The 55719-nt window shown below is 73.2% G+C and carries 52 protein-coding genes and 1 pseudogene (2 of these 53 running past the window's edge); 21 read left to right on the forward strand and 32 right to left on the reverse strand.

Annotated elements, in window-relative coordinates:
- On the forward strand, positions 1-84 hold the 3' end of the coding sequence (gene ctaD / locus ACFOX0_RS25375; RefSeq protein WP_377550419.1) for an aa3-type cytochrome oxidase subunit I. 1962 nt of this gene lie to the left of the window's left edge; 84 of the gene's 2046 nt are visible here — the last part of the coding sequence; the start codon falls outside the window, past its left edge; it ends in the stop codon at positions 82-84.
- A gap of 101 nt (positions 85-185) precedes the next feature.
- On the opposite strand, the gene ACFOX0_RS25380 is transcribed toward ctaD, so the two are convergent.
- From ACFOX0_RS25380 to ACFOX0_RS25400, 5 genes are all read right to left on the reverse strand, one after another.
- A complete protein-coding gene (locus ACFOX0_RS25380) occupies positions 186-1319 on the reverse strand; it encodes a SigB/SigF/SigG family RNA polymerase sigma factor (protein ID WP_377550421.1) in 1134 nt (377 codons plus the stop codon).
- A gap of 226 nt (positions 1320-1545) precedes the next feature.
- Positions 1546-2958 (reverse strand): hypothetical protein, encoded by a 1413-nt coding sequence (locus ACFOX0_RS25385; protein ID WP_377550423.1) that lies wholly within the window; start codon positions 2956-2958, stop codon positions 1546-1548.
- A 189-nt stretch (positions 2959-3147) separates the two neighbouring features.
- A complete protein-coding gene (locus ACFOX0_RS25390) occupies positions 3148-5052 on the reverse strand; it encodes a peptidoglycan-binding protein (protein WP_377550425.1) in 1905 nt (634 codons plus the stop codon).
- A 136-nt stretch (positions 5053-5188) separates the two neighbouring features.
- A complete protein-coding gene (locus ACFOX0_RS25395; protein WP_377550427.1) occupies positions 5189-7687 on the reverse strand; it encodes an ATP-binding protein in 2499 nt (832 codons plus the stop codon).
- A gap of 406 nt (positions 7688-8093) precedes the next feature.
- A complete protein-coding gene (locus ACFOX0_RS25400; RefSeq protein WP_377550429.1) occupies positions 8094-8402 on the reverse strand; it encodes a hypothetical protein in 309 nt (102 codons plus the stop codon).
- A 217-nt stretch (positions 8403-8619) separates the two neighbouring features.
- On the opposite strand from ACFOX0_RS25400, the gene ACFOX0_RS25405 reads away from it, so the two are divergent.
- Positions 8620-8841: a winged helix-turn-helix domain-containing protein gene (locus ACFOX0_RS25405; protein WP_377550431.1), complete on the forward strand. Its 222-nt coding sequence runs from the start codon at positions 8620-8622 to the stop codon at positions 8839-8841.
- A 70-nt stretch (positions 8842-8911) separates the two neighbouring features.
- Here ACFOX0_RS25405 and ACFOX0_RS25410 read toward each other — a convergent pair whose 3' ends face one another.
- Both ACFOX0_RS25410 and ACFOX0_RS25415 read right to left on the reverse strand, forming a co-directional pair.
- Positions 8912-9565 carry a class I SAM-dependent methyltransferase gene (locus tag ACFOX0_RS25410; protein WP_377550433.1) on the reverse strand — a complete coding sequence of 218 codons (654 nt, stop codon included), beginning with the start codon at positions 9563-9565 and terminating at the stop codon, positions 8912-8914.
- 53 nt (positions 9566-9618) lie between these two features.
- Positions 9619-9984, reverse strand: coding sequence for a MerR family transcriptional regulator (locus tag ACFOX0_RS25415; protein ID WP_377550435.1), 366 nt, complete (start codon positions 9982-9984; stop codon positions 9619-9621).
- A gap of 59 nt (positions 9985-10043) precedes the next feature.
- On the opposite strand from ACFOX0_RS25415, the gene ACFOX0_RS25420 reads away from it, so the two are divergent.
- Together ACFOX0_RS25420 and ACFOX0_RS25425 are read left to right on the forward strand one after the other, a co-directional pair.
- Positions 10044-10934: an NAD(P)-dependent oxidoreductase gene (locus tag ACFOX0_RS25420; RefSeq protein ID WP_377550437.1), complete on the forward strand. Its 891-nt coding sequence runs from the start codon at positions 10044-10046 to the stop codon at positions 10932-10934.
- A 68-nt stretch (positions 10935-11002) separates the two neighbouring features.
- The gene (locus tag ACFOX0_RS25425; protein WP_377550439.1) at positions 11003-11380 is read left to right on the forward strand and encodes a VOC family protein; all 378 of its coding nucleotides are present in this window, start codon (positions 11003-11005) and stop codon (positions 11378-11380) included.
- Between the two features lie 25 nt (positions 11381-11405).
- On the opposite strand, the gene ACFOX0_RS25430 is transcribed toward ACFOX0_RS25425, so the two are convergent.
- Together ACFOX0_RS25430 and ACFOX0_RS25435 are read right to left on the reverse strand one after the other, a co-directional pair.
- Entirely contained in the window at positions 11406-13160 is a 1755-nt protein-coding gene (locus tag ACFOX0_RS25430; RefSeq protein WP_377550441.1) for a thiamine pyrophosphate-binding protein, read from the reverse strand.
- On the reverse strand, positions 13153-14277 hold the full coding sequence (locus tag ACFOX0_RS25435) for a baeRF2 domain-containing protein (protein WP_377550443.1): 1125 nt from the start codon (positions 14275-14277) through the stop codon (positions 13153-13155). The genes ACFOX0_RS25430 and ACFOX0_RS25435 overlap by 8 nt, the downstream gene beginning before the upstream one ends.
- A gap of 174 nt (positions 14278-14451) precedes the next feature.
- Here ACFOX0_RS25435 and ACFOX0_RS25440 point away from each other — a divergent pair, with 174 nt between their 5' ends.
- The 4 genes from ACFOX0_RS25440 (at position 14452) to ACFOX0_RS25455 (ending at position 18576) form a co-directional block, all read left to right on the forward strand.
- On the forward strand, positions 14452-15000 hold the full coding sequence (locus ACFOX0_RS25440) for a hypothetical protein (RefSeq protein WP_377550445.1): 549 nt from the start codon (positions 14452-14454) through the stop codon (positions 14998-15000).
- A gap of 14 nt (positions 15001-15014) precedes the next feature.
- Positions 15015-15782, forward strand: coding sequence for an alpha/beta fold hydrolase (locus tag ACFOX0_RS25445; RefSeq protein ID WP_377550447.1), 768 nt, complete (start codon positions 15015-15017; stop codon positions 15780-15782).
- A gap of 66 nt (positions 15783-15848) precedes the next feature.
- Positions 15849-17330, forward strand: a complete 1482-nt coding sequence (locus tag ACFOX0_RS25450; RefSeq protein WP_377550449.1) for a glutamate--cysteine ligase — start codon at positions 15849-15851, stop codon at positions 17328-17330.
- A 283-nt stretch (positions 17331-17613) separates the two neighbouring features.
- On the forward strand, positions 17614-18576 hold the full coding sequence (locus ACFOX0_RS25455) for a helix-turn-helix domain-containing protein (protein WP_377550451.1): 963 nt from the start codon (positions 17614-17616) through the stop codon (positions 18574-18576).
- Positions 18577-18669: 93 nt separating this feature from the next.
- On the opposite strand, the gene ACFOX0_RS25460 is transcribed toward ACFOX0_RS25455, so the two are convergent.
- The 5 genes from ACFOX0_RS25460 to ACFOX0_RS25480 form a co-directional block, all read right to left on the reverse strand.
- On the reverse strand, positions 18670-19560 hold the full coding sequence (locus tag ACFOX0_RS25460; RefSeq protein WP_377550453.1) for an acetyltransferase: 891 nt from the start codon (positions 19558-19560) through the stop codon (positions 18670-18672).
- Positions 19561-19810: 250 nt separating this feature from the next.
- Positions 19811-21592, reverse strand: a complete 1782-nt coding sequence (treZ, locus tag ACFOX0_RS25465) for a malto-oligosyltrehalose trehalohydrolase (RefSeq protein ID WP_377550455.1) — start codon at positions 21590-21592, stop codon at positions 19811-19813.
- The gene (gene treY, locus ACFOX0_RS25470; RefSeq protein WP_377550457.1) at positions 21589-23886 is read right to left on the reverse strand and encodes a malto-oligosyltrehalose synthase; all 2298 of its coding nucleotides are present in this window, start codon (positions 23884-23886) and stop codon (positions 21589-21591) included. The genes treZ and treY overlap by 4 nt, the downstream gene beginning before the upstream one ends.
- A 1-nt stretch (position 23887) precedes the next feature.
- Positions 23888-26005: a glycogen debranching protein GlgX gene (gene glgX / locus ACFOX0_RS25475; RefSeq protein WP_377550459.1), complete on the reverse strand. Its 2118-nt coding sequence runs from the start codon at positions 26003-26005 to the stop codon at positions 23888-23890.
- A 220-nt stretch (positions 26006-26225) separates the two neighbouring features.
- A complete protein-coding gene (locus ACFOX0_RS25480; protein ID WP_377550461.1) occupies positions 26226-27509 on the reverse strand; it encodes a citrate synthase in 1284 nt (427 codons plus the stop codon).
- Positions 27510-27741: 232 nt separating this feature from the next.
- Between ACFOX0_RS25480 and ACFOX0_RS25485 the strand changes: the two genes are divergently transcribed.
- Complete coding sequence (locus ACFOX0_RS25485; RefSeq protein ID WP_377550463.1) at positions 27742-28152, forward strand: VOC family protein; 411 nt, start codon at positions 27742-27744, stop codon at positions 28150-28152.
- Between the two features lie 86 nt (positions 28153-28238).
- On the opposite strand, the gene ACFOX0_RS25490 is transcribed toward ACFOX0_RS25485, so the two are convergent.
- The 5 genes and pseudogenes from ACFOX0_RS25490 to ACFOX0_RS25510 form a co-directional block, all read right to left on the reverse strand.
- On the reverse strand, positions 28239-29024 hold the full coding sequence (locus tag ACFOX0_RS25490) for a helix-turn-helix domain-containing protein (protein ID WP_377550465.1): 786 nt from the start codon (positions 29022-29024) through the stop codon (positions 28239-28241).
- A 207-nt stretch (positions 29025-29231) separates the two neighbouring features.
- Positions 29232-30395, reverse strand: a pseudogene (locus tag ACFOX0_RS25495) (glycosyltransferase); the annotation flags it as partial.
- Between the two features lie 57 nt (positions 30396-30452).
- The gene (locus tag ACFOX0_RS25500) at positions 30453-32678 is read right to left on the reverse strand and encodes an ArnT family glycosyltransferase (RefSeq protein WP_377550467.1); all 2226 of its coding nucleotides are present in this window, start codon (positions 32676-32678) and stop codon (positions 30453-30455) included.
- Between the two features lie 45 nt (positions 32679-32723).
- Positions 32724-34325, reverse strand: a complete 1602-nt coding sequence (locus tag ACFOX0_RS25505) for a sensor histidine kinase (protein ID WP_377550469.1) — start codon at positions 34323-34325, stop codon at positions 32724-32726.
- On the reverse strand, positions 34303-35043 hold the full coding sequence (locus tag ACFOX0_RS25510) for a response regulator transcription factor (RefSeq protein WP_377550528.1): 741 nt from the start codon (positions 35041-35043) through the stop codon (positions 34303-34305). Before ACFOX0_RS25510 ends, ACFOX0_RS25505 begins: the two co-directional genes overlap by 23 nt.
- A 178-nt stretch (positions 35044-35221) precedes the next feature.
- Between ACFOX0_RS25510 and ACFOX0_RS25515 the strand changes: the two genes are divergently transcribed.
- The 4 genes from ACFOX0_RS25515 to ACFOX0_RS25530 all read left to right on the forward strand — a co-directional run bounded on the left by ACFOX0_RS25515 (position 35222) and on the right by ACFOX0_RS25530 (position 38921).
- The gene (locus ACFOX0_RS25515; protein WP_377550471.1) at positions 35222-36736 is read left to right on the forward strand and encodes a flavin-containing monooxygenase; all 1515 of its coding nucleotides are present in this window, start codon (positions 35222-35224) and stop codon (positions 36734-36736) included.
- Positions 36733-37617 (forward strand): SDR family oxidoreductase, encoded by an 885-nt coding sequence (locus ACFOX0_RS25520; RefSeq protein WP_377550473.1) that lies wholly within the window; start codon positions 36733-36735, stop codon positions 37615-37617. The genes ACFOX0_RS25515 and ACFOX0_RS25520 overlap by 4 nt, the downstream gene beginning before the upstream one ends.
- Before the next feature lie 8 nt (positions 37618-37625).
- Complete coding sequence (locus ACFOX0_RS25525) at positions 37626-38408, forward strand: alpha/beta fold hydrolase (protein WP_377550475.1); 783 nt, start codon at positions 37626-37628, stop codon at positions 38406-38408.
- Positions 38409-38504: 96 nt separating this feature from the next.
- Positions 38505-38921, forward strand: coding sequence for an OsmC family protein (locus ACFOX0_RS25530; RefSeq protein WP_377550477.1), 417 nt, complete (start codon positions 38505-38507; stop codon positions 38919-38921).
- 28 nt (positions 38922-38949) lie between these two features.
- Here the strand turns inward: ACFOX0_RS25530 and ACFOX0_RS25535 are convergent, their stop codons facing one another.
- Positions 38950-39900 (reverse strand): endonuclease/exonuclease/phosphatase family protein, encoded by a 951-nt coding sequence (locus ACFOX0_RS25535; protein WP_377550478.1) that lies wholly within the window; start codon positions 39898-39900, stop codon positions 38950-38952.
- 410 nt (positions 39901-40310) lie between these two features.
- On the opposite strand from ACFOX0_RS25535, the gene ACFOX0_RS25540 reads away from it, so the two are divergent.
- A complete protein-coding gene (locus ACFOX0_RS25540; protein ID WP_377550480.1) occupies positions 40311-41141 on the forward strand; it encodes a hypothetical protein in 831 nt (276 codons plus the stop codon).
- A gap of 64 nt (positions 41142-41205) precedes the next feature.
- On the opposite strand, the gene ACFOX0_RS25545 is transcribed toward ACFOX0_RS25540, so the two are convergent.
- The 4 genes from ACFOX0_RS25545 to ACFOX0_RS25560 all read right to left on the reverse strand — a co-directional run bounded on the left by ACFOX0_RS25545 (position 41206) and on the right by ACFOX0_RS25560 (position 44888).
- A complete protein-coding gene (locus ACFOX0_RS25545) occupies positions 41206-41694 on the reverse strand; it encodes an ATPase (protein ID WP_377550482.1) in 489 nt (162 codons plus the stop codon).
- Between the two features lie 146 nt (positions 41695-41840).
- Positions 41841-42266 carry a response regulator gene (locus tag ACFOX0_RS25550; protein ID WP_377550484.1) on the reverse strand — a complete coding sequence of 142 codons (426 nt, stop codon included), beginning with the start codon at positions 42264-42266 and terminating at the stop codon, positions 41841-41843.
- Between the two features lie 85 nt (positions 42267-42351).
- Entirely contained in the window at positions 42352-43116 is a 765-nt protein-coding gene (locus ACFOX0_RS25555; protein WP_377550486.1) for an anti-sigma factor antagonist, read from the reverse strand.
- On the reverse strand, positions 43113-44888 hold the full coding sequence (locus ACFOX0_RS25560) for a PP2C family protein-serine/threonine phosphatase (protein WP_377550488.1): 1776 nt from the start codon (positions 44886-44888) through the stop codon (positions 43113-43115). The genes ACFOX0_RS25555 and ACFOX0_RS25560 overlap by 4 nt, the downstream gene beginning before the upstream one ends.
- A 198-nt stretch (positions 44889-45086) precedes the next feature.
- Between ACFOX0_RS25560 and ACFOX0_RS25565 the strand changes: the two genes are divergently transcribed.
- Positions 45087-45473, forward strand: coding sequence for an STAS domain-containing protein (locus tag ACFOX0_RS25565; protein WP_377550490.1), 387 nt, complete (start codon positions 45087-45089; stop codon positions 45471-45473).
- Positions 45474-45511: 38 nt separating this feature from the next.
- Positions 45512-45883 carry an STAS domain-containing protein gene (locus ACFOX0_RS25570; RefSeq protein WP_377550492.1) on the forward strand — a complete coding sequence of 124 codons (372 nt, stop codon included), beginning with the start codon at positions 45512-45514 and terminating at the stop codon, positions 45881-45883.
- A 61-nt stretch (positions 45884-45944) separates the two neighbouring features.
- Here the strand turns inward: ACFOX0_RS25570 and ACFOX0_RS25575 are convergent, their stop codons facing one another.
- Positions 45945-46262 (reverse strand): hypothetical protein, encoded by a 318-nt coding sequence (locus ACFOX0_RS25575; RefSeq protein ID WP_377550494.1) that lies wholly within the window; start codon positions 46260-46262, stop codon positions 45945-45947.
- A 125-nt stretch (positions 46263-46387) separates the two neighbouring features.
- On the opposite strand from ACFOX0_RS25575, the gene ACFOX0_RS25580 reads away from it, so the two are divergent.
- Both ACFOX0_RS25580 and ACFOX0_RS25585 read left to right on the forward strand, forming a co-directional pair.
- Complete coding sequence (locus tag ACFOX0_RS25580) at positions 46388-47368, forward strand: DUF2267 domain-containing protein (protein ID WP_377550496.1); 981 nt, start codon at positions 46388-46390, stop codon at positions 47366-47368.
- A gap of 46 nt (positions 47369-47414) precedes the next feature.
- Positions 47415-48233 carry a spermidine synthase gene (locus ACFOX0_RS25585; RefSeq protein ID WP_377550498.1) on the forward strand — a complete coding sequence of 273 codons (819 nt, stop codon included), beginning with the start codon at positions 47415-47417 and terminating at the stop codon, positions 48231-48233.
- Between the two features lie 8 nt (positions 48234-48241).
- On the opposite strand, the gene ACFOX0_RS25590 is transcribed toward ACFOX0_RS25585, so the two are convergent.
- Together ACFOX0_RS25590 and ACFOX0_RS25595 are read right to left on the reverse strand one after the other, a co-directional pair.
- Positions 48242-49543 carry an NAD(P)/FAD-dependent oxidoreductase gene (locus ACFOX0_RS25590; RefSeq protein WP_377550499.1) on the reverse strand — a complete coding sequence of 434 codons (1302 nt, stop codon included), beginning with the start codon at positions 49541-49543 and terminating at the stop codon, positions 48242-48244.
- A 234-nt stretch (positions 49544-49777) separates the two neighbouring features.
- Entirely contained in the window at positions 49778-49945 is a 168-nt protein-coding gene (locus ACFOX0_RS25595; RefSeq protein ID WP_377550501.1) for a TrmH family RNA methyltransferase, read from the reverse strand.
- A 220-nt stretch (positions 49946-50165) separates the two neighbouring features.
- On the opposite strand from ACFOX0_RS25595, the gene ACFOX0_RS25600 reads away from it, so the two are divergent.
- Positions 50166-50648: a pyridoxamine 5'-phosphate oxidase family protein gene (locus ACFOX0_RS25600; protein WP_377550503.1), complete on the forward strand. Its 483-nt coding sequence runs from the start codon at positions 50166-50168 to the stop codon at positions 50646-50648.
- A 46-nt stretch (positions 50649-50694) separates the two neighbouring features.
- Here ACFOX0_RS25600 and ACFOX0_RS25605 read toward each other — a convergent pair whose 3' ends face one another.
- The 4 genes from ACFOX0_RS25605 to ACFOX0_RS25620 form a co-directional block, all read right to left on the reverse strand.
- Entirely contained in the window at positions 50695-51042 is a 348-nt protein-coding gene (locus tag ACFOX0_RS25605; RefSeq protein WP_377550505.1) for a DUF6510 family protein, read from the reverse strand.
- 1 nt (position 51043) lies between these two features.
- A complete protein-coding gene (locus ACFOX0_RS25610) occupies positions 51044-51811 on the reverse strand; it encodes a ferredoxin reductase (protein WP_377550507.1) in 768 nt (255 codons plus the stop codon).
- The gene (locus ACFOX0_RS25615) at positions 51781-52380 is read right to left on the reverse strand and encodes a sulfite oxidase-like oxidoreductase (protein WP_377550509.1); all 600 of its coding nucleotides are present in this window, start codon (positions 52378-52380) and stop codon (positions 51781-51783) included. Before ACFOX0_RS25615 ends, ACFOX0_RS25610 begins: the two co-directional genes overlap by 31 nt.
- Positions 52381-52480: 100 nt before the next feature.
- Positions 52481-53488 carry a TerC/Alx family metal homeostasis membrane protein gene (locus ACFOX0_RS25620; RefSeq protein WP_377550511.1) on the reverse strand — a complete coding sequence of 336 codons (1008 nt, stop codon included), beginning with the start codon at positions 53486-53488 and terminating at the stop codon, positions 52481-52483.
- A gap of 230 nt (positions 53489-53718) precedes the next feature.
- Between ACFOX0_RS25620 and ACFOX0_RS25625 the strand changes: the two genes are divergently transcribed.
- A complete protein-coding gene (locus ACFOX0_RS25625) occupies positions 53719-54894 on the forward strand; it encodes a CaiB/BaiF CoA transferase family protein (RefSeq protein ID WP_377550512.1) in 1176 nt (391 codons plus the stop codon).
- A gap of 9 nt (positions 54895-54903) precedes the next feature.
- Here ACFOX0_RS25625 and ACFOX0_RS25630 read toward each other — a convergent pair whose 3' ends face one another.
- Positions 54904-55296: a DUF2267 domain-containing protein gene (locus tag ACFOX0_RS25630; protein ID WP_377550514.1), complete on the reverse strand. Its 393-nt coding sequence runs from the start codon at positions 55294-55296 to the stop codon at positions 54904-54906.
- A gap of 203 nt (positions 55297-55499) precedes the next feature.
- Here ACFOX0_RS25630 and ACFOX0_RS25635 point away from each other — a divergent pair, with 203 nt between their 5' ends.
- Positions 55500-55719, forward strand: the 5' portion of a protein-coding gene (locus tag ACFOX0_RS25635) for a DUF2795 domain-containing protein (protein ID WP_377550516.1). The gene runs 53 nt beyond the window's last position; 220 of the gene's 273 nt are visible here — the first part of the coding sequence; its start codon is at positions 55500-55502; its stop codon lies beyond the right edge, outside the window.

The following is a 55719-nucleotide window of genomic DNA, read 5'->3' on the forward strand; positions in this document are numbered from 1 at the left end:
GGTGAGCGGTGGCGCAGCGGAACCGGTCCCGACGAGGAGACCGGTCCCGACGAGGAGACCGGCCGGACGAACCGGCCGGAATGACGGTGACCGGTCCGTCCGTCCGCCGGGCCCGCAGCCGGGGGCCGGACGCGGTGGTCGGCTCAGTCGTGCGCCGCGGCCAGGCCCGGTCGGTGGTGGTCGGCTCAGTCGTGCGTCGCGGCCAGGCCCGCCGCCGCGAGCGACTGGCGCACCGCGGGCTGGGCCCGGGTCAGCCGCATCGGGATGCCGGCCCGGACGGCCACCTCGCGGCCGGCGATCAGCGCGGTGACCGCGCCGCCGTCGACCGTGCCGACCTCGGCCAGGTCGACCACCACCTGGGCGGGTCGACCGGTGGTGACCGCCTCCACGATGGCCCGGCGGACCTGCTCGCCGCCGGTGTGCTCCAGGTCGCCACCGACCTCCACCACGATCCGGTCGCCGGCGCGTTTCACCGCCACCCGCAGCCGGTGCGGGTCCGGTTCGGTGCCGCCGTTCTGCCACGGCGCGGGCGCGTCGGCGAGCATCGACTGGCGCAGCCAGGTCAGCGCCCGGGACAGCAGCCGGGACACGTGCATCTGCGAGATGCCGAACCGGGCGGCGATCTCGGCCTGGGTCTGGTTGCCGTAGAACCGCATCGCCAGGATCCGCCGCTCACGCCAGGGCAGGCGACCCAGCAGACCGCTGACGGTGACCCGGTCGTCGACCGACTCGAGTTCGTTGTCCGACTCGCCGACCAGGTCGCCGAACTCGGCCGAACTCTCCCCGCCGACCGGGGCGTTCAGCGACGCCGGGCTGTACCCGGCCGCCGATTCCAGCGCGGCGAGGATCTCCTCCTCCGGCGTCTCCAACCGGCGGGACAACTCCGCGACGCTCGGCGCGCGGGACAGTTCACTGGTCAGTGCGGCGGTCGCCTGGCCGACCTCGAGGATCAGGTCGCGCAACCGCCGGGGTACGTGCACCCCCCAGGTACGGTCCCGGAAGTGCCGTTTGATCTCCCCCACGATGGTGATGGCCGCGTACGCGGTGAACGAACCGCGTTCCGGGTCGTACCGGTCGACCGCGTTGACCAGGCCGAGCCGGGCGACCTGTTCGAGGTCCTCCAGCGGCTCGCCGCGGCCGCGGTAGCGGCGGGCCAGCCGGCCGGCGAACGGCAGCGCGAACCGCACCAGGTCGTCGCGTGCCTCCTGCCGGCGCTCGGGCGGCAGCCCCTCGATCCGGGCCGCGTACGCCAGCGCCGCGGCGTCGAGGTCCTCCAGCCCGCGTTCGGTCGGTGCCGGGGTGGAGATCTGTCCGTACATCCGCGCCTCCCTCGCCGAAGGTCCCCCGTCAGGCCGCGGAACCGGTCACTGGCGTCGTCGGACCGTGGACCGGGCCGGAAACGGGTCGATGACCGGAAAGATGACGGGCCAACAGCCACCGGCGTTAGACACCGTGCGATCAACCCATCACAGGCAGTCACGTTCCCGCTTCGTAGGTACTCAACCACGAGATGAGACTTTCTCGCGGCGGTTTGGCGGGGTGACCTCAGCAGATCAGCAGACCCTGCGGCAGGCCGCCGTCCCGCAATTCGGCCAGCACGTCCACCGCGCGCAACGGGGCCGGGGACGGCAGATCGTAGGGCTGACCGCGCAGCACCGCGGTCGCGTGACGGGTGGGCACCGGGGTGACGGGATACCCCCGGGCGGCCGTCCGGTCCACCATCCGGCGTCGCCGCCCGAACGACGCCACGGCGAGCCACTGCGGCAGGCCGGCCAGCGCCGGCGAGCGCAGCCCGGGCGGCTCCGGCAGCACGTCCACCGAACTGAACGGTTCGCTGCCGGCCAGCCACCATTCCACGCCGGCCACCGCGCGGGCGGTCGCGCTCTCGCACCAGTACGGCACCAGCCCGGCCCGGATCACCTGCGCCGGGTCGAGCAGCCGCCCGCACTCGACCACGCACCGGTCCCCGGTCTTGCCGGCCCGGCGCAGCCATCGCCGGTAGAGGTCGGCCACGGCCGCGCTCAACGCCGCCGGCCGCGGGTACAGCACCCGGTGCAACGGGCTGCCCACGCCCCGGGCCCAGTCCCGCAGGCCGGCCTCCAGGTCCGGCTCCACGGCGTACTCGCAGTGGCCGTCCGGCGCGTTGGCGCTCGGCGGGTCCCAGCGGCCGAGGTCGGCCCCGGCGGCCCGGAGCAGCCGGCCGATCGACGCGCCGTGCGGCAGGAAGTCACCCGGGTCGAGCCCGCTGGCCGGTCCGCCGACCTGGAAGCTGTGCCCCTCCCCCGGATCCAGCACCGGCCAGGTCCGGGCGTCCCGCAGCAGCAGCACCGGCGCACCCGGGACGATCCGGGTGCCGAGGAATCGCCGGTAGGCGTCCGGCAGGCGCCGCCACCGCACCGTCAACGCCACCGTCGAACCGCACAGCGCCCCGCGCGCCGCCGGGTCGTGCACCTGGCGTACCCGGACCCCGGGATCGGCGGCCAGCAGCGGCGCCACCACCCGGGACCCGTACGCCATGGCCGCGAGCGGGTCGTCCGCCGCCCCGCCGGGCCAGTCCACGGTGACCTCGAACCCGGCCGGCAGCCACGGCACCCCGAGGGCGGCGGCCAGATGAACGGCGGCCCCGTGCGGCGAGCCCAGAACCACGCCGGGGTAGCACCGGGCCGGATACTGGTCCACGACCCACCGGGCCACCCGGTCCGCGTCGAGGACGCCCACCTGCGCCCCCGGTACCGCGGCGCGGGCGGTCGCCCGTCTCAGCGCGACCCGCCGTACCACCTCCGGGGCGCCCGGGAAGCGGGCCAGCAACGGTCGTCGGCCGAGATCGGCGCAGTCCTCGCCGCGCAGCGCGCGGGACGCGGCGGCGACCAGCACCCGCCCGAGACTGTCCCGCGCCACCACCCGGTCCACCCCCACCGGTCCGGCCGCACCGCCACCGCACCGCCCCCGCGCCCCCAAACCCCCAACGGCCCTCCCTGCCCCACTCCCCCCAGCGCACCCCGCCTTCTCACCCCAACCACCCCTAAACGGACGATCCCCGCCCCGACCGTCGTCCCGCCCATCATGATCGTTAACGCCCCTGACGTTCGACACGCCGGGAAATCACCGGCGCAGCCGTTAACGATCACCAAGACCTCCGCGCCGAGCTCAGAACCGGCCGCGATTCAGCGCCTTTTGCAGGGCCGTGACGGTCGCGTAGCCCCAGACACCGTCCACCGCCAGCCCCGCACCGATCATGGCGTTGAGGTGGCGCTGCACGGCCTTGACGGTGTTCGCTCCCCAGAGTCCGTCGACCGCCAGCCCGGCGTTGCTCCAGGTGTTGAGATGGCGTTGGAGTGCCTTGATGGATCCCGGTCCCCACTGCCCGTCGACGGCCGCGCCGGTGACCCGCTGAAGCGCCCGTACCGTCGCCGGCCCGAAGCTCCCGTCGACCGCCAGCAGCGCGCCTTCGTCGAAGTACGCCTGGTACGCGGCCTCGGTATCGGGCCCCCACAGGCCGTCCGCCGACACCCCGAGTTGTCCCTGCAACCAGCGGACGCCGGTGTCGGTGCTGGGTCCCCAGATCCCGTCGACCGCCAGCGGCGGCGCGTACCCGAGCCGGTTCACCGATGTCTGCTGCGACGCGACCGAACGCACCGACGTCATGCCACCGGCGGACGTACCGCCGCCGTACCGGGCCAGGTACGCCGCCTCGGTGTTCGGCCCCCACAGCCCGTCCGCCGTGACGTTGAGCTGCCCCTGCACCCACTTGACCCCGGCATACGTCTTCGGGCCCCAGAGCCCGTCGACATCCAGCGCCGGGACATAACCGGCCTGGTTGACCGCCTTCTGCTGAGAGGCGACCGACCGTACGGAGGTCATGCCGGTGCCGTCGCCGCCGTTGCTGGGGTCGGTGTCGCTGATCGGCGGTACGGTGTCGGTCATCATGCCGTTCTGCACCCAGGTCCGCAGTTGCGAGCCGGGACAGTCGGTGGCGTTGCCGGGCAGTTGCCCGTGGTACGTCTTGGCGAGGGTCCGGCCGACGTGTTGGTTGGCCCGTTCGTAGAGGGCCCGGAGCGAACGCAGGGCGGCTGTCGTCACGTCACCGTCCGAGCCGATGAAGCAGGCGCCGATGTGGGTCACGTTGTGGCCGCTGGCGTGGGCGCCCTCCACATCCCAGCCGCGTCCCTCGTAGACCCGTCCAGCGGTGTCGACCAGGAAGTTGTAGCCGATGTCGGACCAGCCGTTGCTGTCCATGTGGTAGTTCTGGATCGCCCGCACCGTAGCCGTGGGCGGGCTCGCCGAGTGGTGGACGGTGAACCCGACCCGCTGGCCGGTGGCCACCCGGACGACCTCCCGGGGCGGCCGCGCTCCCCACCGCCATCGTGGAAGGATGGTCACCTCGGCGGACGGCGGCGACGGGGGCGGCTCGAGCTGGCCGCCCGTCACGTACGCGTAGAGCTTGTTCCCGGGACATTCGGTTGTGGCCACGTCCCGGTGGCCCTTGATCTGCGGGCCGGCGGAACCGTTCTGCCGCAGGTAGCCCACGAGATCACGGATGGCCCGGACCATCGCGGCACTGGGTACGTCGTCCCCCCAGTCGCCGGGCAGGATGCTCGTACCGATCATTCCCATGACGGCGTAGTAGTTCTGGTTCGCGCCGGGCGTCTCCGTGTCGTTGGCACCCGACCGGACGGACATGCCGCGCCCCTCGAAGATGAAGCCGTGCTGGCAGACCACGAAGTTGTACGCGATGTCGGTCCAGCCCCCCTCGAATCCCTCGAGTTGGACGTCACGCAACTGCTGGTAGCAGTCCGCGTGATTGGCGGCCGGGTCCCAGGTGTCGGTCTGGCCCTTGTGGTGCACGATCACTCCGCCGACCCACGGTGTCCACGAGTACTTCGTCAGGTCCTCCCGCGCCGGCAGGGCGAGCCAGTGCGAACGGGGAATGATGTCGACCACCGCCGCCGCCCGGGCTGACGAGCCGGGACGGATCGCGGGTACGGCCAGCGCGGACACGGCTGCGGTGCCACCGATGAGCAGTTGTCGCCGACTGATCGGCACCTCGGTCATGGTCAGTCCCCTCCGTCACCCGAGGTCATGGCGATGTTCGGGCATACCTCGATTAGAGGTACCGGCGGTGGACCGGTGGAAGGCGCCGTCTGTTCGGGCCTGTACGAATTCGTTCAACAGCGTTTCGGCCACTCACCTACCGGCCGAGATCCGCTCGGACCTCCGACGCCTCGGCCAGCGCTCGCTGTTTCGCCGCGTGGTCACCCATTTCGCCCGCCGCGACCGCCGCGGCGTCCAGGCCCAGGGCCAGCCAGTGCCAGGAACCGATCCGCCGCCAGATCGCCGCCGCCGAGCACGCGCGGGCATAGGCCAGCCGGGGACGGCCGGCGGCGAGTTGCGCATGGGCGAGGTGGTAGAGCACGCACGCCTCGCCCCACCGGTTGGCGTACTCCCGATAGGTGCCGAGGCATTCCGCGAGCAGGCGCCGCCCACGTCCGGCGTGCCCCTGCCGGACCAGCACGTCACCCAGCCAGCACAGGGAATGATTGGCTGCGAGCCGGTCGCCGATACCGGTGCTGATCTCGGCGGCGCGTTCGAAGAAATCCGCGGCGAGGTCATAGTCGCCACGCGCGCGGTACACCAGACCCAGTCCGCGCAACACCTGCGATTCACCGGGCTGGTAGCCCGCGGCGCGGCTGAGTTCGAGGCACCCGCGAAACCGGTACTCGGCCTCGGCCAGGTCGCCGCGTTCGAGGTGGACCACGGCACTGCCGTTGATGGCGTAGACGAGGCCGTTGCGGTTGCCGGCCGAACGGGCGAGCATCCGCGCCCTTTCGAAATAGGTGAGCGCCACGTCGTAGCGACCGATGAGCCGGTTGACGTAGGCCAGGCCCGCCGTCGCACTGGTGATGTATTCAAGGTCGTCGGTCGAGCCGTAGGCGAGGGCGCTCTCGAAATGCCCGATGGCCTCCGGGTACCGGTCGACGATGGTCGCCAGTTCACCGAGCGAACGGTGCAGCTTCGCGGCCGTGCGCAGGTCTCCGAGCGCGAGCACGCGCGTCAACGCATGACCCTGCACCCGCTGCCAGTCGTCGAAGAAACATCGGATCTGCAGGAACGTTGTCATCGACACGGCCAGACAGCCGGCCAGCGTCGCGGCCCGCCCGACCAGTACCCGGTCCGCGATGGACATGAGAAACCGGTGCTCGGCGTCGAACCAGGCCAACGGATCGCGCAGGAGCGGTTCGACGACCTCGTCCGGCAGCGTCCAGTGTGCCTCCCGGTGGTCGCTGATGCCCTGAAAGTCAGCGCTGAGCCGATGGTCCGCGTTCCACGCGATCTGCAGGCTCGCCCCCAGTAGCCGCCGCAGCGCGTCGTCCCGGTCGCCCGGGTCGTCGTCGCGCAGCGCCAGCTCGTGTGCGTACAGCGCGACCAGGTCGTGCATCCGGTAACGAAGCCCACTGCCGTTCATGGTGTACGGCTCGATCAGGTGCACCTCCAGCAGCTGGTCGAGCAGGTCCTCCGTCTCGGCCGGGGAGATGTCGAGCAGGGCGGTGAGCGCCCACGGCGCGAAGTCGGTGGTCACGCACATGCCGAGAACTCGCAGAGCGGACCGCGCCGGCGGGGTGAGCATGCAGTAGGACAGATCGACGCTGGCGCGTACCGCGACGTCTCCGACGGTCAGTTCGTCGAGCTTGCGCCGCTCGTCCGCCAGCGCCTCCGCCATCGCCTGAAGCGACAGGTGCGGCCGGGCGGCCAGCCGCGCGCCCGCGACCCAGACCGCCAACGGGAGCCGGCCGCACTCCTCGACGATGTTCTCGGCGGACGCCTGGTCGGTCCGGGTGCGTTCCGCACCGGCCATGTCGCTCAGCAGCGTCACCGCCTCCTGGGTGGTCAGGTTGCCCAGCGGCAGGCGCGTCCCGTCCAGGTCGGCAAGGCTGGCCCGACTGGTCACGACGGCGGCGCACCCGGCGCCGCTCGGCAGCAACTGGCGGACCTGCTTGGCATCTGCCGCGTTGTCGAGGACCACCAGTACCCGCCGCCGGGCGAGCAGGGTGCGATAGAGATGCACCCGGCTGATCGTTTCCGGAGGGATGTCACTGCTGCGCACCCCCATCGCGCGCAGAAACAGTCCGAGTACAACCCCGGGGTTCGCCGGGTCGAGGCCGGCACCGCCGAGATCGACGTACAGTTGGCCGTCGGGAAAGTCCGGCACGAGTTGGTGCCCGATCTGGACCGCGAACGTCGTCTTGCCGATCCCGGCAGCGCCGATCAGGACGAGAGTCGCCGGCTGCCGGGTGACATCGCACAGCGCCTGTCGCGCCGCGGCCAGCTCATCCCGACGGCCGACGAAGCGCGGCTGGCCCGGTGGCAGCAGGCAGGGCGCTCCGGGTGCGTTCTCCCGGTTCGACGCCGCGCTCGCAATGCGACGACGCGCGTGGACCCAGCGCGCGACACCTTCTGCCGACTCGCCGAAGGCGCCCATCAACGCGGTCAGAAGATCGATGTGCGGCAGCGAGTCACGGGTCAGGGCACTGGCGACGGTGCTGGCCGGAAGGCTGTCGCCGCGGGCTCTGGCCCGGCGCTCCAGGTCCCGATAGGACAGTCCGGACCAGACCTTGAACTGACGTAGGCACTCGACGAACTCGCTGGGCGTGGCTGCTCCGCTCGGATCCGGCGCATCCCGATCCCGCATGGGCCGACCTTACCGCGCCCACCGACTTCGTACAGCTTCGTACAGCCGTCCGATATCCGATCTGGTTGATGTCGGAATCGGCCCCAGGTTGCCGCCGACGGCCACCGGCCCGGCCGCACCGCCACCGCACCGCCCCCGCGCCCCAAAACCCCAACGGCCCTCCCTGCCCCACTCCCCCCAGCGCACCCCGCCTTCTCACCCCAACCACCCCTAAACGGACGATCCCCCACCCCGGTCGCCATCCCGCCCATCATGATCGTTAACGTCCCTGACGTTCGACACGCCAGGAAATCACCGGCCCAAGACCTCCGCGCCGAGGGTCACGAGTGGCGAGGCATGGTGCGGGGCGGGGATGCGGGGCATGGGGCGTGGGAGGGCGGAAGGTGGGAGGGCGGGGCGGGCCGCGTCAGGCGGCCTGGGGGAGATCGGCGGCAGGCCCGCCGATCAGGCGGCGAAGCAGCGGTACGAGCTTGACGGCCTGGGCCAGGTCGATCGGCCACCGCTCGACGTCATCACCGACGGAGAGTTCCAGCAGCACGCCGGTGCGCTCGGTTGGACCGACGTCCATGCGCCACAGGCCGGCACCGATCTGGAACACTTCGTCGCCGCCCGGTGCAGCGCTGACCAGTGCGGACAGGTGCAGACCGCCGGACGAGGCGCATTCCGGGCCACGCAGGCACCAGGGTGGGTGAGCAGGGTTGGGTATGTTGTTCATGGGCCGGGTCCTTTCCGGTCAAGGCCCGGGGGTACGGAGGTCGCATCTCCACCCCGGGCCGCCTCAAATTCTCATGTCCGACCAGCTCCATCGATGTCACCCGGCGGAGCGGCCCGATCCCCTCAACCTATGACCTTAGGGCACTTCTGGTCAATGGCTACTTGAGGTAGGGGGTGGGGCCATGATCTGATTGGCGGGCCACCCAAGGGAGCCGCTCATGCCGTACGAAGCCGCCTACGAACGCATCGCCCGCGAGTTGCGCGACCGCATCGTCAGCGGGCAACTGAAACCCGGTGACCGGTTGCCGTCGCTCAGTCAACTCAAGGCGGAGTACGGCGTCTCCGACACGGTCATCCGCAACGTCATGCTGATCCTCAAGACCGAGGGCCTGACCGAGGGTCGCGCCGGATCGGGCGTGTTCGTCCGCGATCGGGACTGAGCACTGAGGACCGACCCGTGACCGCGTCATTGTCGCCAGGTGGGGCGAGACGGTGAAAAGGTGCCCCGGGTCAGATAAAGCTGAACATCCGGGTGCCGGGCGGCACCGGCGGGACAGGAACAGGTTGGGCTGTGAGCCGGTGCATGCCTACCCGGAACTTGGCGTCGGCGGGGCTGGTGAAGGACATCTCGCTGAAGCCGTGTTCGGCGAAGCAGGTCCGGACGTCGTGGCTGGGGTCGCGGCCGTCGTCGGTGCGTCCCCGCGTCCAGATAACAATGCCGTCCGCGAGGAGCAGGGCGCGCAGCATGGCGATGGTCCGGCGTACGTCGTCGAACGTGATGTTCCCGAAGACGCCGCACGCCAGCACCACATGCGCGGGATGGACGCCCGAGTAGGTGTCGGTCGCTCCGGCGTCCGCCGTTCGCACCTCCACCCCGGGCAGGCCCAGAGTCGCGGCTGCCATACGAGCGCGCTGTGACAGCGTCGGGTCCACCTCGATGAGCAGGGCCTGCACACTGCGGCCGCCGTCATGTTCGGCGAGCACCGGCAGCACGTCGCGTCCGTCACCAGCGCACATGCTGATCAGCCGCCGAACGTCATGCGCATCGTGCGGCCCCTCGGTCAATGCCCACCGAAGTTCATGCTGGACGACGTGCAGCCGCCGCGCCAACGACGAGTGTGGCGATTCGTAGTCCTGGTGCCACCTGAGCCAGTCCTTGGTCACAGCGGCATTCAACCAGCAACCTACCGCTGAACACCGCTCAGCTCCGTCCGCGATCAGGATTGGGGACCGGCGCCGCCGGCGGTGAGGATGCGGTCCAGGATCGCCCGGGATGCGGCGAGCTGGTCGATGGACCGGGTGATCCGGTCGCGCTCGTCGGCGAGGGCGTCCAGCAGCTCGGGGCAGGTCGGCGCGAGCACGGTCACGTCGTCCGGGATGCAGGGCAGGATCTCGGCGATGGCGGCGGTGTTCAGGCCGGCGGACAGCAACAACCGGATGTGCCCGACGGCCCGCACGGCCCGCTGGTCGTAGTGGCGGTAGCCGCTCGACGAGCGGTCCGGCCGCAGCAGCCCCTGCTCCTCGTAGTAGCGCAACGCCCGCGGCGTGCTGCCGGTCCGCCGGGCGAGTTCACTGATCCGCACGGACGCAGCAGATCAGAGCTTGACCTTCACGTCAACGTGAAGGTTTAGCGTCGATCACCATGACGGACGACAACACGATAAGCATTCTCGGCCTGGGGCCGATGGGCCGGGCACTCGCCACCGCGGCACTCGCCGCGGGCCATCCGACGGTGGTCTGGAACCGTACGCCGGACCGGGCCGCGCCCCTGGTCGAGCGGGGCGCGGTGCTGGCGCCCACCGCGGCCGACGCGCTCGGGCGGGCGCCGGTGACGGTCTGCTGCCTGCTGGACCACGACGCGGTCCGGGCCGCGCTGGCCGACGTCCCCGACGGGTCGGACGGCACGCTGGTGAACCTCAGCAGCGGCCATGCCGGCGCCGCCCGGGAGACGCGGGCCTGGGCGGACCGGCGCGGCCTGCGGTATCTGGACGGCGCGATCCTGACCCCGGCGCCGACCATCGGCACGCCCGCCGCGACCATCCTGTACAGCGGCCCGCGCGCCACCTTCGAGCGGCACCGGCCGGCCCTGGCCGCGTTCGGCGGGACCGCCCTGCACCTGGGCGAGGAGATCGGCACGGCGGCGGCGTACGAGATGGCGCTGCTGGACCTGTTCACCATGTCGGTGGGCGGCCTGACCCACGCGTTCGCGCTGGCCGCCGCCGAAGGCATTCCACCCGCGTCGTTCGCCCGCTTCGCGGCGGGCATCGGGACACTCCTGACGGACATGACCGGCCGTGTCGCCGGGCAGCTCGCCGCGGACGACTTCTCCAGCCCGGTCAACACCATCGCGTCGGCCGGCTCCGCGATCGCCCACGTCCGGGCGGCCGCCGCCGCGCACGGCCTCGACGACGAGCCGCTGGGCGCGGTCGGCCGGATCGTCGACCGGGCGGTCGCCGCCGGTCACGGCGCCGACGGGTACGCCCGGCTGGCCCGCTTCCTGGCCGACACCAGATCGGTGCCGGCGTCCACCTGACCGGCCCGAGCGGGCTCGACCCCGGCTCCCACCCGACCCGGACGGTCCGGCGCGCCTAGGATCGGGCGATGTTCGCTGACCTGCAGTGCGTCGTGCTGGACTGCGCCGACCCGGCCGAACTCGCCGCGTTCTACCACGCGCTGCTCGGCGGGACGGTCGACCAACCGGACCGGCGCTGGGCCATCAGCGACGGCTGGTCGACGTTGCACGCGCCGTCCGGCCTCGTCCTGGCCTTCCAGCGGGTGCTCGTCTACCGGCCGCCGACCTGGCCCGATCCGACCCGGCCCCAGCAGTTCCACCTGGACTTCGGCGTACCGGATCTGGACGCCGCCCACGAGCGGGTGGTGGCCCTCGGCGCCACGCTGCTGGACCAGGGACCGGCCGGCCGTGGGTGGCGCGTCTACGCCGACCCGGCCGGTCACCCGTTCTGCCTGGTCCGACACTGAGGGATGGCCCGGCTGGCCCGGCCACTCAGGTCAGGTCCTGGACCGCGGCGCGCAGTTGCCGGTCGCGGGCCCGGGCCCGGTCCTCCCCGTCGGCGAACAGGCCGCGCAGGTCGGCGAACGGCTCCTCGGGCGGGCGCAGCGGCACCGCCGGGTCGACCACCGCCTCGACGACGGTCGGCCGGTCGGCGGCGAGGGCCTCGTCCCAGGCCGGACCGACCAGCTCCGGGCGGTCCACCCGTACGCCGTGCAGGCCCAACAGGCGGGCCCAACCGGCGTACGGCACGTCCGGTTGCGGGGTCGGATCGGACCAGGACGGCTCACCGTCCTGCCGACCGGCCCGGTCCCGGTTGTTCAGCACCAGGATCACGAACCGGGGGTCCGGCCATCCGGGCCACCGGCTGGCGAGGGTGACCAGCTCGCCCAGGCCGTTCATCTGCATCGCCCCGTCGCCGGTCAGCGCGATCACCGGCCGGTCCGGCGCGGCCAGTTTCGCAGCCACCCCGTACGGCAGGGCGCAGCCCATCGAGGCCAGCGTCCCGCACAGGTGGACCGGAACGTTCGGTGGCAGTTGCAGGTGCCGGGCGTACCAGTAGGTCACCGACCCGACGTCGACCGCGACCGACGCGGTCGACGGCAGCCGGCCGGACAGTTCGTGCACGACCAGTTGCGGGTTCACCGGGTCGGCCGGTGCCGCGGCTCTGGCGTACGCCTCCTCCCGCCAGCGGTCCACGGACAGCTCCACCCGGTCGCGCCACTCCCGGTTGGCCCGCTGCGGGATCCGCGGCAGCAGCGCGCGCAGCGTCTCCGCGGCGTCACCCACCAGCGGTACGGTGACCGGGTACCGGCTGCCCAGCCGCCGCCCGTCGATGTCGATCTGGATCACGTGGGCCTGCCCGGGCAGCGGGTAGTAGTCGGTCCACGGGTCGCTGGTGCCGACCAGCAGCAGGGTGTCGCAGCCGGCCAGCAGTTCGGCGCTGGCGTTGCTGCCGACCTGACCCAGCACACCCGTGTGGAACGGTAGCCGCTCGTCCAGCACCGGCTTGCCGAGCAGGGAGGTGGCCACGCCGGCGCCGACCCGGTCGGCCAGCGCGACGATCTCGTCGGCGGCGCCGTAGCCGCCCTGTCCGACCAGGACGGCGACCCGGTGCCCGCCGGACAGCAGGTGTGCGGCGGCGTTCAGGTCGGCCTCGTGCGGCAGCACCCGGGCCGGCGGCAATCCCGGCGCCAGCACCGAGGCGCGCCCGGACGGCCCGAACACGTCGGACACGGCGGCGGTCTGCAGGTGCTCCGGCACCACCACGCAGGTGGGGCTGCGGGTGGCCACCGCGGCCCGGAAGGCCAGGTCCAGCAGCTGCGGCACCTCGGCCGCGGTGGCGGCGGTCCGGACGAACTGGGCGCACGCGTCGCCGAACAGCCGACCCGGTTCCATGTCCTGCCGGTACGCGTCGCCCAGCGGTGATCCGGTCTGCCCGACGATCGCCACCACGGGTTTTCCGTCCAGCTTGGCGTCGTACAGGCCGGTCAGCAGGTGCAACGCGCCCGGGCCGTGGCCCGCCAGGCACACGCCGATCCCGCCGGCGTACTTGGCGTGGCCGGTGGCCATGAAACCGGCCGCCTCCTCGTGCCGGACCCGGACGAAGTCCGGGTCACCGCCGGCCCGACCCAGCGCGGCCACGACGCCGGCCACCCCCTCGCCGGGATAGCCGAAGACGCGTGGCACGTGCCAGGCCCGCAGCCGTTCCACCATCAGGTCGGCGACCAGCCGGACCGGCTCAACCATGGGTTCCGCCCGGGGTGCCCTGGTCCACGTAGCGCAGCACCGCGCCCACCCCGTCGGTCAGGTCGGGTGCCTCGTCCCGGCCTAGGACGGTGACCTCGGCGCCGGTGCCGACCAGGGCCCGGACCAGGGCCGCGTCGGCGCGGACGTGCTGCGGCCGGGTCACCGCCAGCTCGGTGAGCTGTCCCGGGTCGGTGGCGATCTCGGTCGGGTCCGGCCCGATCCAGAGCCGCTCGACCGACGAGGGGTCGTCCACGATGAGCATCGTGTCGACCTGGTTGCGCTGCAACGCGGCGACCACGGCCGGCAGGCCGGCGCCCACGTCCCGTTGGGCTCCGAACCGGTCCAGCGAGGTCTCCACGTGCTGGTTGGCCACCTCGGCGATGGCCTGGACGGTGACGTCGTCCAGCGCCTCGGTCTTGGCCCCCCAGGCCCGGGAGCCGGCGTCGATCTGCACCACCCGGTCCTGCCAGCGTTCCGGCAGTTGGGCCGCGAGCATGGAGCGGGCCTGCGGGTCGCCCGCGACGACCACCACCTCGGCGCCGACCCGGTCGGCCAGGTCGGCCGTGGCGGCGGCGCTGTCGTCGGCGTTGCGCTTCCAGGAGGTCATCGCCTCGCGCTGGAACCGGGCCTGGGCCCAGCCGCCGGCCCGGACTCGGGTGATCGGGTACCGGCTGCCGCCCTCCACCTGGGCCTTGCGGGGCACCTCACCGACGCAGACGCTGTCCAGGTCGGCGCCGGTCCGGCTGGCCAGCACCCGCACCCACGGGATCTGCTCCCCGCGCTGTGCGACCAGCGGCATGGCGTGCGGGATGGGCCCGTGCGCGGCGAGGTCGCGGCGCGGTGGCGCGCTCAGGTACTCGGTGTGCACCACCCGGCCGCCGGTGGCGAACGCGGCGAGTCCGTAGTCACCGACGCCGGGTTCGTGCCTCCGTACGACGTCGTCCAGCGCCGCGACGGTGTCCGGCTCGGTCCGCTGGTGTTCCAGCTCTTCCCGCAGTGCCCGCCAGCGCAGGTCCACCGCGGCGGCGGCGTCCTCGGTGTCCCGGGACGCGTCGAGATACACGGAGGCCCACGGCCCTGGCCGGGCGTACAGCGGGCGAAGATCGGACAGCTGCATGGTCGACCCCTCCCTCGTCTCGTCCCGCGCATACCCGGGCTGGTGGTCATGTCACCTGGGCCGCCGGGCCGCCGGCCGACTGCGGCGAAAATCGTGAAACCCGTTCACTCACGTCGGCGATCGACCAAACTCGATACACTCCGTATCTGGTCAGTGGACGCACGGTGGTGAAAGATGGGTCGACAGACGTATCCGGAACAACTGTCCCAACGCGCCGCGCCGGTCATCACCGGCCACGTGGTCCGGCTGATGGAGGGATACTCCCGCGAGATCAAGGTGGGCCAACCGGTGCTGGTCGCGGTGCTCACCGCCGCCGCCGTCGGTCGGCTGCTCGGCGCCCTGGTCGCCTCGGTGCTGCGGTTCGGCGGCTCGTCCGGCGGGGCGCGCCGGAAGTTCAAGGAGCTGCGCAAGGGGCCGGAGTTCCTGGTGACCCCGCTGCGGCTGCGGATCCGCGACAACCTGCTCTGCGAGGTGGAGATCCACGGGCACCTGCCGCAGACGGCACTGGAACCGCACGACCATGTCCAGGTCACCCTGCGCCGACAGAAGGACGGACTGGCCCCCAGGGTCGAGCGGATCGTCAACCTCACTACCGGGCAACTGCTCACCCCACGTACGCCGACCCTGTGGTCGCACCTGGGCCCCGCGCTGGTCCTGCAGGCGATGGTGGGCCTGACCCTGATCGGGCTGCTCTGCGCCTGGCTGTTCACCCGCGGCGGCTGACCGACCGTTCACCGTTGGCGCATCCGCGTACCCACGCCACCTGGCACCGGGTGGCGCCACCGCTGGCCGAGCGGCACACCGTGGTCTGCCCGGACCTGCGCGGCTACGGCGGCTCGTCGAAGCCGCCGAGCACCCCGGACCACGCCCCGTACTCGAAACGGGCGATGGCGACGGACGTGGTCCGGCTGATGCGGACCCTCGGTCACGAGCGGTTCGCCGTGGTCGGCCACGACCGGGGCGCGTACGTGGCGACCCGGACCGCGCTGGACCACCCGGCGGCGGTGAGCCGGCTGGCCGTCCTCGACTCGGTGCCGATCGGTGCGGCACTGGCCCGCGCCGACGCCCGGTTCGCCGCGCTGTGGTGGCACTGGTTCTTCCTCGGCCAGACCGCGAAACCCGCCGAGCGGGTGATCAACGCCGACCCGGACGCCTGGTACGGCGGCGATCCCGAGGCGATGGGTCGGGAGGCGTACGAGGACTACCGGGCGGCCATCCACGACCCGGCCACCGTGCACGCGATGTGCGAGGACTACCGGGCCGGCCTGGGCCCGGACCGGGCCGCGGACGACGCCGACCGGGCCGCCGGCCGGCGGATCTCCTGCCCGCTGCTGTTCCTCTGGGCCACCGGGGACGACATGGTGGACCTGTACAGCGATCCGGTCGCCGTCTGGCGCGAGTGGGCGGACGACGTCCGGGCCGGCGCCCTGGAGTGCGGGCACCACATGTCCGAGGAGGCGCCCGACCGGCTCGCCGCCGAACTCGCCACGTTCCTCGCCGACTGACGCCGCTCGTTGCTTCCCGCTGTTCGCCGTGCGAGGTTTGAGCCCTCCGTAGCAGAGAGGTGACCGATGGGCGAGGACGTCACGAGTCGTACGTTCACCCGCGAGGACCGGGCCCGCTACCGCGACAAGGTGCGGCGGTGCCTGGACGTGTTCGCCGCGATGCTGCGCGAGTCACGGTTCGACGTCGAGCGCCCGATGACCGGGCTGGAAATCGAACTCAACCTGGTGGACGGGGACTGGCAACCGGCGATGCGCAACGCGGACGTGCTGGCCGCCATCGCCGACCCGCACTTCCAGACCGAACTCGGGCAGTTCAACGTGGAGATCAACGTGCCGCCCCGGCGACTGGGCGGCGGCGGCACCGCGGCCTACGAGGAGCACGTACGGGCCAGCCTCAACGCCGCCGAGGAGAAGGCCCGGACGCGCGGCGCGCACATGGTCATGATCGGCATCCTGCCCACCCTGCGGGCCGGTCACCTGACCGCCGAGACGCTGTCGGCCAACCCGCGCTACGCGCTGCTCAACGAGCAGATCTTCGCCGCCCGCGGCGAGGATCTGCACCTGCGGATCAGCGGCGTGGAACGGCTGGCCACCACCGCGGACACCATCACCCCGGAGGCCGCCTGCACCAGCACCCAGTTCCACCTGCAGGTCGGACCGGCCCAGTTCGCCGCCTACTGGAACGCCGCCCAGGCCGTCGCCGGGGTGCAGGTGGCGCTGGGCGCCAACGCGCCGTTCCTGTTCGGCCGTCAGCTCTGGGCCGAGACCCGGATACCGCTGTTCGAGCAGGCCACCGACACCCGACCGGAGGAGCTCAAGGCGCAGGGCGTACGCCCCCGGGTATGGTTCGGCGAGCGGTGGATCACCTCGGTCTTCGACCTGTTCGAGGAGAACGTCCGGTACTTCCCCGCGCTGCTGCCGGTCTGCGACGACGACGACCCGGCCGAGGTGCTGGCCCGCGGTGACACGCCGACGCTGTCCGAGCTGCGGTTGCACAACGGCACCGTCTACCGGTGGAACCGGCCGGTGTACGACGTGGTCCGCGAACGCCCGCACCTGCGGGTGGAGAACCGGGTGCTGCCGGCCGGCCCGACCGTGCTGGACACCATCGCCAACGGCGCCTTCTACTTCGGACTGGTCCGGGCGCTGGCCGAGTCCGACCGGCCACTGTGGTCGCAGATGTCGTTCAGCGCCGCCGAGGAGAACTTCCACGCCTGCGCCCGGCAGGGCATCGCCGCGCAGGTCTTCTGGCCGTCGCTGGGCTACCTGCCGGTGACCGAGCTGGTGCTGCGAAGGTTGCTGCCGCTGGCCCACGACGGCCTCGACCGGTGGGGCGTGGACGCCGCCGAACGGGACCGGCTGCTCGGCGTCATCGAACAGCGCTGCCTCACCGGCCGCAACGGCGCCAGCTGGCAGGTCGAGACCCTGCACCGGTTGGAGGAGGACGACAACCTGGACCGGGCCGCGGCGCTGCGCGAGGTGGTGCACCGGTACATCCCGCTGATGCACAGCAACCAACCGGTGCACGAATGGCCGGTCGCCGGTTGACCGACCGTGATCCGGCCCTGGCGTTACTCGGTATCCTCGATGCTGGCCAACGGGCGGCGGCCGCACGGTCCTGTTCGAGACTGTTCGGAACGGGCTGAACCGGTTGCCCACGGCGGCCGCCGCCGGCGAGCATTGCCGGAGGACCACCATTCCTTCCGGACGGACGCGCCAGCGGCTCACATCGCCGGACAATGGCCGCCACGCGTCCCGTCATCACCGCAACGACCGAGGAGAACAGGATGCAGCAGGCACCGGCCCCGGTTCACCGCCCGGCAGTCTGAGCATGTACACCGAGTTCCGGACGGAGGTTCTCCCGCCCGCCGATCGCCTGGCGGCCTGGCAGCAGGTGACCGCCGAACTCCTGCCGACCACCGTTACCACCATGCATGAGGACGACTTCCTGGCAGCGGTACGGACGGTGGCTCTCGATGACGTCCGGGTGTCCGTGCTGGATCTGCCGTCGCACGAGGTCTACCGGTCACCGAGGCAGATCCGCCAGCACGACCCGGACCAGGTGATGGCGTGGTTCGGTCTCGGCTCGACCCTCGACCTGGACGTCACGGACCGCGCCTGCAGCATCCACAAGGGAAACTACCTTCTCTACAGCAGCTCGCGGCCGTTCCGCACCCTCCACGGCCGGGGCGCGCGCGGGTTGCTGCTCCAGGTTCCGGCAAGGATGCTTCCCTCGCCGAAGATCGCCGGAGCGTTGTTCAGCGCCGCGTTGCCGGGAGACGGACTCGGCGGGCTGCTCTCCCGTTACCTGATCGAGTTGGTCACGCACGCCGGCGGGTACCGGCCGGCCGACGCGAGCCGGCTGTCCACGGTCACCGTGGACCTCTTCACCGCCTTCCTCCACGGTCTTGATCCGGACGGCGCTCGGACGACCCCCGAGGCGCGCCAGAGGGTGCTGTGGCTCAGGGTCCACGACTACATCGAGCGGCGGCTCGGCGACCCGGACCTGTCGCCGAGGACGGTGGCGGCCGCGCACGCGATATCCGTTCGCACGCTGTACCACCTGTTCGAGAAGGAGAACCTGACCGTGGCCGACTGGATCCGCCGACGCCGGCTCGAACGCTGCCGGCAGGACCTGGCCGACCCACTGCTGAGCCACCGGACCATCCAGTCGATCGGATCCCGGTGGGGGCTCACCGACCCCGCCCACTTCAGCCGGGCCTTCCGCAAGGCGTACGCCACGTCCCCGACGGACTATCGCAAGCGATCCGTCGGGGGCGTTCCGGCGGGGTAGACCGTCGTCTGTGGACCGGGCCCCGGCCGCCGGGACCCCGGATCATCCGGGCATCCCGCACGGCCGGGAGGCGGTCCGGGTACCGAGCCGGTGCTAACCGGTCGCGGGGGCGAAGGTGATCCGGGAGCGCAACCGCCGGAACCCGGTGCGTTCCAGGTCGGCCACCACGGCCACCCGGTGGGCGTCCACGTCGGCCACCACCTCCCGGGCACCGCCCTCGGCCAGCACCCGTACCGCGTCGGCCAGCAGTTCACCGCGGGCGTCCTCGTCGAGCAGGCCGAGGTAGGCCAGCAGCGGGTAGCAGGCGTCCCCCGCCGTACCGGCCAGCCCGACCGGCTCGCCGCCGCGCAGCGCCACCCGCCAGTCCCCGGGCGGGCCGGTGAGCCAGGACAGCGGCTCGGTGGCCAGGTCCACGCCGCCGACCGCCAGCGCCACCTCGCGGCCGGTCAGCACCTCCGGGTCGGCGATCCGGGCGACGAGGGCGTTGATCTCCGCCGCGTCGGCGGCCGGGCGGATCGGGTACCGGCCGGCGGTCGCCGGCACGGGTTCGCCGGTCCAGGACAGGCGCAGCCGCTCGCCGCCCTCGACCAGGCCGGCGAGCCGGGCCGCCGCCATCGGCGGCTCGACCACCGCCCGTTCCTGCGGGCGGCGGCGCCAGTACGCCGGCATGGTGGCGTGGTACAGCTTCGGTCCGCCGAGCGCCTCGTGGGCGGCGCGCAGCAGCGCGGCGCCCGTCTCCGGCTCGGCGTCCAGGTCGAACCGTTCCAGCCACGGCTCGCCGACCGCGCCGGGTGGCAGGACCCAGGCGGCGCGGCCGACCACCCGGCCGGCGCGCAGCGCGACCCAGGTGTGCTCGGGCCGGTAGCCGCCGCTGGCGAGCCCGTCGGCGTAGCCGACCTTGCGCAGTTGCGGCAACGGGTCGGGCATCGATTCGAACAGCTTCTCCTCGCCCGCGACGAGCGGGCGGACGACCAGATCGGTCATGGGTGATCCTCCGGGGTGCCGGACGCTCCGGATCAGACCCGCGGGGACGCCGGAACGCGGGCGGAGCGCAGAACATCGGACATTGTTCTGACCTCCTTCCGGCTCGACGGCGTGCCGGAGAACTTACCCGCCCCCGGCAACCGGCCGCAACCCGCCGTGCGCCACCGACGCCGCGCGCCGGGCGACGCGGGCCAACGCCGCACACCCGCGACGCGGGCCAACGCCGCACACCGCGACGCGGGCCTGCCGCTCAGGCGTGCGTGACCACGACCGCCGACTCGGCGGGCAACTGGATGCCGTCCCGCATCACCGTCGCGCCGGGCGTGGTGGCCAGCAGCACCCGCCGGACCACCTCGGGCAGGGTGATCCGTTGCGGCCGGGCCGCCAGGTTGGCCGCCACCGTGCAACCGCCCCGGCCGACCACCACGAACTGGTCGCCGTACCGGACGTCGACCCGGTCCAGCCGGGGGTCGGACAGGTCGGGGTGGCTCTTGCGCAGCGCGATCAACCGGCGGTGGAAGTCCAGCGTCTCCCGGTGGCCGGGTTGGTCCAGCTCGGTCCAGTCCAGCCGGGACCGGGTGAACGTGGCCGGGTCCTGCGGGTCGGGTACGTCCGCCTCGGCCCAACCGTGCGTGGCGAACTCGCGACGCCGGCCGGTGGCCACCGCCGCGGCGAGTTCCGGCTCGGGGTGGCTGGTGAAGAACTGCCACGGGGTACGGGCGCCCCACTCCTGGCCCATGAACAGCATCGGGGTGAACGGCGCGGTGAACAGCAGCACCGCGCCGACCCGGAGCAGGCCGGGCGAGAGCGCGTCGGTGATCCGGTCGCCGACCGCGCGGTTGCCGATCTGGTCGTGGTTCTGCAGGTACGCCACGAACCGGTGACCCGGGACCGTCGAGGTGTCCACCGGCCGGCCGTGGCTGCGGCCACGGAAGCTGGACCAGGTGCCGGCGTGGAAGAACGCCCCGGTCAGCACGTCGGACAGGCACTGCAACGAGCCGAAGTCGGCGTAGTAGCCCTGCCGTTCCCCGGTCAGCAGGGTGTGCAGGGCGTGGTGCGCGTCGTCGTTCCACTGCGCGTGCAGCCCGTACCCGCCGGCGGACCGCTCGGTGATCAGGCGCGGGTCGTTCAGGTCCGACTCGGCGATCAGCGACAGCGGGCGGCCGAGGTGGGTGGAGAGGTTCTCCACCTCCATCGCCAGCTCCTCCAGCAGCGGGGTGGCCCGGTGGTCGACCAGGGCGTGCACCGCGTCCAGCCGCAGGCCGTCGACGTGGTAGTCGCGCAGCCACATCAGCACGCTGTCCAGGATGTAGCGGCGGACCTGGTCCGAGCCCGGCCCGTCCAGGTTGACCGAGCGGCCCCAGGTGTTGCTGCCCTCGGCCAGGTAGGGCCCGAGCATCGGAGCGTAGGCCCCGGAGGGCCCGAAATGGTTGTAGACGACGTCGAGGATCACCCCCAGCCCGCGGGCGTGGGCGGCGTCGACGAACCGCTTGAGCCCGTCCGGGCCGCCGTACGGCTCGTGCGGGGCGTACCAGCAGACGCCGTCGTAACCCCAGTTGTGCTCGCCGTTGAAGGCGTTCACCGGCAGCAGTTCGACCAGGTCGACGCCGAGGCCGACCAGGTGGTCGAGGCGCTCGATCGCCGAGTCGAAGGTGCCGCCCGGGGTGAAGGTGCCGACGTGCAGTTCGTAGAGCACGCTGCCGGGCAGTTGCCGGCCGGTCCAGCGCTGGTCGGACCAGGCGAACGCGGACTGGTCGTAGACCCGGCTCAGGCCGTGCACGCCGGCCGGCTGCCAGGCCGACCGGGGGTCCGGCAACGGGCGGTCGGCGTCGTCGAGCAGGAATCCGTAGTCGGTGCCGGGGCCGGCGTCGGGCACGTCGACCCGCCACCAGCCGTCGTCCGACCGGCGCATCGCCCGGTCCGACCCGACGACCGGGTCGGGGCTGGTGGTGGTCTCCCGCGTCCCGGTCGAGCCGCCCAGCCGGAGCCGGACCCGGCCCGCGGCGGGCGCCCACACGGAGAATTCGGTCATGGTGTCGCACCCGTTCCGTCGACGGGGACCAGCAGGGCCACCGGGTAGCGGTCGAGCAACCCGGCCAGCGGGATCCGCGTGCCACCGTAGACCCGGTCGGTGAACGCATCGCGTACCCGGTCGGCGCCGGGAAGTGACAGGACGGTGTCGCCCCAGCCGCCCCGCCGGGCCAGGCCGACCGGCAGCCGGGTCGCCACGGTCACCGCACCGCCGCGGTCGAACGCCACCACGTGGTCGGCCGCCCGGCCGTCGACCGGCACCGGACGGTAGCCGGTGAACAGCTCCGGCCGGTCCCGCCGCAGCCGCAGCGCCGTCGCCACCACGAGCAGCTTCGCCGCGCCGTCGGCGTCGACCGCCGGTCGCCAGCCACCGTCCAGCCGGTCCAGCAGCTCCCGCCGTACGGCGAAGTCGACCGGACGGCGGTTGTCCGGGTCCACCAGCGAGTTCTCCCACAGCTCGGTGCCCTGGTAGACGTCCGGGACGCCGGGCATGGTCAGCTGCACCAGCTTCTGCCCAAGCGCGTTCGACCAGCCGTACGGGGTGATCACGTCGACGAACTCGATGATCTTCCCGCGCAGCTCCGGGTCGTCGTAGCAGCGGTCCACCACGGCGTGCAGCGCGCGTTCGAATCCCTCGTCCGGGTCCGTCCAGCCGGTGGAGTCGCCGGCCTCCCGGGCCGCCTTCTCGACGTACCCGTGCAGCCGGTCCCGCTCGATCGGCCAGGCCCCGGCGACGGTCTGCCAGAGCAGGTGGGCGAAGGCGGGGTCGGGCAGCGGCGCCACGGCGGACCATTCGCCGACCGTCCGGGCCCACTCGCGCGGCAGTTCGGACAGGACGGCGAGCCGGGCCCGGACGTCCTCACCGCGCTTGGTGTCGTGGGTGGACAGGGTGGTCATCCCGGTGGGGTGCCGGGCCTGCCGGGCCGCCGCGGCCCGGTGGAACTCCGCGACCGGCAGGCCGAACCGGCCGGGACCACCGCCCACCTCGTTGAGCGCGACGAACCGGGTCCACCGGTAGTAGGCGGTGTCCTCGACCCCCTTGGCCATCACCGCGCCGGAGAACTGCGGGAACCGGCGGCCCAGCTCGTCCTCCGGGTCGCGCAGCCGGCGGGTGAGCCGGTCCAGCACCCCGATCAGCTCGGGTCGGCGCCGGCCGGCCTCGGCCCGGGCCCGGGCCAGGTGCCGCAGCCCGTCCGGCGGGTAGCTGCGGTAGACCGCGTAGTTCGCCGCCAGCTCGGCCAGCGCCGCGCTCACCTGCTCGCCGTCCTGCTCCGGGACCAGCCGGGTCAGCCGGGCCAGTTCGGCGGCGAGCAGACTGGTCGCGGCGGCCAGCTTGGTCTGGTGGGTCAGCTCCGGCCAGGACGTCTCCCGACCGGTGAGCCGGGTCTGCAGCGCGGTGAACTCGCCCTCGGCCGCCGGGTCGACGAACAGTCCGCACACCTGCGCCAGCGCGTCGTACCCGGTGGTCCCGTCCACCGGCCAGGCCGGCAGTTCCTCGCCGGGCTCCAGGATCTTCTCCACCAGCAGCCACGCGTCCGGCGCGGCCTCGCGCAGCCGGGCCAGGTAGCCGGCGGGGTCGCGCAGCCCGTCCGGGTGATCGACCCGGATCCCGTCGACCTCGCCCGCGGCGACCCAGCGCAGTACCTCGGCGTGCGTGGCGTCGAACACCGCCGGGTCCTCGACGCGCAGGCCGGCCAGGTCGGACACGGCGAAGAAGCGCCGGTAGTTGAGTTCCGCGTCGCCGCGCCGCCAGGAGATCAACTCGTACGGCTGCCGGTCGTGCACGGTCCGCGGGTCGTCGGCGGCGGTGCCCTCGGCGATCGGGAACCGGTGCTCGTGGTAGCGCAGTTCGCCGTCGACGATCTTCAGGTCGTCCAGCGCGTCCGGGGTGTCGGCGAGCACCGGGACGCGGATCCGTCCCCAGGTCCAGTCGATGTCGAACCAGTCGGCGTAGCGGGACTCCCGACCCCGGCGCAGCACGTCCCACCAGGCCGGGTTGGCCGCCGGGACGCGGACGCCGGCGTGGTTGGGCACGATGTCGACGACCAGGCCCAGACCGGCGTCCCGCAGCGCCGCGACGAGCCGGAGCCGGGCCGGTTCGCCGCCCAGTTCCGGGTTGACCGCCCGGTGGTCCACCACGTCGTAGCCGTGCTCGGAACCGGGCGTGGCGGTCAGCAGGGGTGCGCTGTAGAGGTGGCTGACGCCCAACGCGGCCAGGTAACCGGTCAGACCGGCGGTGGCGTCCAGGTCGAAGGCGGGACGTACCTGCACCCGGTAGGTGGCGCTGACCGGCACCTCACACCATCCTCTCCAGTACGACCAGGCACCGGTCCGGCACCTGGAGCACGCCCGCGGCCTCCACCACCTCCCGGTCGTCCGGGTCGGGCTCGGCCGTGCTGATCACCCGCTGCCACTTCTGACCGTAGTCCCCGCCGGGCAGGACGAAGTCCAGTGCCGCGTCGTGGGCGTTGAAGCAGAGCACGAAGGAGTCGTCCACGTGACGCTGGCCGTACTGGCCGCGCTCGTTGATGCCCTCGCCGTTGACGAACAGCAGCACCGCCCGGCCGAAGTCGTTGCCCCAGTCGTCCGGGGTCATCTCCCGGCCGTCCGGGGTGAACCAGGCCAGGTCCGGCAGCGGACCGTCGGCGTGCCGGGTACGCACGTCCCGGCCGGTGAAGAAGCGGCGGCGGCGGAAGACCTGGTGCCGGGCGCGGAAGTCGGTGAGCGTACGGACGAAGTCGAGCAGTTGCTGGTCGACGTTGTCCCAGTCGATCCAGGCCAGCTCGCTGTCCTGGCAGTAGGCGTTGTTGTTGCCGCGCTGGCTGCGGCCCAGCTCGTCGCCGTGGCCGATCATCGGTACGCCCTGGGAGAGCATCAGGGTGGCCAGGAAGTTGCGCCGTTGCCGGGCCCGCAGGGCCAGCACCTGCGGGTCGTCGGTGGGCCCCTCCACCCCGCAGTTCCAGGACCGGTTGTGACCCTCGCCGTCCCGGTTCTCCTCGCCGTTGGCCTCGTTGTGCTTGTCGTTGTAGGACACCAGGTCGTTCAGGGTGAACCCGTCGTGGCAGGTGACGAAGTTGATGCTGTGGAACGGCCGGCGTCCGTCGTCCTGGTAGAGGTCGGCCGAGCCGGAGATCCGGGAGGCGAACTCGGCCAGGGTGGCCGGCTCGCCGCGCCAGAAGTCCCGGACGGTGTCCCGGTACTTGCCGTTCCACTCGGTCCACAGCGGCGGGAAGTTGCCCACCTGGTAACCGCCCGGGCCGACGTCCCACGGCTCGGCGATCAGCTTGACCTGGCTGACCACCGGGTCCTGCTGGACCACCTCGAAGAAGGTGGAGAGCCGGTCGACCTCGTAGAACTCGCGGGCCAGGGTGGCGGCCAGGTCGAACCGGAACCCGTCGACGTGCATCTCCTGCACCCAGTACCGCAGCGAGTCCATGATCAGCTGGAGCGAGTGCGGGCTGCGGACGTTGAGGCTGTTGCCGGTGCCGGTGTAGTCGACGTAGTACCGCCGGTCCTCCTCGGACAGCCGGTAGTAGCTGGCGTTGTCGATGCCCTTGAAGGCCAGCGTCGGACCGAGGTGGTTGCCCTCGGCGGTGTGGTTGTAGACCACGTCGAGGATCACCTCGATGCCCGCGGCGTGCAGCGCCTTGACCATCCCGCGGAACTCCTGGGCCTGCTGGCCGACCCGCCCCATCGCGGCGTAGCCGTGGTACGGCGCGAAGAACCCGATTGTGTTGTAACCCCAGTAGTTGCGCAGGCCGAGGTCGGTCAGCCGGTTGTCGTGCACGAACTGGTGCACCGGCATGAGTTCCAGCGCGGTCACCCCGAGCCGGGTCAGGTGCTCGATCATGGCCGGGTGGGCGATGCCCGCGTACGTCCCGCGCAGCTCCTCCGGGATGCCCGGGTGCCGCATGGTCATGCCCCTGACGTGCCCCTCGTAGATCACCGACCGGTGGTAGGGGATCCGCGGCGGCTTGTCGTTGCCCCAGTCGAAGTACGGGTTGACCACCACCGCCTTCGGCACGTACGGCGCGGAGTCGGTCTCCGACATCCGGTCCGGGTCACCGAGGTCGTAGGCGTAGACCGCCGGGTCCCACTCCACGTCCCCGTCGATCGCCTTGGCGTACGGGTCGAGCAGCAGCTTGTTCGGGTTGCACCGCAACCCGGCCCCCGGGTCGTACGGGCCGTGCACCCGATAGCCGTAGCGCTGGCCGGGCCCGACGCCCGGGAGGTAGGCGTGCCAGACGTAGGCGTCCACCTCGTGCAGCCGGATCCGCCGCTCGGTGCCGATCCCCCACTCGTCGAACAGGCACAGGTCGACCGCGTCGGCGACCTCGGAGAAGAGGGCGAAGTTGGTGCCCGTCCCGTCGTAGGTGGCACCCAGCGGGTAGCGGTCCCCCGGCCAGACCTGCATGTTGCTCCCTCGTCGCTGCCGCGCCGGGCGACCGGCGTGTCGGGGGATGATGCCCCGTCCGTCCGCGTTCCAATCTACCCGCCCGGCGGGTCGTGTTGATCATGAACGCGGAAAGCCCCGAGGTCGGGACGACACCCGTTCGGGACCGGCGGCTACGACACCGGCCGCCGACCCGCGGGGCGGGTCGGCGGCCGGCGACAGGTGACCGTGGAAACCGGGCTCAGCGCTGGTCGAGCGGGGCGTAGTCGCGTTCCGCCGCGCCGGTGTAGAGCTGCCGGGGACGACCGATCTTGTTCTCCGGGTCGTTGATCATCTCGCGCCACTGGGCGATCCAGCCGGGCAGCCGGCCGAGCGCGAACAGCACCGTGAACATCTTGGTCGGGAAGCCCATGGCCTTGTAGATCAGGCCGGTGTAGAAGTCCACGTTCGGGTAGAGCTTCCGGGAGACGAAGAAGTCGTCGGCGAGCGCGATCTCCTCCAGCTTCATAGCGATGTCCAGCAGCGGGTCCGGCTTCTCCATCCGGTTCAGCACGTCCTGGGCGGCCTTCTTGACGATGGCGGCCCGCGGGTCGTAGTTCTTGTAGACCCGGTGGCCGAAGCCCATCAGCTTGACCCCGGCCTCCTTGTTCTTCACCCGGCGGACGAACGCCTCGACGTCCCCGCCGTCGGCCTGGATCTGCTGCAGCATCTCCAGCACCGCCTGGTTGGCACCGCCGTGCAGCGGGCCGAACAGCGCGTTGACGCCGGCCGAGACCGAGGCGAACAGGTTGGCCTGGCTGGAGCCGACCAGCCGGACGGTGGAGGTCGAGCAGTTCTGCTCGTGATCGGCGTGCAGCACGAACAGCATGTCCAGCACCCGCGCCGTCACCGGGTCGACCTCGTACGGCTCCGCCGGCACCCCGAAGGTCATCCGGAGGAAGTTGTCGACGTACCCGAGCGAGTTGTCCGGGTAGAGCTTCGCCTGCCCGATCGACTTCTTGTACGCGTACGACGCGATCGTCGGCACCTTGGCCATCAACCGGACCGTGGACATCTCCACGTGCTCCTGGTCGAACGGGTCCAGGCTGTCCTGGTAGAAGGTGGAGATCGCGCTGACCGCGGAGGAGAGCACCGCCATCGGGTGGGCGTCCCGCGGGAAGCCGTCGAAGAACCGGCGCATCTCCTCGTGCAGCAACGAGTGCCGCCGAATCCGGCTGGAGAACTCCTCCAGCTGCTGCGCGGTCGGCAGCTCGCCGTAGATCAGGAGGTAGGACACCTCCAGGAAGGAGGACTTCTCCGCCAACTGCTCGATCGGGTAACCGCGGTAACGCAGGATCCCGGCGTCCCCGTCGATGTAGGTGATCTCGGAGGAGCACGAGGCGGTGTTGACGAAGCCGGGGTCGTAGGTGACGTACCCGGTCTCCTTCAGAAGATTGCTGGTGCCAATCCCGGACGGCCCCTCGACGGCGGGCTTCACCGGCATCGACAACTGCCCACCGGGGTGGTCAAGCTTGACATCCGTCATCTGATCCCTCGCTTTGCCGGCAGATCGTCGTTGAAATTGCCTCAGGTTTCACCGTAGTGCGCTGGCGTGCCAGGATGCCCGCTGTGGTGGCCCGGTGAGGCACGCGTCACCCGCGTCCCGGCTTGCCGGTTGGGAAAAGACTTGTTAACGGTCGTGGTTTCCTCCCGCCCCCGGTCGGACCAGGTCCGATTCCTTCAAGACCGGGGCGTACCCCGCCCCGTAGCTTCGACGCATGGCACCTCGATTCGATCTCGTCGGCATGGTCGTCGCCGACATGGCCCGCACGTTGGCCTTCTACCGCCGGCTCGGGCTGGACATCCCGGCCGACGCCGATCACCAACCGCACGTGGAGGTGACCCTGCCCGGCGGCCTACGCCTGGCCTGGGACACCGAGGACACCATCCGGTCCTTCGACCCCGAATGGCAGCCGGCCCCGGCCAACGCCGGTCGGGTGGCCCTCGCCTTCGACTGCGGCACGCCGGACCAGGTGGACGCCGTCTACGCCGAGTTGACCGGCGCCGGATACCACGGGCAGCTCCCTCCGTTCGACGCGTTCTGGGGCCAGCGCTACGCGAGCGTGCACGACCCGGACGGAACGGGCATCGACCTCTTCGCCCGCCAACCGGGCGCCACCACCGACTGACGCCCGGCGGGTCGGTCCGGCGCGGCGTCGACCCGGCCGGCCGCGACAGCCGGTCGGGCCGGGAGACGACCCCGGCGGCGTCGGGCCTACGCCGGGACGGCCGGGCCCGTCGACAGCAGCACCCCCAGCGGTACGCCGGCCAGGTCGCGGATGTCGCGGGACAGGTGCGGCTGGTCGGCGTACCCGGTGCGGGCGGCCACCTCGGCGGCCGGCAGCCCGGTCCGGGCCAGGGCCAGGGCGCGCCGCAGCCGCAGGATCCGGGCCAGCGTCTTCGGACCGTACCCGAAGAGGACCTGGCTGCGGCGGTGCAGCTGCCGGGCGCCGACGCCCAGCTCGACGGCGACGGCGGCGACCGGCCGGCCGGCGCCGAGCCGGCGGGTCAGCAGCGCGGCGGCCGGGTCCGGGCCGCCGGCCTCGCGCAACCGATCGGCGGCCACCGCTTCCAACACCGCCGCGACGGCCGCGGCCTCGGCCGTGACCGTCCCCGGCAGCGGAGTGGCCGCATCCGGCACAGCCGTCCCCGGCGCAGCCGGGGTCGACCCGTCGAACGCCCGGGCGGTCAGCTCGCGGGCCAGGCGTTCCGACCAGAGCGCGGCCAGCGGCAGGCGCTGGTCGCGCAGCCGGTCGGCGGGGACGCCGAGCACCGCCGGGCCGGTGCCGGGCGGCAGGCGCAACCCGACGTACCGCTCGCCGGTCGGCCCGGCGGCGAGCTGCGCGGTGGTGTCCGGGCCGGCGACCAGCAGGCCGGTCTCGGACGACCAGATCAGGTCGATGCAGCCGTCCGGCAGCACCCGGGTCGGTGCGGCGCCGACCGGCCGGACGCTGTGCCACAGCACGGCGCCGGCGATCCGCGACGGCGCCTCCCGGTACATCCCGCCAGCCTGCCAGCCTCCCGCCCAGCGGGACAACCGTGATTCATATCGTTGTCCTGCCTCACCCGCATGGTGCGGACCCGGCCGGTCGGCCGGGTCCGCGTGCCGCCGGCCTCAGGCGGACTCCCGGACCGAGATCTCGACCGGGGCCGGCGGCGCCGGGTGACGTTGGTCGGGGCGCTGCCGGTCCGGCCGGTGCTCGTCCGGCCGGCGGTGGTGCAGCCAGGCGCGCAGCAGGACGAACCGCAGCACCGTGCCGGCCAGGTTGGCCACCACCAGCACCGCCAGCTCCACCACCCGCGGCGGCCCGTTCACCAGCGCGTGCAACGCGGCCAGGGAACCGCTGGTCAGCGCCAGGCCGAGACCGAACACGGTCAGGCCCTGCAGGTGGTGCCGGACCAGCAGGTCCCGACCGCTGACGCCGAACGTCAGCCGCCGGTTGGCCGCCGTGTTCGCCACCGCCGTGACCAGCAGCGCCACCAGGTTCGCCCCCTGTGCCCCGAGCGGCGCCCGCAGCAGGGCGAACAGCACCAGGTACGCCAGCGTGCTGGCCACCCCGACCGCGGCGAACCGGACCGCCTGCCGGGGCAGCCCGGCCGGCACCGGACCGTCCGGGGTGGACAGCGGCGCGCGGCCGAACTGTCCGCGTACCTCGGTCAGCGGCAGCCGGCCGGTGGCCAGTCCCCGACCGAGTCGCCAGATGCCGCGCAGGTCGGCCGCGGCGGTGGCGACGAGGTCCACCCGGCTGTCCGGGTCGTCGATCCAGTCCACCGGCACCTCGTGGATCCGCATCCCGGCCCGCTGGGCCAGCACCAGCAGCTCGGTGTCGAAGAACCAGCCGGTGTCCCAGACCAGCGGCAGCAACCGCTGGGCGACGTCCCGCCGGATCGCCTTGAACCCGCACTGCGCGTCGGAGAACCGGGCGGCCAGGGTGGCCCGCAGCAGCAGGTTGTAGCCCCGCGAGATGATCTCCCGCTTGGGCCCGCGGACCACCCGGGCCCCCCGCGACAACCGGCTGCCGATGGCCAGATCCGAATGCCCGGAGATCAGCGGCGCCACCAGCGGCAGCAACGCCGCCAGGTCGGTCGACAGGTCCACGTCCATGTACGCCAGCACCGGTGACTCCGAGTCGGACCAGGCCGTCCGCAACGCCCGGCCGCGCCCCTTCTCGCCCAACCGGAGCACCCGTACGCCCGGCAGCTCCTCGGCCAGCGCGGTCGCCACCCGGTACGTCCCGTCGACGCTCGCGTTGTCCGCCACGGTGATCCGGAACGAGTACGGGAACTGGTCGGTCAGGTACCCGTGCAACCGTCGGACGCACGGCTCCAGGTCGACCTCCTCGTTGTACACCGGCACCACCACGTCCAGCATCGCCACCGGGGCGGTACCCGGCCCTCCGGGCGGCACCGCCGCCGAGCCCGGCACGCCTCAGCCCTCCCGTCCGCTGCTCAGGTCGTAGAGCGTCTCGCCGTCCACCGTCTTCGCCGTGAAGTTCTCGGCGACCCAGGCGGCGATCTCCGCACTGGCCCGGCTGCCGCCCTGGGCCCGGAACCCCTCGCCGCCGATGAGGTAGTGGATCCGCCCCTGCCGGACGTACTGCTGGAACCGGGCCAGGGTGGGTGACGGGTCGCTGCCGTTGAAGCCGCCCAGCGGCATCACCGGCCGCCCGGTGGCCAACTGGTAACCCGAGGCGTTGTTCGAGCCGACCGTCGCGGCGACCCAGGTGTACGAGTCGGCGTCCTGCTCCAGCAGGGCGCGCAGCTCCGCGCTCGGGGTGCGCGAGTCGAGCAGCCCGCCCATCCCGCCCGGACCGCCGTTGCGCCCGCCGAGGGCGTAGCCCGTCCGGCCGTCACCCGGCCCGCCCGGCATCCCGTTGAAGGAACCCGTGCCGCCCGGGAACTGCCCACCGCCGGGGAACTGCCCACCGCCCGGGAACTGCCCGCCGGGTCCCTGCCCGCCGGGGAACCGGCCACCGCCCGGGAATCCACCGGGGAACCGACCGCCCTCGGCGAACCGGCCGCCGGGGAAGCCCCGCCCGCCCGGACCGAAGTCGCCCCGTACGGCCGGACCAGCCGACGGGATGGCACCCCGCTGCGCGGTGGCCGCCGTGTCCAGCGAGTAGCCGAACGGACCGGCCAGCGCCGCCGCCGCGCCGACGGTCAGCACCGCCGGGGCGGCCCACCGGGGCAGCCGCCCGGCCAGCACCGTCACGACCGCGGCGGCCAGCCCGGCCACCAGCACCGCGGTGCGCAACCAGGGATACCAGTCGGGACTGCGACCGAGCAGCACGTACGCCCACCAGACGGTCACGGCCAGGACCACCCCGAGCACCGCGGTGGCCCACAGGTGCCGGCGCCGCCGCCACAGCAGCACGGTCCCGATGCCGATCAGGGCGCCGATCGCCGGGGCCAGCGCGATGCTGTAGTACGCGTGGAAGATGCCCTGCATGTAGCTGAAGGTCAGCCCGGTGACCAGCAGCCAGCCGCCCCAGAGGACCAGCCCGGCCCGGACCCGGTCGGTACGGGCGGCCCGACCGGCCAGCGCCAACCCGACGACCAGCAGGATCAGCGCGGCCGGCAGCAGCCAGGTGACCTGGCCGCCCAACTCCGCGTCGAACAGCCGCAGCAGCCCGGTCTGCCCGGAGGCCGGGCCGAACCGGACGCCGCCGCCCCCGCCGACCCGCCCCTCCTCGGTCCCGGTGAGCCGGCCGAACCCGTTGTAGCCGAAGGTCAGACCCAGGATGCTGTTGTTCTGCGAACCGCCGATGTACGGCCGGGCGCTCGCCGGCATCAGCTCGACGATCGCCACCCACCAGCCGGCCGCGACCAGCAGGGCCACCCCGGCGACCAGCAGTTGCCGGATCCGCCGCCAGAGGCCGGTCGGCGCCGCCAGCAGGTAGGTGACGGCGAAGACCGGGATCACCAGGAACGCCTGCAGCATCTTGGTCAGGTAGCCGAGACCGACCAGGGCGCCGGCCAGCGCCAGCCACCGGGTGCCGGCGGTCTCCACCGCCCGGACCGTGGCGTACGCGCCGGCCACCAGCAACAGCACCAGCAGCGCGTCCGGGTTGTTGAACCGGAACATGAGAGTCGCCACCGGGGTGACCGCCAGCACCGTACCGGCCAGCAGGCCGGCGGCCGGCCCGTACCAGCGGCGGACGGTGGCGAACAGCACGCCCACCGAGGCGACCCCGGCCAGTGCCTGCGGGACCAGGATCGCCCACGAGTTCAGGCCGAAGACCCGCACCGACAGCGCCATCACCCACAACGCGGCCGGGGTCTTGTCGACGGTGATCGAGTTGCCGGCGTCCGACGACCCGAAGAACAGCGCCTTCCAGCTCACCGAGCCGGCCTGCACGGCCGCCGAGTAGAACGAGTTCGCCCAGCCCGAGGCGCTCAGTCCCCAGAGGTAGAGCAGCCCGGTGGCCACGAGCAGACCGACCAGCGCCGGACGTACCCAGCGGGGGGCCGGCGGTGGCGCGGCGACCGCGGCGCCGGCCGGGCCGACGACCGGCTCCGGGGTGAACGGCGGCGGCCCCGCCGGGCCGGCCGGGCCGGGCTGGCCGGGCGGGTGGGAACCCGGCGACGCGTCCGCGGCCGCCCGGTCCGACGGGCCGGGGTCCGACTTGTTCAGCACGCTCTCTGACTGGTCCATGCCGGCTAGGTTCGGCCACCTCGCTGGCGTCCCACCGTGAACGACCTATGTGTCGGCTGTGAGCAACGGCAGGCGGACCCGGAACACCGTCCGGCCGGGGCCGCTGTCCACCATGACGCTGCCGCGGTGCGCCTCCACCACGGCCGCCACGATGGCCAGACCGAGGCCGGTGCTGCCGGCGGCCCGGGACCGGGAGCTGTCGCCCCGGGCGAACCGTTCGAAGATCTCCGGCCGCAGTTGCTCGGGAATGCCCGGTCCCTCGTCCAGCACGGTCAGCTCGGCGGTCCCGGCGGTGGTGGTCAGCCCGACGGTCACGGTGGTACCGGGCGGGGTGTGCGTCCGGGCGTTGGCGAGCAGGTTGCCGACCACCTGATGCAGCCGCTCGTCGTCGCCGCGGACCCGGACCGTGTCGTCGGGCAACTCCAGCCGCCACTTGTGGTCCGGGCCGGCCACGTGCGCGTCGCCGACCACGTCGACCAGCAACGTCGACAGGTCGACCGGGTCGGCGGCCAGCGGCCGGCCGGAGTCCAGCCGGGCCAGCAGCAGCAGGTCGTCGACCAGTTTCGTCATCCGGACGCTCTCCGACTCGACCCGGCGCAGCGCGTGCGCGACGTCCGGCGGCAGCTCGGCGCCGCCTCGGCGGGTCAGTTCGGCGTAGCCGCGGATCGCGGCCAGCGGGGTCCGCAGCTCGTGGCTGGCGTCGGCGACGAACTGGCGTACCCGGGTCTCGCTGGCGTGCCGGGCGGACAGCGCGGCGGCCACGTGGCCGAGCATCCGGTTGAGCGCCGCGCCGACCTGGCCGACCTCGGTGCGCGGGTCGGTGTCCGCCGCCGGCACCCGGACCGACAGGGCCACCTCGCCCCGGTCCAGCGGCAGTTCGGCGACCCGGCCGGCGGTGGCCGCCATCCGGCGCAGCGGGCCCAGGCTGCCCCGGACGATCAACGCGCCGGCGCCGCCGGCCGCGATCAGCCCGATCCCGGCCAGTCCGGCCTCGATGGCAACCATCCGCCAGACCGTCTGCTGCACGACGGCCAGCGGCAGGCCGGTGATCAGTACGACCCCGTCGGGCATCTGCCGGGCCAGCAGCCGATAGTCGCCCCACTCACCGATGACCCGGGTGTGCGGTCGCCCGTCGGCGGGCAGGCCGGCCAGCGGAGCGACCTGCGCGGTGGTGAGCGGCTGCTGCGCGACGATGGCGTCCGGGTCGTACCGGACGGCCTGGGTCTGCCCGTCCGCCCGACGACCGGTGATGGTGCCGTCCGGCGCGAACTGCGGGGGCCGGAAGCCGCGTTGCGCGTCCGCCGGCGGCGGTCCGCCGGACGCGCCGGGCCAGCCGGGCAGGTTGGACTCGGGACCGCCGCGCGGCCGTTCGAACCGCACCGCGGTGCCGTTCAGCTGCCCGTCGAGCTGGTGCACCAGCACGTAGTGCAGCACGACGGCGGTCACCCCGCCGATCGCCACGCAGACCACCGCGACCAGCCCCACCACCGCGACCACCAACCGGGTACGCAACGGCTGACCGGCCCAGGCCCGGCGGGCCGTGGCCGGCCAACCCGGCCGGAACGGCCGCGGGCGGCGACCTACGCCCGCCCGCCGATCCCGCCCGCCACCGGGCGGCGGCCGGTCAGTCGGCGGGCTTGAGGACATAGCCGGCCCCGCGCAGCGTGTGGATCATCGGCGTCCGCCCGGCGTCGATCTTCTTCCGCAGGTACGAGATGTACAGCTCGACCACGTTGGCCTGGCCGCCGAAGTCGTAGTTCCAGACCCGGTCCAGGATCTGCGCCTTGCTCAACACCCGGCGGGGGTTGCGCATCAGGTAGCGCAGCAGCTCGAACTCGGTGGCGGTGAGGGCGATCTCCTCGCCGGCCCGGCGCACCTCGTGGCTGTCCTCGTCGAGGGTCAGGTCGCCGATGGTCAGCAACGCGTTCTCCTCGGCGGCGACCGCGAACCCGGACCGGCGCATCAACGCCCGCAGCCGGGCGATCACCTCCTCCAGGCTGAACGGCTTGGTGACGTAGTCGTCGCCGCCGGCGGTCAGCCCGGCGATCCGCTCCTCCACCGCGTCCCGGGCGGTCAGGAACAGCACCGGGACGGTGGGGGTCTGGTCACGCATCCGCCGGAGCACCTCGAAGCCGTCCAGGTCGGGCAGCATCACGTCGAGCACCACCGCGTCCGGCTGGAACTGCCGGGCCAGCCGCAGCGCGCCCATCCCGTTCGCCGCGCTGCGCACGTCCCAGCCCTCGTAGCGCAGGGCCATCGACAGCAGGTCGGTCAGGGTGGGCTCGTCGTCGACCACCAGCACCCGGATCGCCTCGCCGTCGGGCCGGTGCAGCTCGACGTGTCCGGTTCGCGCGTTCATGACCATGCCCACCAGGGTCCCCGCCTCCACTGTGCCCGACCTCGGCGCTTCCTGTGTACCAGCTGTGCGTACCGACCATCCCCGGGACACTCGCCCACGTCTTCCGACCGGCCCTACCCGGTGGTAACTTGCGGGGCAGCCGGTGGCACCGGACGGCACCGCAGCCGGGTGGGGAGTGGTCGGATTGACCAGCGACGACGGACGGCGCCGGGTCCGGATCGCCATCATCGGCGCCGGGTTCGGCGGGATCGGCACAGCGATCCGACTCCGGCAGCGGGGGTACCACGACTTCCTGGTCTTCGACCGGGGTACGCAGGTCGGCGGCACCTGGCGGGACAACACCTATCCCGGCTGCGCCTGCGACGTGCCGTCACTGATGTACTCGCTGTCGTTCGCCGCCAACCCGGACTGGACCCGCAGCTTCTCCGGCCAGCCGGAGATCTGGGCCTACCTGCGCCGCTGCGTCGACCGGTTCGGCCTCGCCCCGCACCTGCGGCTGCGGCACGAGGTGACCGCCGCCACCTGGGACGACGCGCAGCGGTGCTGGCTGCTCGACACCTCCGCCGGCCGCTACCGGGCGGACCTGCTGGTGGCCGCCGGCGGGCCGCTGTCCGAGCCGGCGGTGCCCGCCCTGCCGGGCCTGGCGACCTTCACCGGCGAGGTGTTCCACTCGGCCCGCTGGAACCACGGTCTCGACCTCACCGGCCGGCGGGTCGCCGTGGTCGGCACCGGCGCGTCGGCGATCCAGTTCGTTCCCGAGATCGCACCGGTCGTGGACCGGCTCACCGTCTTCCAGCGGACCGCCCCGTGGGTGCTCCCCCGGGTCGACCGGCCCACCCGGGACTGGGAACGCCGGCTCTACCGGACGGTGCCGGGCGCCCGCCGACTGGCCCGGGCCGGCGTCTACTGGGGGCGGGAACTCGCGGCCACCGCCTTCCTGCGGCCCGCCCTGATGCGGTCCGCGCAGGCGGTGGCCCGCCGGCACCTGCGCGCGGCGGTGGCCGACCCGGCGCTGCGCGCGGCGCTCACCCCGAACTACACCATGGGCTGCAAGCGGGTGCTGCTGTCCAACGACTGGTATCCCGCGCTGGTCCGGCCGAACGTGGCAGTCGTCCCGCACGGCGTCGCCGAGGTACGCCCGGGCTCGGTGGTCGCCGCCGACGGCACCGCACACGACGTCGACACGATCATCTTCGGGACCGGCTTCCACGTGACCGACCTGCCGCTGGCCGAGCGGATCACCGGCCGCGACGGACGTACCCTGGCCGCCAGCTGGGCCGGCAGCATGCGGGCCTACCGGGGCACCTCGGTGGCCGGCTTCCCCAACCTGTTCCTGCTGCTCGGTCCGAACAGCGGGTTGGGACACAATTCGGTGGTGTTCATGATCGAGTGTCAGATCGACCAGTTGCTCGGACTGCTCGGCCACCTGGACCGCACCGGCGCGGTCGCGGTCGAGCCCACCGAGCGGGCCCAGCGGGCGTACGTGGCCCGGATCGACCGGAAGATGGCCGGCACGGTGTGGTCCCGGGGCGGCTGTCGCAGTTGGTACCTGGACGCCACCGGGCGCAACTCCACCCTGTGGCCGGGCTACACCTGGTCGTACTGGCTGCGCACCCGGCGGTTCGACGCCGCGGCGTACCGGGCGGTGACACCGGCCCCACCGGTGGACGCCGGCGTGCGCGGGCGGGCCGACCGGTGAGCGGCTCGCTGGCCGGCAAGGTCGTCCTGGTCACCGGGGCCGCGCGGGGCATCGGCGAGCACACCGCGCGGGAGGCGGCCGCCCGGGGCGCCCGGCTCGCCCTGGTCGGGCTGGAACCCGGCCGGCTGGCGGACCTGCGGGACGACCTCGGGGCCGACCACGCCTGGTTCGAGGCGGACGTGACCGACCAGGCCGGCCTCGTCGATGCGGTCCGCGGCACCGTGGAACGGTTCGGCGGCATCGACGCGGTGGTCGCCAACGCCGGGATCGCCAGCCGGGGCACGGTGGCCACCGGCGACATCGAGGCCATGGTCCGTACCGTGGAGGTCAACCTGATCGGGGTGATGCGGACCGCCGGCGCCACCGCGGCGCCCCTCATCGCCAGCCGCGGCTACCTGTTGATCGTCTCGTCCGCCGCGGCCTTCGGGGCGCTGCCGGGAATGGCCGCCTACTGCGGCTCCAAGGCCGGCGCCGAGCACTTCGGCCACGCGCTGCGGCTGGAACTGGCCCACCACGGGGTCGCGGTCGGCACCGCCCACCCGTCCTGGGTGGACACCGACCTGGTCCGGGACGCCAGGGACGACCTGCCGGCCTTCCGGGCCGCCCTGGACCGGTTGCCCTGGCCGGTCGGTTCGACCACCCCGGTACGGGCCTGCGCCGCCGCGTTCGTCCGGGCGATCGAGCGCCGGCAACGCCGGGTGTACGTCCCGCGCGCCCTCGCGCTGGTGCAGGCGACCCGGTCGCTGGTGGTCAGCCCGCTCGCCGACCGGTTGATCGGCCGGTCGGCCCGACGGTCCGTACCGGTGATGGAGGCCGAGGTGCGCGCCCTGGGCCGGTCCTTCGGCCGGCACACGGCCCGGCCCGGCCCGGGCGAACGGTGACCGCCGCGATGGACGTGATCGTCGAGCGTCGGGGCAGCGGCGAGCCGCTGGTGCTGCTGCACGGCATCGGCCACCACTGGCGGGCCTGGTCGCCGGTGCTGGACCGGCTCGCCCGGGTGCACGAGGTGGTGGCGATCGACCTGCCCGGTTTCGGCGGTTCACCGGTGCCGGCGACCGGGTTGCCCGCGGACATGGCCGGCGTCGTCGCGGGCGTGACGGACATCTTCGCCGAGCTGGGCCTGGACCGGCCGCACGTGGCCGGCAACAGCCTGGGCGGGGCCATCGCGCTGGAACTGGCCGCCGCCGACCGGGTCGCCTCGGCCACCGCCATCTCCCCCGCCGGTTTCTGCACCGCCCGGGAACTGCGCTGGGCGGTCGGCGTGCTCGGACTGCACCGGGCGGCGGCCCACCTGCCCGGTCCGGCGCTGCGCGCGCTGCTGGCCGTGCCGGCGCTGCGGGCGCTGTCGTTCGGGATGATCTCCGCCCGGCCGGGGCGGGTGCCGGCCGCCGCCGCGCTGGCCGACGCCCTGGCCCTGCGCGGGGCACGGGCCTTCCGGGCCACCGCCCGCGCCGGCCGCGGGTACGCCTTCCGCGGTGAGCCGGCGGTGCCGGTCACCGTGGCCTGGGGCACCCGGGACCGGATCCTGCCCTACCGGCAGGCGGCCGTTGCCCGGCAGCGGCTGCCGGGCGCCCGGCACGTGGACCTCGTCGGCTGCGGACACGTGCCGATGCACGACGACCCGGACCTGGTCGCCGCGGTCATCCTGGCCACCACCGGCGCGGCCCGCTGACCGCACGACCACCGCCGGCTGGCCGGGTGGCGCGGCGTCGGTGTTTCGCCGTCCCTCGGCCGGGTAGCCGCACCCGAGCGACCTGGGGAGGTACGCATGTCGGATTCGTGGGTGCATGAGGCCGGGGCGACCGCGGCGGGCGGCCATGTCCGGACCGACGACGGTGAGTTGTCCAGCACCCTGGCGTCACCGTTGGCACCGCACTGCCACGGCCTCACGCCCGAGCAACTGCTGGCCGCCGCGTTCGCCTCCTGCCTGCACCACGCGGCGGTGGAGGCGGCGACCGCGGTCACCGACGAGGCGCACACCGTGCAGGTGCACGCCGAGGCCCGGCTCGGCCGGGACGCCGACGGCCGGTACCACGCCGACGTGCACGCGAGCATCGGCTCGGCCGGCCTGACCCGCGACCAGCTCGCCCATCTGGTGGAGTGCGCGGACCGGTTGTGGCCGTTCTCCAGCGACGGCGGCCGGCACTCGCTGACCGTCACCGCGGCCGACCACCGCGGCCGCTGACTCCCGCGACCGGCGGTTCGGTTCGCTCCTACCAGCGGAAGCCGGCCGTCACCGCCCGATGGTCGCTCGCCGGGGTACGCAGCACCCCGGCCGAGGTCGCGGTGAGACCACGATAGAAGACGTGGTCGGGGCGGATCAGCGGAAGCCGGGACGGCCAGGTGAAGCCCGGGCCGGTGCCCGCGTCGGCCTGCGCGTCGCGCAGCAGGTCGGTCAACGGGGTGATCATCCGGTCGGTGCTGGCGGTGTTGAAGTCGCCGAGCGCGATCACCCGCTGGGCGGTGTCCCGGCGCAGTTGCCCGGCGAGGGCCCGTACGGTGCGGTCGCGGACCGCGGTCTCCCCGGCCCGGGCCGAGCCGAGGTGCACGACGTAGACGGTGAGGTCTCCGTTCGGTGTGCCGACCACCGCGCGCAGCGCCCGGGTCCAGCCCAGGCCCGTGTCCACCCCGGCGGCGTCCCGGATCGGAAACCTGCTCCACAGGCCGACCGTGGACTCGGTGACCTGGTACGGGTAGCGATGTCCCAGGTGCTCCGCGACGGTGTCCCGATCGCCGTCCGAGACCTCCTGCAGAGCGACGAGATCCGCCCCCGCGTCGACGACCGCGTCGACGGTGGCCTGCGGTTCGGCGTTGTCGGCGAGCAGGTTCTGACTGACCACCCGCACCTGGGCCGGGCCACCGCCACCGGGTAGCCAGGCCGGGCCGAACAGCGCCACCCAGGCGACGGTCGGGACGATCGCCGCCGCGAGGGCGGGCCAGGCGCGGCGTAGTGCGGCGGCCAGCGCCAGCAGCGGAATTCCGAGGCCCAGGAACGGCGTCACCGTGTCGAGCAGGCTGCCCATGCCCCGCACGTTGGGCACCAGCCGGTGACCGATGATCACCAGGGCGAGCAGGACGGCGATCACCGTGATCAGGATGCCGCGACGCCGCCGCGGGACGCGTACCGCTCCCTCGTCCGTCATGTGGGTTCCGCTGGCCGTCACCGGCGCAATCGTATCGTCGGCGGCGGCCCGTCCGGTGGGACTGGCGTTGAAAAGGGTTCAATGGCCCCGCTCCGCGGCGCACCGGCCCGGCCCGCTCGGCGGTCGACTGTCCGGTTCGGGACCTGTGTGATCGGCCTCGGCCGATCCGCCCCGACCGGAAGGGACCGCCGGCCCCGGGCCACCTCCACCGAACGCCCGAGGCGCGCGCCGGCCCGCGGGACCACCGACGGCGGCGGCGTTTTGCGCGGATGTCACGGACTGCCGACGACAGTTCGGGCATGTCGGTCTTGGTGTCTCCATCCGGCTTGCCGGCACCCTGCCACCCACTGACCGATGAATCAGCGAAAAGTGTGGCGCAGCCCACGTGACCTGCGGATTCATTTCACGATCGAGCTGCCTAGCCTCGGCGGGTGCATGGCAACAGCAAGATCGAACAGGACCTGACCCCCACCTCCGGGGCTGACCGTTCGGTGGAGACGCCATCGAACGATCGGTCCAAGCGGGCCCGCCGCACCACGCGACGCGCGGTGCTGTCGTCGACGCCCTTCCGGATCGCCCTGGCCACCGCGGTGGCCACCGGCCTCGGCGTCGTCGCCGTCGTCGAGACGCGGTCCGCCGGCGAACCGGCCCCGTCGGTCCGGGCCGGCGTCGCCGAACGGGCCGAGGTCGTCGAGCGGCAGCCGGCCAGCCGGGCCAGCGAGCGGGCCCCGCTCCCGCCGTCACCGTCGGCCACACCCGCCCCGTCGGCCAAGCCGAGCACGGCGCAGCCGGTGAAGAAAAAGAAGAAGCCGCTCCCCCCGGCCCGGCCGCGGCCGGTGGCCGGCCTGGACCAGGCCCAGATGGACAACGCGCACACCATCGTCCAGGTGGGCCGGCGGCTGGGCGTGTCCAAGCGCGGGCTGGTGATCGCCGTCGCGACCGCGATGCAGGAGAGCAATCTCTACAACCTGGCCAGTGACGTGCTCCCCGAGTCGCTCGACTACCCGCACCAGGGCACCGGGTCGGACCACGACTCGGTCGGCCTGTTCCAGCAGCGGCCCAGCTCCGGCTGGGGCGCGGTGGCCGACCTGATGCGGCCCAGCTACGCCGCGCAGCAGTTCTTCGAGGCGCTGCTGGCCGTGCCGGGTTGGGAGGACCTCGCCGTCACGGTCGCCGCGCAGACCGTCCAGGTCTCGGCGTTCCCCGACGCGTACGCCAAGCACGAGGGGCGCGCGACGATCATCGTCGAGGCACTGACCTGATCCGCCGGGGGTTCCCCATCCGCACCGCCCCGGGCCGGGACGCTCGTCCCGGCGGGGACGGTCCTCAGGCCAGCTGAGCCGGCGTCCGCACGCCGGCCGGCGACTCGTCCAACAGGTCCTCGATCCGGACGTGCCGGAGGATCTCGTCGGCCCGGATCTCCCGCTGCCGGCGGGCGTACAGGGCCGCCTCGAAGTCCCGGCGCGCCTGCATCGCCTCGGAGTACGCCCGGTCCCGGACCTGCCTCGCCTCGGCCTGCGCCGCGGACAACGTGTGCCGGGCCCGGGCCAGGATCCGCACCGCCTGCCGCCGGGCCACGTCCAACTCACCCGCCGGATCGGCCACGGACGTGGTGGCGCCGGCCGGGGCGTCGGCCCGATCGCGCAGCAGTCCACGCAGCCGGTCCAGGTCCCGCCGCAGCGAGTCCAACTCCACCCGTACCCGGGCGTCGACGTCGGACCGGGCGGCGAGCCGGACCAGCCGCTCACCCAGGCTGTTCAGACAGGAGTCGACCGCACCCTCGTCGTACCCGATTCCGACGACCGGAAAATTCATCGCGCTGCCCCCAGGAAGCCGGTGTTCGTCTCACCCGCCATCCTTCCGACCGGCGCGTCGGCCCGAGCTGTTTATCGAAAAATCCTCATCATCTTCCGATCGGGCCGTCCCCGGTCGGGTCGGTCGGGCCCTCGCCGGCGGACCGGTCAGCCTTGTTTGGGCAGGACCACCACCCGGCCGAAGAACTCGTCGATCCGGCGGACCACCTCGTTGAAGTCGTCGAGCCCGATCGGCTTGGTGACGTACGCGTTGGCCTGCAACGTGTAGCTGCTCAGGATGTCGGTGTCGGCGTTCGAGGTGGTGAGCACGACGATCGGGATGCTCCGCAGGTCCTCGTCCTGCTTGACCGCGCCGAGCACCTGACGACCGTCCATCCGGGGCATGTTCAGGTCGAGCAGGATCATGTCCGGCCGGGCCGCGTCCTCGTGCCGGCCGGTACGCCGGAGGAACTCCATCGCCTCCTCGCCGTCGCTGACCACATCGATGGTCTTCTCGACGTCGGAGCCCTCCAGCGCCTCCTCGATCATCAGGACGTCACCGGGGTCGTCATCGACCACGAGGATGCGGACCATGGGGAACCTGCCTTCGGATCGACGGAGGAACGTGGGCCGCGGCGGCCCCGACGGGGCCGGTCTCCGGCGCGGGAAATCTAGCCGATCAACGCTCCGGCAGCGCTACCGGGTCGTCCCGATCGTGCTCATATCGCAAGACCTCGGCCAGCCCGCTGATCTCCAGCACCCGGGCCACCCGCCCGGTGGCGCCGGTCAGGCGCAGCCAACCGCCGAGTTCCCGGCTCCGGTTGTCGCCCCGCACGAACGCGGCCATTCCCGCCGAGTCGCAGAAGCCCAGATCGCCCAGGTCGACCAGGAGGCGGTGCCGGCCGTCGGCGAGCAGGCCCTCGATGGTGCTGGTCAGTTCGGGCGCCGTGGCCATGTCCAGTTCGCCGGTCAGGTGCAACCGCGCGATCTCGCCACGCTCGGCGTAGGTGATGGTGATCGCCACGGCCTGTCCCCTCCGGTCGGGAGCCGGGTGCGGAAATATTTGCAGTGAGGCAATCGTACGCGCCCCGTGACCCCGAGCGGCAGTGCGGGGCGGCAGGGCGTGCCACTCGCCGTCCATGCAGGCCACCACGACCCGGCCCCGGTTCGGCCGCGGACCGGCGTACGAGGAGACCGCGGCGACCACCCGTTCGCTGATGTGGGTCGCCGCGTGTTCCTGCGCCACGCTCCACTCGTTGCTCTGCCACCACCGGCCCACCTGCTCCTGGGCCGGGACGATCAGCCCCAGCAACACGTCCTCGGCCGGTACCCCGTCGGCCAGCAGACCGAGCGCGACGTCCGTGGCACCGTACTCGTCGGCCTCGCCGAGACACTCCAGGTACCGGGGACGGACGGCGGCCAGCGCGGCCGGGCTGTCGGTCATGCGGTGGAGTTCTCCCGTTCCGGTCGTCCGTCGGGCACGGCGCGCAGGTGGCGGACCGGTACGGGCGCCGCCCGGACCGCCAGCACCGCGATGTCGTCGTGTTCCCGCCCGGCGAGCCAGTCGGAGGTCACCTGCTCCACCCGCTCGGCCAGCGCGGGCGCCGGCATCCGGTGGCAGCCGGTCATCGCGGCGGCCAACCGGTCGGCACCGAAATGCTCGTCACCGCGCCGACCGCCCCGGGCCTCGGTCACCCCGTCGCTGTAGAGCAGGCAGGTTTCCCCCGCCGCCAGGCGCACCGTGACCTGCCCGATCCGGGCGTCCGGGACCACTCCGACGAGCATCCCGTCCAGCCGGACGGTCTGCACCGAGCCGTCGGCCCGGATCAGCATCGGGGCCAGGTGTCCGCCTCCGGCCAGGGTCAACCGCACCCCGCCGTCCCGGTCCGGCCGGGCCGACCCGAGCACGATGGTGGCGAACCGGCCCTGACCGTGCGCCTGGGACGTCTCCAGCATCGCCTCGTTGAGCAGCGCCAGCAGCCGGCGCGGCTCGGTCTCGACCCGGCGCAGCGCCTGCACCGCCTGCCGCAGCTGACCGGTGAACACGGCCGCCTCGACACCCTTGCCGGACACGTCACCGAGGTAGAACAGCGCGTCGCCGTCGGGCAGCCGGTGGCTGCCGTAGAAGTCGCCGCCGATCCGGAGGGTCGCCTGGGCCGGCCGGTAGGCGGTGCCCCACTCCAGGCCGGGCACCGGTGCCGGTTCGATCGGCAGCAGGCTGGCCTCCAGCGTCTCGGCGATGTCGGCCTGCTCGCGGTAGAGCACGGCGGCGTTCAGTGCCGCGCCGGCCCGGGCGGCGAAGCCCCGCAGGACCTGGAGGTCGGGCTCGGCGAAGCCCTGGACGGCCGGGCGGACCAGCACCAGCGCACCGGTCGGCGCGCCGGTGCCGGGCAGCGGGACCACCCGGGCGGACACCGCCGCCAACTCGTGGCCGGCGAGCCACCCGGTCTGCACCAACTGCTCGGCCAGCCAGTTCGCGGTGTGCGGCTCGACGCCGGCCAGCGCCTCGTCGATGGCCGGCGGCAGGTCGTCGACGTCGAGCACCCCGCCGTCCACCACCGGCAGGTCGTCGTCGGCGGCCACCGCGCGCCACCACCGCGCCCGGCCGAGCCGCGGGGCGAGCACCAGCACCGCCACCCGCCCGAGCACCGGTACGGCGAGCCGGGCCGCGGCCCGGGCGGCCCGGTCGACGTGCAGCGGGTTGCCCAGCCGCTGGCTGGCGTTGGCCAGGAAACCGGAGCGGGAGCGCTCGGCCAGCAGCGCGTCGGCCCGGTCGACCGCCTCGGTGACGTCCTCGACGTACCAGCCGTGACGGTCCTGGGGCAACGCGACCCGGCGGACCCGGATCCGGCGGCCCTCGTGCACGACCTCGGCGTCGGCCCGACCGGAGCCGGCCGCCTCGATCAGCCGGCCGTCCTCGGTGGCGGTGAGCAGCTCGCCGACCCGGAGCCGGGGGAAGACTCCGGCCGCGACGTCGCTGACGTCCCGTACCACGCCGTCGGCGGCACAGATGACCACACCCTCGCGGAACCGGTCGACGGCCTGGGCCCGGGCCGCGTTCGACGCGGCCTCGGCGTTGGTGTGGGTAACCGGCGGGTCGGGGAGCCCGTGGCCGTCGGACCGGGTGACGACGCGGGCGGCGCCCGAGGCGGAAACCGGTCCGTCGCCCGGGTCCCACCCCCTGACGTCGGCCGAACCCACCAGACCTGCCTCCACCCCACGTCCCGCGTGCCGCGGATTTCGGGGCACGTGTGTTCCAATATTCAGACCCACCCTACGCCGATACGGCCCGGGCGCCACCGCACGGCCGCGACGCACAGGATGGCCCGACCCACGGCGCCGTCCCGCCCCGCGCGGCCGGCCCTCTGTTGTTACGCTCAGCCGATCTTGCTGGTCGGCCGATTCCGGAAAGGCGTGATCATCGTGCCTCGTGGTGACAACGGCTCGGCACCGCCGTTCACGCTGTCCACCGCCGACGCCGAGTCCCGCCACCCGGTGGTCACCGTCGGTGGTGACCTGGACTTCCAGACGGCCGACACGCTACGGACCACGCTGACCGGGTTGGTCGCCGCGAATCCGATCGAAGTGACCCTGCGCGTCGCGGACCTCCGCTTCGTGGACAGCACGGGTCTCGCGGTGATAGTCCACACCTGGCGGGCGTGTCAGGACGCCCGGATCGTGCTGCGGGTCACCGAGGTGCCCCGGTTCCTGGACACCATGTTCGACATCACCGGCGTGGCCGAGCTGCTCGCCCGGCCCGTGCCGGCCATCCCCGAGGAGCGCAACGCCACCACCGTCTGACGTTTCCGGTGGGGTGCGGAGCGGGAAGAGAGGCCGACATGAAGCGCGAGGCGCTCGCCATCGAGGTCGTCCGCTCCGGCCCGGAGACGGCCCGCCTGCGGTTGCGCGGCGATCTGGACTTCGAGACCGCCGGCTCGCTGGTTTCGGCCGCTGCGACGGCGCGCGGTGACGGATTCCGCCAACTCGAGGTTGACCTGTCCGGACTCGGCATGTGCGACTCGTCCGGCCTGTCCGCGCTGATCGACATCTTCAAGGCCGGCGAGCGGACCGGGGGCTCGGTCCGGTTGACCGACGTCGGTGACCAACTGCGCCGGCTGCTGCACCGGACCGGCCTCGACGACGTGCTCGGCGTCGGCGAGCCGTCGCCGGAGCACCGGTCCGCCGAACCACCCACCCGACTCGCCGGCTGACCCGTCACCCCGGTCAGCCGCTCGACCCGGCCCGGTCAGCCGCTCGACACGGTTCGCCTGGTCAGCCGCTCGACACGGTTTGGTCTGCCGGTTGCCCGGCCCGTTGGTCTGCCGGTTGCCCGGCCCGTTCCAGGTCCTCCGGCTCGCCGCTGTCGGGAGGTTGGAAGACGTACCGGACGAACTCCCCGACCAGGTCGTCGTCGTCCGAACCGGGCCACTGCCCGGCGGCGTCCACGCCGATCACCTCCCGGTTCGTCTCGTCGCTCTCCTCCACCAGCGCCCACACCGTCACCGGGTACGAGCAGGTCGCCTCCGGGGCTGTCCGCCACCGGGCGTACCAACCGGGCCGGGCGGGGACGATCTCGACGAGCCGCTTCACCCTGTCCACCTTCCCTGGAACACGTCTGCCGATCCGGTTCCATGCTGCGTCCGGCCCGGGTGAGCGGCCCTCATCCGACCCGGGTGAGCCCGTTTGCGGCCCAACAGGGCGGGAAGCCCCGGGCCATGAGCGGCAAGCAGATGGAGGGCGACAACCAGCGGCGCCGGGCGCTCGCCCGGCAGGCCCGCCAACGCGGCGACCGGGCCAGCCGGTCCGGCGCCACCCTGGGTTCGGCCAAGCAGGTCGAGCACCGGTCGGAGAAGCACCGGGACGGACCACCCGCCGCCGGATCGCGCAAACCGGTTCCCGGCCGGGGTGGTCCGCCGCCGGCGGCGCCCGCGCCGGAGCGGCCGTGGCCGCTGCCGGACCCCGACCCGGCCGGCACCGCGCCGGGGGCCGTCGCCGTCGTCCAGTACCGGCAGCTCGTCCACGACGTGGCACGGCACTCCGGGGTCGACTTCGACCAGGCCCGCGCGGCCGCCGAGGCGACCGTGCTCGCCCTGGCCCAGGCGCTGGAACCGGCCGGCCGGGAACAGCTGCTCGACGCCGTGCCTCCCGAACTGGGTGACGACCCGAGGCTGGCCACCACTAACCGGCGGACCGACCTGGCCGGATTCCTCGACGAGGTGGCCCGGCTCAGCGGTCGTACCCCGGAGCAGGCCCGCTACCAGGCGCAGGCCACCCTCGGCGCGCTTGCCGCACAGGATCCGGACCTGGTCGACTCGCTGGAACTCCCGACGGCGTTGACCGATTTGCTGGGGCCGTCGCCGGCGGGCGGGGACGGGGTGGGGCCGGCCGGCGGCACCGCCGCGTTGACCGACGACGAGTTGCGGACCGCCCTGGCCGAGCTGCCGTACTGGTCGGGTGACCGGCGCGCGCTGTCCCGCACCATCGAGCTGCCGCCGGACAGCCTGGACCGGGTGCTGGACCGGCTGGCCCGACTCAAGGCCGACACCGGCCGCGGCCCCAGCATCGGCCGGCCGGCCCGCAACCTCGCGGTGCTCACCGTACGGACGAAGGGCGTCGGCGCGGTGACGGGGCTGGACGTCGAGCTGGCCCACCGGGTGGACGCGGCCGTCGACGAGGCGGGCGCCGGCCTCGCCTGACCGGACCCACCATCGGGGCGTGCCGACGTCCGGTTACCGTGCCGGGGTGCGTCGTCCGGAGCGGGAACCCACCGGCCTGGCGGTACGGGTGGACTCCGGGCTGGCCGCCCTGGTGCCGGACCCGGCCCGGCCGGGCGGGCGGATCCTGCTGCTCGACGGGGTGGAGCAGTCGTACGTCGACGTCACCGACCCGACCTACCTGCACTTCGACTACGTACGCCGGATGGCCTCGGTCATCGACACCGCCACGCCGGCCGGGGCGCCGCTGCGGGCGCTGCACCTGGGCGCCGGTGGCCTGACCCTGCCGCGCTTCGTCGCCGCCACCCGCCCCGGCTCGACCCAGCGGGTGGTGGACCGGGACGCCGAGCTGGTCGAGCTGGTCCGGCGCGCGTTGCCGGCACCGGCCGGCGACCCGACGATCGTGATCGCCGACGCGCGGGCGGCGGTGGAGTCCGCGTCGGACGCCGGCTTCGACCTCGTCCTCGGCGACGTGTACCGGGCGGCGCGGATGCCCGGTCACGTCGCGACGGCGCAGTTCGCCGCGCAGGTCGCCCGGGTGCTCCGGCCGGACGGCCTGTTCGTGGTCAACCTGACCGACCTGCCGCCGTTGGCCTTCTCCCGTACCCAGGTCGCCACCCTGCGGCACGTCTTCGCCGACGTGTGCCTGATCGCCGACCGCCGGATGGTCCGCGGCCGGCAGCACGGCAACGTGGTGCTCGCCGCCGCCCGCCGGGCGGGCCGGCTCCCGGTCGACCGGCTGGCCGCCCGCGCGGCCCGCGACCCGGTTCCCGGCCGGGTGCTGCACGGTGCCGACCTCGCCGCGTTCGCCGCCGGCGCCCGGCCGTCGTTCGACCCGCCGGCCTGACCGCGCGGTCAGCGGGCGCGCACCGGCATCTCCGGGGCCGCGTTCTCCAGCGGTACGTCGTTGGCCGGCACCAGGCCGAGCTGCACGCCCGGCCGACGCGTCGTCGCGTCGAGCAGCCAGTCCGCACCGACCCGGGCCCGGTTGCCCGGCATCGCGAACAGGTGGTAACCCCGGGTCACCGCCTTCGCCGGCAGCCCGGCCAGCGGCACGTGCAACGGGTTCGCGGCCGCGTCCCGGCCGCCCAGGTCCACCACGAACCCCAGGTCGTGATGCCGGTACGGGCGGCACCGGCCCTGCCCGAACGACGCGGCGATGTTGTGCGCCACGAGCTTGCCCTGCCGCTCGGCGTGCTGCGCGGTCATCGGGGTGATCTTGCCGGGCCGGGTCAGGTCCGGCACCGCGGCGGCGTCGCCGCAGGCGAAGACCTCCGGCCGGCCGGGTACGCCGAGGAACTCGTCCACCAGCAGCCGACCCTTCTCGGTCCGCAGCCCGAGCCCGTCGACCAGCGGGTCGGGTCGCACGCCGACGCACCAGACCAGCGAACGGGTGGGCACCGACCGGCCGTCGCTGAGGCGTACCCCGTCGCCGGTGGCCTGCTTCACGGACATGCCGAGACAGACCTCGACGCCGCGACCGTCGAGCACCCGCCGGGCGGTCTCGGACATCCGCGGGTCCAGCTCGGGCAGCACCCGGTCGGCCACGTCGATCAGCATCCACCGCGGGCGCAGGCCCAGCCGCGGGTGCTGGGTGGCCAGTTCGTCGGTGAACAACTGCCCGTGCGCGGCGACCTCGGTGCCGGTGTACCCGGCGCCGACCACCACGAAGGTGCACCGGGCCTCCCGCTCGGCGGGGTCCTCGGCCACCTCGGCCAACTCGATCTGCCGGACGATGTGGTCGTGCAGGTAGAGGGCCTCGGGCAGGCCGCGGAAGCCGTGCGCGTGCTCGGTCACCCCGGGGATCGGCAGCAGCTTGTTGACGCTGCCGACGGCCAGCACCAGCCGGTCGTAGGTCAGTTCGCCGGCGCCGTTGTCGGGTTGCTGGTAGCCGACCCGCCGGCCGTCCAGGTCGATCCGGTCCGCCTCGCCGATGACCACCCGGACGTCGGGCAGGGTCGCGCTGAGCGGAACGGAGATCCGGGTCGGTTCCAGGACACCGGCCGCCACCTCGGGCAGCAGCGGCAGGTAGAGGAAGTAGTCGGTCGGGTTCAGCAGGACGATCTCGGCGCGACCGCGGGCGATCCGGGCCAGGCTCTTCGCCGCGTGGTAGCCGGCGAACCCGGCGCCGACGATCAGGACGCGTGGTTTCGTCATAGCCCCTGGCGTTCCCGGCACACCCCCCGACAAACATCGGTGCCTCCGCGGCCTCCGGCGGCCGGATGACGGTGCGACTGCAGTCGCGTACGTCCAGGAGCCGGCCTCCCGGGCAGCTGACCGGCCACGATCACTGGCACTTTTTCGGTAGCCGTCCCGGGGTGTCCTGCCGAAAAACTGTCAACGATCGTGAACGCCGCTCAGGGCAGCCCGGGTGCGGCCAGTTCGCGACGTTCACAGCAGTCCGGCGAGCCGGTAGAGGACCTGCGAACCCGCCACCGCGACGTTCAGGCTGGTCCCCGTACCGACCATGGGTATCTCCACGACGGCGTCGAGCACGTCCAACGCCTCCTCGGGGATGCCGTCGGCCTCGCGGCCGAGCACCACCACCGTCCGGCGCATCGGCCACAGTGGAGCGACGATGAGATAACCCCAGCAGGAGTGGGCCCCGGGACGGCGGGCGGCGCGCAGCTCGCGGCGGGGGGCGCACCCGGCCGGCCGGGCTCACCAGAGGGTGGCGGCTCCGCCGCGGGAGGGATCAGGCATCGGCGATGTGCTTCGCGGCGCGCCGGGCCCGGTCACCGGTTGACCTCAACCCGGGTTGAGGGACGACGATGCGCGGATGGACACAGAGGAGATCTGGCTCGCCGAGGTGCAGGAGCGTTCATTCCACCGGGCCGGCGCCGCGACCACGTCGTCGTTCCCGGTGGCGAACCGGATGACCGGCGCGCAACTCGCGCGCCACCTCTCCCCCGGCGGGTACGGCGTGCTGGCCACCACGAGGGCCGACGGCCGGCCGCACGCGGCACCGACCAGCCTGGTCCGGCACGATCGGGCGATCTGGCTGCCGTCCGTCGCCGGCGCGGTACGCCTCGCCAACCTCGCGGTCAACCCGTGGGCGTCCCTGGTGGTGATGCGCGGCGACGGCCCGGAGCACGTGATGGCGTTGCTCGAAGGACCGACCACGGTCGTGGACGCGGCCACGGACGACGCCGCGGCGGCCGCCCGCCGGTACGGCCGCGAGCCGTCCTGGGCCACCGCGTGGATCCGACTGACCCCGCGAAAGATCCTCAGCTACGCGGGCGCGGAGGCACTCCTGCCCTGACGCCCTCCGGGACCGGCTCGCCCGGGTGACGGGCCGGGACGGCCGGTCAGCCGTCGAGCGGGTTCGGTAGGCCACGGACCGGTTCGCCGACCAACCGCCGGTCGGCCTCGACCGGGCCGACCGGGTCCGGTGGCAGCGGTATCCGCAGGAAGACACTGCCGCGCAGGTCCAGCCAGGCGTCGGTGGGTGCCCGGACCAGCCGCAGCATCACCTCCCCGCAGCCGGGGCAGCGGGCCACCAGCCCGGGCGCGTGGGCGTACACCCGCAGGGTCGCCAGCGGGCCGGTCAGCCCGCACGACGCGCAGCGACAGTCCGCGGCGGACACCTCCACGGCGAAGACGTCCCGCAGCGGACCGGCAAGTTGGTTGCCGTCCAGATACTGCTCATCGATCATGTCAACCTCCGGTGGGCCCGAACCGCTCGGTCCGGACCCGGCTCGGGTCGTGACCGAGGGCGACGAGAATGTCGGCGACCGCCTCGACGAAACCGGTCGGGCCGCAGACGTAGCAGGCCGGTTCGAGGTCTGCCGGCCATCCGTTGCTGTTCACGTCGGCGACGGTGATCCGGTGCGGGCTGCCGGGCCAGTCCGCCGGAGCCTCGCGGGTGTAGAGATGGAAGACGTCCAATCCCTGGTCGTCCCGGACCCGGCGGCGCAACTCGTCGGCGTAGTAGACGTCCTCGCCGGTGCGGGCCGAGTAGATCAGCCGGAACGGCGTCCGGCTGCCCGCCGCGCGCCGGGCCCGCACCATCGCCATCAGCGGCACGACGCCGGACCCGCCGCCGACCAGCAGCACCGGCGCGGTGTCCGCGGGCCGCCAGACGAACCACCCGCCGAGCGGTCCGCGGATCTCCACCGGGTCGCCGACCGCGAGGCCGTCCAGCAGGTACGGCGACACCTCACCGTCGGGCACCCGCTGCACGGTCAGCTCGATCCGGTCGTCGCCGGCCGACCCGGCGATCGAGTACGACCGCTCGGCGCGGTAGCCGTCCTCGGCGGTCAGCCGCACGTCGACGTGCTGCCCGCCCAGGTGTCCGGGCCAGCCCGGCACCTCGAGCACCAGCGTGCCGGCCGTCGCTGTCTCGTCCCGGCGCTCGACCAGCCGGGCCACCCGCCAGCCCGACCGGCCGGCGGTCAGTCGCCCTGGTACCGCTGCTCGCGCCACGGGTCACCGTAGTGGTGGTAGCCGGCGGTCTCCCAGAAACCGGGCTCGTCCTGGTCGGTCAGTCGGATGCCACGCACCCACTTCGCGGACTTCCACAGGTACAGGTGCGGTACCAGCAGCCGGGCGGGCCCACCATGCTCGGGCGGCAGGTCCTCCCCGTCGTACCGGTGGACGATCCAGGCCTGCCCGTCCCGCAGGTCGTCCAGCGGCAGGTTGCTGGTGTAGCCGCCGTACGAGTGCACCAGCGCGTAGTCGGCGCCGGTGTCCACGTCGGCCAGCAGGGTGTCCAGCGAGACGCCCTCCCAGCTGGTGCCGAGCTTGGACCAGCGGGTGACGCAGTGCAGGTCGACGGTGGGCGTCTCGCCGGGCAGGGCCATCAGCTCCGGCCAGGACCAGCGGTGCTCGTCACCGGTCTCGGTGGTGATGACGAACTCCCAGCGGTCCGGCGTGACCCGGGGCGTGGGGCCGGCCGACAGCACCGGGAAGTCCTCGACCAGGTACTGCCCGGGTGGCAGGTCCGGCGTACCGGTGCGGCGCCGGCCCTGGAAGCCGGGTGACACGATGCCCATCCGCCAGTCGTACCACTCGGGCAGGTGTCGCGAATGCCGGATGGCCGCAATTGATCGGCCGCCGTGGCCGCGGCCCCGCGCTGCCGGCCCGCCGGTGCGGTCAGTCCTGGCCGGTTGTGACGGGTTGCCGGGTCCGGGTGGCCCGGAGGCTGGTCAGGGTGACCACCACCAGGATCCCGATGATCACGCCGAGCGAGGCCAGCGTCGGGATCTGCGGCACCGCGGACCAGACCCCGTGCGCCCAGTGCAGCGCCAGCTTGAGGCCGATGAAGGCGAGGATGATCGCCAGGCCGAAGCTGAGGTGCACCAGCCGGGACAGCGCGGCGTGCAGGACGAAGTACAACGCCCGCAGGCCGAGCAGGGCGAACGCGTTCGTGGCGAAGACCAGGTACGGGTCCTCGGTGATGCCGTACACGGCCGGGACCGAGTCGACGGCGAAGACGATGTCGGTGGCCAGTACGGCGACCGTCACCACGGCCAGCGGGGTGAGCGCCCGCCGCCCGCCGACCCGGGTGGTCAACGCCGGGCCGTGGTATTCGTCGGTGACCGGCATGAACCGGCGCAGCAGCCGCACCGACCGCATCTTCGACACGTCCACCTCCGGCTGGTGCCCGGACAGCGCGTCCCGCAGCAGCTTGACCGCGGTGGCGATGAGGATCGCGGCGAACAGCAGGAAGGCCCAGTCCAGGCTCTGCAGGGCGGCGGCCCCGAGCGCGATGAACACCGCGCGCAGCACCAGCGCCCCGGCGATGCCGTAGAGCAGCACCCGTTGGGCCAGCGCGGCCGGCACGGCGAACGCGGCCAGCAGCAGCATGAAGACGAACAGGTTGTCGACCGACAGCGACTTCTCGACCAGGTAACCGGTCAGGTACTCGACGCCCTGCGCGCCACCGAACCGCCACCAGAGGAAGAGGCCGAAGACGAGCGGCAGAGCGATGTAGAACGCCGACCAGCCGAGCGCCTCGCGCATCGAGACCTCGTGCGGTCGGCGGGTGACCAGGAAGTCGAGCACCAGCAGGGCCAGCACCCCGACGATGGTGACCGTCCAGAGGACGGGGCTGCCGACCGACGTGAGCGTGCTGGCGGCGAGAGTGCTGGGACCGGTCATCGGGGCTCCTCGAACATGAAGAAATGTTCGAGGTCTCCTTCACCCGCCGGGGCGGGTGACCACCCGGGGCGCGCGTGCGCGGCCGTACTGACCGGGATGGTGCTTGGGAAGTACTCCCCTCGGGCTCCCAAGCTAGGGCACCCCGGTCCGGCTGGCAAGGACGGCGGCTGGGAGTTCCCTGGGAACGCGCCGTGATCCGCCGAGGGCCACGGTTGTCCTATCGTGGCCCGGTGACCGACGACACGATCACCACCGGTGGCCCGCTGACCGGCGTACGGGTGGTGGAGCTGGCCGGCATCGGGCCGGGCCCGTTCGCGGCGATGATGCTGGCCGACATGGGCGCCGACGTGATCCGGGTGGACCGGACCGCCGAGGTGCACCCGGCGGCGTTCGGCACGCCGCACCCGGATCTGCTCCTGCGCGGCCGGCGCTCGATCGGCGTGGACCTGAAGCACCCGGACGGCCGGTCGACGGTGCTGGAGCTGGTCCGGCGGGCGGACGTCCTGGTCGAGGGTTTCCGTCCCGGGGTGACCGAGCGGCTGGGCCTCGGCCCGGACGACTGTCTCGCGGTCAACGCGGCGCTGGTCTACGGCCGGATGACCGGCTGGGGGCAGGACGGCCCGAACGCCCCGTACGCCGGGCACGACATCGACTACCTGGCGCTGACCGGCGCGCTGCACGGCATCGGCCGAGCCGGTGACCGCCCGGTGCCGCCGATGAACCTGCTGGGCGACTTCGGCGGGGGCGCGATGATGCTCGCCTTCGGGGTGGTCTGCGCGCTGCTCGACGTCCGGGCCGGCGGTGCCGGTCAGGTCGTGGACGCCGCCATCGTGGACGGCGTGTCGCTGCTGTCCACCCAGATCCACGCGCTGCGCCGGATGGGCATGTGGCGGGACCCGCGCGGGGTGAACCTGCTCGACGGTGGCGCGCCGTTCTACGACACGTACGAGTGTGCCGACGGCCGGTATCTCGCGGTCGGCGCGCTGGAGCCCCGCTTCTACGAGGAGTTGGTCCGCCGCACCGGGTTCCAGCCGCCCGAGGGCGAGGGTGGGGACCGCACCGACCCGGGCCGGTGGCCGGTGGCCCGGGAGCACTGGGCGGCGCTGTTCCGCACCCGTACCCGGGACGAGTGGGCCGACCTGTTGGAGCGTACGGACGCCTGCGTGGCGCCGGTGCTCGACTGGCGGGAGGCGCCCGGGCATCCGCATCTGGCCGCCCGGCGGGTGTTCGTCACCCCGGACGACGGGGTGGAACAGCCCGCCCCGGCGCCCCGGTTCAGCCGCACGCCGGGCGCCATCCGCCGGCCGCCGCCGCAACCGGGCGAGCACACCGACGAGGTGCTGCGCGAGGCGGGCCTGGCCGACGACCGGATCGCCGCCCTGCGGGCCGCCGGGGCGGTCGCCTGACACCCGGTCCTAGCCCTGGCGGGTGACCGGCGCGGGTTGTGCGAGGTCGCGGAAGTCGGCCGGCAGGTCGGCGGTCAGCTCGTCGAACCCGCCGCCGGGCAGCGCCTCACGCAGGGTGGCGAACACCGCTCGTACGCCGGTCTCGGCCGCCGGTCCGGGCAGTCCCGCCTCTCGGCCGACCCGGCGGATCAGCTCGTCGGCGGTGAACGCCTCGGCGGTCTCGTCCGGCGGGCGGAGCAGCCCCTGCAACGGCTTGGGCAGCTGCGCGGCCAGGTCCAACGCCTCGCCGGCGGTGATCCGCTCGTTGAGTGCCTCCAGGGTGACCCGGGTCAGGTCGACCGCCTGCTCCGACGGCAGGTCCGTGCGCCGGGCGACCAGGTCGATCATCGTGTCGTAGTCCATTCCCGTCCCTCCTGTCCGCCGGTCTCCCGCGGGCCGGACGCCGGTTTCCGGAAGCCGTGCGTGCGACCGGCCCGGCGCCTCGCCCCGCGGCTACCCCACACCGGTACGGACAAACCGTCACCGATCCGGGCGGGTACGGCGTAATCAGCGCGGTACCGGGTATCCGCTGCCACCGCGGCCGACGAGGTGAGGAGCGCGACGCTATGGCGACCGACGACGAGGTGACGCAGTACCTCTCGGCGATGGACTATCCGGCCGACAAGGAGGCGATCATCCGCGAGGCGCAACGGGTGGGAGCGCCGTACGAGGTGCTGCGCGCGCTGCGGGCCCTGCCGCCGGTGCAGTACGCCAACACCAACCAGGTGGTCCGGTCGGCGCGGACCGAACCGGCGCCCGAGGTGGGCGCGGCCGAGCGGGCCGCGA

Origin of the sequence: Micromonospora zhanjiangensis (assembly GCF_042650605.1) — a bacterium.
Lineage (GTDB): Bacteria > Actinomycetota > Actinomycetes > Mycobacteriales > Micromonosporaceae > Micromonospora_J > Micromonospora_J zhanjiangensis.

Excerpts from the sequence above, each read along its gene's own strand:
- ACFOX0_RS25380 (WP_377550421.1), bottom strand. The coding sequence starts at position 1,319 with ATGTACGGACAGATCTCCACCCCGGCACCGACCGAACGCGGGCTGGAG.
- ACFOX0_RS25390 (WP_377550425.1), bottom strand. The coding sequence starts at position 5,052 with ATGACCGAGGTGCCGATCAGTCGGCGACAACTGCTCATCGGTGGCACC.
- ACFOX0_RS25395 (WP_377550427.1), bottom strand. The coding sequence starts at position 7,687 with ATGCGGGATCGGGATGCGCCGGATCCGAGCGGAGCAGCCACGCCCAGC.
- ACFOX0_RS25400 (WP_377550429.1), bottom strand. The coding sequence starts at position 8,402 with ATGAACAACATACCCAACCCTGCTCACCCACCCTGGTGCCTGCGTGGC.
- ACFOX0_RS25405 (WP_377550431.1), top strand. The coding sequence starts at position 8,620 with ATGCCGTACGAAGCCGCCTACGAACGCATCGCCCGCGAGTTGCGCGAC.
- ACFOX0_RS25420 (WP_377550437.1), top strand. The coding sequence starts at position 10,044 with ATGACGGACGACAACACGATAAGCATTCTCGGCCTGGGGCCGATGGGC.
- ACFOX0_RS25425 (WP_377550439.1), top strand. The coding sequence starts at position 11,003 with ATGTTCGCTGACCTGCAGTGCGTCGTGCTGGACTGCGCCGACCCGGCC.
- ACFOX0_RS25430 (WP_377550441.1), bottom strand. The coding sequence starts at position 13,160 with ATGGTTGAGCCGGTCCGGCTGGTCGCCGACCTGATGGTGGAACGGCTG.
- ACFOX0_RS25435 (WP_377550443.1), bottom strand. The coding sequence starts at position 14,277 with ATGCAGCTGTCCGATCTTCGCCCGCTGTACGCCCGGCCAGGGCCGTGG.
- ACFOX0_RS25440 (WP_377550445.1), top strand. The coding sequence starts at position 14,452 with ATGGGTCGACAGACGTATCCGGAACAACTGTCCCAACGCGCCGCGCCG.
- ACFOX0_RS25450 (WP_377550449.1), top strand. The coding sequence starts at position 15,849 with ATGGGCGAGGACGTCACGAGTCGTACGTTCACCCGCGAGGACCGGGCC.
- ACFOX0_RS25455 (WP_377550451.1), top strand. The coding sequence starts at position 17,614 with ATGTACACCGAGTTCCGGACGGAGGTTCTCCCGCCCGCCGATCGCCTG.
- ACFOX0_RS25460 (WP_377550453.1), bottom strand. The coding sequence starts at position 19,560 with ATGACCGATCTGGTCGTCCGCCCGCTCGTCGCGGGCGAGGAGAAGCTG.
- treZ (WP_377550455.1), bottom strand. The coding sequence starts at position 21,592 with ATGACCGAATTCTCCGTGTGGGCGCCCGCCGCGGGCCGGGTCCGGCTC.
- glgX (WP_377550459.1), bottom strand. The coding sequence starts at position 26,005 with ATGCAGGTCTGGCCGGGGGACCGCTACCCGCTGGGTGCCACCTACGAC.
- ACFOX0_RS25480 (WP_377550461.1), bottom strand. The coding sequence starts at position 27,509 with ATGACGGATGTCAAGCTTGACCACCCCGGTGGGCAGTTGTCGATGCCG.
- ACFOX0_RS25485 (WP_377550463.1), top strand. The coding sequence starts at position 27,742 with ATGGCACCTCGATTCGATCTCGTCGGCATGGTCGTCGCCGACATGGCC.
- ACFOX0_RS25490 (WP_377550465.1), bottom strand. The coding sequence starts at position 29,024 with ATGTACCGGGAGGCGCCGTCGCGGATCGCCGGCGCCGTGCTGTGGCAC.
- ACFOX0_RS25500 (WP_377550467.1), bottom strand. The coding sequence starts at position 32,678 with ATGGACCAGTCAGAGAGCGTGCTGAACAAGTCGGACCCCGGCCCGTCG.
- ACFOX0_RS25505 (WP_377550469.1), bottom strand. The coding sequence starts at position 34,325 with ATGTCCTCAAGCCCGCCGACTGACCGGCCGCCGCCCGGTGGCGGGCGG.
- ACFOX0_RS25510 (WP_377550528.1), bottom strand. The coding sequence starts at position 35,043 with ATGGTCATGAACGCGCGAACCGGACACGTCGAGCTGCACCGGCCCGAC.
- ACFOX0_RS25525 (WP_377550475.1), top strand. The coding sequence starts at position 37,626 with ATGGACGTGATCGTCGAGCGTCGGGGCAGCGGCGAGCCGCTGGTGCTG.
- ACFOX0_RS25530 (WP_377550477.1), top strand. The coding sequence starts at position 38,505 with ATGTCGGATTCGTGGGTGCATGAGGCCGGGGCGACCGCGGCGGGCGGC.
- ACFOX0_RS25545 (WP_377550482.1), bottom strand. The coding sequence starts at position 41,694 with ATGAATTTTCCGGTCGTCGGAATCGGGTACGACGAGGGTGCGGTCGAC.
- ACFOX0_RS25550 (WP_377550484.1), bottom strand. The coding sequence starts at position 42,266 with ATGGTCCGCATCCTCGTGGTCGATGACGACCCCGGTGACGTCCTGATG.
- ACFOX0_RS25555 (WP_377550486.1), bottom strand. The coding sequence starts at position 43,116 with ATGACCGACAGCCCGGCCGCGCTGGCCGCCGTCCGTCCCCGGTACCTG.
- ACFOX0_RS25570 (WP_377550492.1), top strand. The coding sequence starts at position 45,512 with ATGAAGCGCGAGGCGCTCGCCATCGAGGTCGTCCGCTCCGGCCCGGAG.
- ACFOX0_RS25580 (WP_377550496.1), top strand. The coding sequence starts at position 46,388 with ATGAGCGGCAAGCAGATGGAGGGCGACAACCAGCGGCGCCGGGCGCTC.
- ACFOX0_RS25590 (WP_377550499.1), bottom strand. The coding sequence starts at position 49,543 with ATGACGAAACCACGCGTCCTGATCGTCGGCGCCGGGTTCGCCGGCTAC.
- ACFOX0_RS25595 (WP_377550501.1), bottom strand. The coding sequence starts at position 49,945 with ATGCGCCGGACGGTGGTGGTGCTCGGCCGCGAGGCCGACGGCATCCCC.
- ACFOX0_RS25600 (WP_377550503.1), top strand. The coding sequence starts at position 50,166 with ATGGACACAGAGGAGATCTGGCTCGCCGAGGTGCAGGAGCGTTCATTC.
- ACFOX0_RS25605 (WP_377550505.1), bottom strand. The coding sequence starts at position 51,042 with ATGATCGATGAGCAGTATCTGGACGGCAACCAACTTGCCGGTCCGCTG.
- ACFOX0_RS25615 (WP_377550509.1), bottom strand. The coding sequence starts at position 52,380 with ATGGGCATCGTGTCACCCGGCTTCCAGGGCCGGCGCCGCACCGGTACG.
- ACFOX0_RS25620 (WP_377550511.1), bottom strand. The coding sequence starts at position 53,488 with ATGACCGGTCCCAGCACTCTCGCCGCCAGCACGCTCACGTCGGTCGGC.
- ACFOX0_RS25630 (WP_377550514.1), bottom strand. The coding sequence starts at position 55,296 with ATGGACTACGACACGATGATCGACCTGGTCGCCCGGCGCACGGACCTG.